Below are 57,671 nucleotides of genomic sequence, written 5' to 3'. Positions count from 1 at the left end.
ATGGTGGAATAGTTGAGGAGATTCAATTATTCTATACCATTTTGAATACGCCAGATAATAAGAAAATTATCATACCTAACGGGGAATTAGCTAATAGTAGTGCCACTAATCACTCGGCCAATGATACTAGAAGAATTGATTTAACTTTTGGTGTAGGATATGAAGATGATGTTCATAAGGTAAAGCAGATATTAATGGATATTGCAAAAAAACATCCATTAATTTTTAAGAATCCTGAGCCACAGGTAGTCTTAACAGAGCATGCTGATAGTTCAGTTAATTTTTCTTTACGAGTATGGTGCAAAACAGAAGATTACTGGAATATACGTTTTGAATTAATGGAAACAGTGAAAATCAAATTTGATCAAGAGAGTATCAATATCCCTTATCCGCAAATGGATGTACATTTAATACAAAATGATTAGCTGATTGCATGAAAGATATAAAGTTGTAAAATATATTTAATAAATTTGTAAAAATCTATTTTCAAAAATTTAATATTATGTTATACTTAATAACATGAGAAGAGGGAGAAATCTCTCTTAGGGGATGTTTAGGAAAAGCCTGCGCTGATGCGCGGGTTTTTTCTTGTACAAATATTAATAGAGAATTCCATAGACCTTTTAGCTTGTCACATATAATCCTTTAACTTCATATTCTATACTAGAACGAATAATGGACAAGTAAAAATGAAAGGTGATGGTTTAAATGATGCACCCTTATCGATGTGTAATCTGTGGTGAAACTTCTTTAGTTTCTGCCGCTCCTGAACGCTGCCCATTTTGTGGTTCTGATAGAAAGAATCTTCTACCTGCTGCAGAGTGGATAGGTTATGGGGAAGTAGAAATGTGTGAAAAGAGTTATCGAGCTTGTGAAATAGCATTAGGTTTAGAACTCGATAACTATGCGTTTTACAAATGCTCAGCTGCTAAAGCAGAAAATCAAGTAACTCAAGCTATCTTTGAGCGATTAATGGAACAGGAATTAGAACATGCTGAAGTTTTTGCAGAAGCAATGGGTATACCTTTTCATGAACTAGAAACTGATCGTTGTAGTGAAAGTGATTTTATCAATATGAAAAAGTCTAACAAACATGAAGTAAGGGCTATCAAATTCTACACAAAGGTTGCTAACGAAGCACCAGAACCAAGGATAAAGCAGATATTTAGTGTTATAGCAGAAGTAGAACAAGAACACTTAATAGTAACGAATATGTACTTACCACGTTAATAAAATGAAAGCACATTATGAAAGAACATACTATCTTAGTATGTTCTTCAATAATGTGGTTCTTGTAAGTCTAATTCAAACCAAAAAGTAATGCCATTATTCTCAGATCTAACGCCATAGTTATTATGAGAGGCTTCTTGAATAGCTTTAACTATCGATAAACCTAGACCGTGCCCCCCATTGTCTCTGGTTCTTGCTTTATCTCGTTTATAAAAACTATCCCATAATTTTTCTAATTCTAGATCGTTAATGTGTTGACAAGAATTATAAACTTCAATGCGAACTTTTCTATCACTTTTCAAAAGAGTAATATGCACATCCTTTTTTTCATCTACATATTGAATAGCGTTATTTAAATAATTTGTTAATACTTGCTCTGATCTAAAGGAATCGGCATATACATTTGTTGGTTCAGGTAAACTTAATTGCAAATTAATGTTGTTTTCACATAATAGAGGAGTATATTTTTCTACTATATAATTGACGAAATCCACAACTTCGAATTCAGACTTATGAAGTATTTCATCTCCAATTTCGAACTGATTAATATTCAAAAGGTTTTGAACTAAATAGTTCATTTTCTTAGCCTCATCTACGATAACATCACAATAAAAATCTACACGATTATGATTTTTAGCCACATTAAGCTTTAAACCCTCTGCATACCCCTGCATAAGCGCTAATGGGGTTTTTAATTCGTGGGACACATTATTAAGTAGTTGCTTTCTTTTTTCATCAATCTTAATTTTCTCTTTAATTTCTTGTTGGAGCTCTAGATTACTAAAATGCAATGATTGAATGGTATCATCCAACTCAGCGGACATTTCGTTAATACTCTGTGCTAATTGTCCTAGTTCATCATTGGATTCCACTTTACATTGGATACCAAAATCTAGATTTTTCATGCCTAATGTAGCCTTATTCATTTCTAATATAGGTCTCGTAAAAGTTCTGGATACAACGTAAGCAAATAACATGGCTATAATGAAAACGATTGTTCCAACAATGATTAAGAATTCGTTAGCCAATGCAATACTTGTTTTTATAGAAATCAATGGTATGTGTAAGTCGATGATGTTACCATTATCCAAATCTCCTGTAAGAATAAGATCGTCTTCTTTAGTAATATAATCTACACCTAGTATAAACTTTATTTTTTCGTTTATGGGTTCTTCTCGCTTAATCTCTATAGGAGGGCGTTCTAGTGCTTTTTCATTTGGAGGTGGCTTCACACCTAATTTATTTTTCATTTTATCATCAAGTAAATATGACTTGGATGAATAAATGATGCCATCATCTTCGTTAAAAATCAGTATATCGACATTTGATTTATTTTCATAAGAGATAAAATCTCTTAGATTATCTTCATACTGGGAAACAGAAAGATTATTTATTTGATCATAGTAATCAATCAGCTGTGTCTTTTGTTTATTTATATAGTAATGTTGGAGTAAATAGGTGTTGGCTAATATCAATAAACCTATCAATAGTATAATCAATGCACCAATCTGTAAAAAAAGCTTCTTTCTAATCGAATTCATCTAAATCACCTCAAATTTATAGCCGTACCCTCGTTTGGTTTGTATATAGCTTCCGCATGCTTGCAATTTAATACGCAAACGATTGATATGGGTATCAACGGTACGATCAGTACCTTCGTAATCATAACCCCAAACTTGATTTAATAGTTGATCTCTTGATAGTACTTGAGTTTCATTTTGAATCATGTATAGTAAGAGATCAAATTCTGTTTGACTTAATTCAACGGGGTTACCTGTAACAGTTACTCGACATTGTTTGGGATAAATGCAAAGATCACCTTTGATAATCTCATCCTGTTCATCGTCACCATAAGTGCGTTTTATTAAAGCGTTAACACGTGCTACAAAGATAGTAGGGCTAAAGGGTTTCGTAATATATTCATCTGCACCTGACTTAAATCCGTTTAACTCATCTGGTTCTCTATTTTTAGCAGTTAGCATAATGATGGGTACAGAGCTCATTTCTCTAATAGCTTTACATGCTTCCCAACCGTCGTAAAAAGGCATCATCACATCTAAAATAACCAAGTGAATTCCCGGATCATCCGTAAAGAGATCAATAGCTTCTTTACCATCAATGGCCTCTACAATATCATAACCTTCCATGGATAAAAAATCTGAAACCAATATACGCATGCGTAGTTCATCATCAGCAATAAGAATTTTTTTACTCATTAATTATCACCCATCTTTATTTTGGAATAGTAAAGTTCGCATCACTTTTGTACCTTTCTTACCTATAGTATCTCAATATAATGTTACATCTATATCACAGGATAAACAAGAAAAAAATTTCTTTGTGATAATCCTGTGACATTTGAATTGTAAAGTGTATGTATAGTTGATGTTAAAACAATATGAACACTTATTAAAACTGGATTTAGAGAAGAAAGGAGGAGGATCGATATGCTTGGTAAAAGACATGAATTAAAATACATGGTGAGTAAAATGGATTATTTAGTTATGGTAAGACGTCTTGATAAGTTATTAAGAAGAGATAATCATTGTAAAGGTAAGGGCTATACAATCACAAGCCTCTATTTTGATGATCTTAATAATCGAGCCTACAAGGAAAAAATAAATGGTGAAGCTATTCGTCATAAATACCGTATTCGCTATTATAATGATAATTTAGATTTTATCAAATTAGAAAGAAAATCAAAAATTAATCAAATGACCATGAAAATAGCTAAACCTCTTGAGAGAGAAGAAGTTATTAAAATATATAATGAAGATTCTCGTTTCTTATTAAATAAAGAGGGTTATCTCTATCATGATTTTTATCGCCAACTCAATCATCGCTTAATACAACCCAAAGTCATTATAAAATATGATCGAGAAGCTTTTACCCATCCTTTAGGTGATCTTAGAATAACTTTTGATCAAAATGTGAAGACAGCCAACACTCAAACTGTTATATTTGATGATGATATTCATTATATATCAGCGTTAGAACCCAACCAAGTCATCGTGGAAGTGAAATTTAATGGTGTATTACCTGACTATATACGAAATCTCATCCAAACAGGCAATGTCATGCAAGCATCAGCGTCTAAATATATTTTTTCAAGAAAATACAATAATTATGTTTAAAGTCAAGGAGGAATTATTATGTCATTTCAAGATATTTTTAATGAAGGATTTTTAGAGAGTGCAACCAGTATATCAGCTACATCCATAGGTATAACATTACTATTAGCATTTATGATTGGTATTTTTATTTTTCAAATCTATAAGAAAACATACCAAAGTGTAGTTTATACAAAGAGTTTTAATATATCTCTAGTCATGATGACTATGGTGACATCTCTCGTAATTTTAGCAGTAACCTCTAATGTAGTCTTATCTCTAGGTATGGTTGGTGCATTAAGTATCGTTCGTTTTAGAAGTGCGGTTAAAGACCCTATGGATATTGTATTTATGTTTTGGGCTATTGCAGCAGGAATTATAACTGGCGCAGGATTCTATCTCCTAGCCGTTGTAGGTTCTTTTGTTCTTGGCATCATCATTTATGTTTTAACTAAAAATGTTAAACAAGAGACCCCTTATATGCTATTAATTAACTTTAGTGATGAATCAGCGGAGCAGCAAATATTGGATAAAATCAAAGTAACAGTTGCTAAATATTTGGTAAGGTCTAAAACGGTAGATGCTGGGGGATCAGAATTAACCATTGAGCTAAGAATTAAAGATGGTGAGACAGCCTTTATCAATGAATTGAATAGGATTAAGTCTGTATCTAACGCTATGCTTGTGAGCAGCAATGAGTATTCTGTCTAAGAAGGTGAGTGTAATGAAATGGCTTAGGATTATAACGGCTTTTATTGGGATTTTAGTGATGCTATTATCGATAGATGGTGTGATGTCACAAAGTGTGGATACAATGAGTGATACTGACGGGAGCATTGTTAATCAAGTGGTATTCCCTCATAACGAAGTTGTTGATGTCTTTATTGATATTGATGAAGAAGTTTATAGCGAAATGATTGAAAATGCAATGAATGAAGAGATAGTTATGGCGGACATAACTTATAACGACTATACTTTTAGTCAAATTGGTATACGAACAAAAGGTAATTCCAGTTTAAGTCAGGTTGCAAATAGTGATAGTGATAGATTCAGCTTTAAAGTCGATTTAGATTACTATATTGATGATCAAAACTTTTATGGGATCACCAAACTGAACCTTAATAATATATTCAGTGATCCAACTATGATGGCAGAGTATCTAGGCTATGAGATGTTAGCAGAGCTAGATGCTGATGCATCAAGAACTACTTATGTTGCTTTATATATCAATGATGAATACAAGGGACTATATCTTTCGGTAGAACAAGTCAACGAAACTTTCTTGCTGGATCATTTTGATAATGCTACAGGTGAACTTTATAAACCAGATATGGGTACTGGTAGCGACTTGGTCTATATTTCTGATAATGGTGCGGACTATACTGGGATGTTCCCTGAAAATTTAGAGGCTTATGATAATGATGATCTAGTTGAATTAATCAAGGGAATTGAGGAAGGTGATGATTTAGAATCCGTTCTTAATGTGGACTCTTTCCTTAAATATTTAGCTATGAGTACGGTAACTATCCATATGGACACTTATCAAGCGGGGATGTATCACAATTATTATTTATACAATAATGATGGTGTATTCGAGTGGATTGCTTGGGACCTCAATATGATTTTTAATGGCTTTCCTAGGACCGGGTTAACTGATGAGGAAGCAACAGAGTTTTTGATAGATGAACCTGTCATTGGAGCTATGGAAAAATACCCTCTAGTAGAAGCTGTATTTGAGAATGAAGAGTACGTTTCACGCTATCATGACTATATAGAAATCTTATTAGATGACTATTTGTCACAGACTAATTTTACAGATAAAGTGATGTCAACCTATGAGATGATCAAGGATTACGTGGAAATTGACCCATCATCTTTTTATACCTACGAGGAATTTGAATCAGCACTTTTTATGGATTCGAATTATAGTTTAAGCTTATTAAGTTTTGTTAATCAAAGAAGTGCTAACATTCGTGAGCAACTTGATGGTACTATACCAGCTACCAACAATGGGCAGGGTAATGTTGGTAGTGGTGGTGGAATGAGAGGTGGTGGCATGAAAAACCAAGGTGATATGCAACCTCCAATGCAAGAAGGTACAGAGAGCCAGATGAATGGTGAAGCGGGAAAAGGCAAAGGTGAGAAGCTTAACATGGAAAATAATGCAGGAAAGGGAGGACAGATGAATGGTTTTCCACCAGATATAAATCTAGAGGATATCGATTTGGAAGAACTTCCAGAAGAATTAAGAACTTATATTGAAAATGGTGAAATGCCGCCTATGGACCTAGTTATGGCATTTAAAGATGATTTACCAGAAGGTTTAATACCTGCTGGAGGTTTTTCCCCAGGAAAGGTTGAACAGGTACAGGAAAATGAACCAGTTGATATGCAAAGTGCTTTAATTAATATAGGGTTACTCATAGTAACATCATTGGGCATGATTGGTTTTTCATACTATTTAAAGAAAAAGTAATTTTTGTTAGTTAGAAAAAGATCATTAATGAAGAAAAAGTGGATGAATATAAATTATATAAAAATGAAGCAGCTTAGACCCTTATAGCCTTAGCTGCTTATTTCATGTTATTATTTACGATTATCTAAATCTTTCAAATAGTTATGTATAGAACGATCATATGTTTTTTCACCTTCTGGAGTAAAAAAGCAACCTGGTAGTTCATTTCTATCACGATGGTGTGAAACACATTGACAGCAATTACCATGTCTTGGACATGAGATCTGAGTACAACGACAATCTTTTTGACAGCTCATAAATACATTCTCCCTTCGTTGATAAATCACAAGCGGTATAAATACATTGTATAAGAAAGCTGTTGTTTCTGTCAATCGGATGAATTACAGTATATTAAGATTAATAGCAAAATATTTATGACTATAGCATAGTTTCAAGGAGTTCTAGTATATTAGAACTCCTTAAAATACATTAAATGAATTATTTTTAGTCTGGAACTTAATCTTCTTTAATATTACGCAGTTGTTCTTTAACATCAGCAATCTCATCGTTGATTGCATTGATTCGGCTCCAAAGTCTTTGACTTTGTTCTCGGGCAGGTTCTTCATTGGCTGGTCCAACATCATCAACACTCAGTTGCACAGTATTAGCTTGATAAGTATGAAGATCAATGCTCTCTAATTCTAAACGATTAAGTTTTTCACGCAGCGTTTTCAATTGTTCCTCTTTATCCATAATCTCACCTTTCAAATTAGATTTAACCTTCCTAGATAAGGTAATTTCATTCCTAAGCATTTAAGGTATATACAATGAGTAAAAAGAATTTGAATCAGGAATTATGAAATTACTCCAGATATAACTATAGAATACCAATTATAAATAAATATATGCACGGTTATACTACAAAGGAACACCAATCTAAATATCGAAAGGAGCAGAGATATGGAAGAAAAAATCATGGCAGTTTCAATTGGAGAAAGAGTTGAAAAGGCACCAGGTGTGCAAGAAGTATTAACAGACAATGGATGTATTATTAAAACTCGTCTTGGTTTACATGATGATGTTGGTCAATCCTGTGCCAATAATGGACTTCTCTTATTGCACATTCAAGGAGAAACTGAAGAAGTTAATCAATTACACTCAAACTTAAAAAATATTGATGGTGTAGGGGTTAATATGATGGATGTAAACCGTTGTTAACACAAATAATATAGTAGTAATGAATTGATCCAGACAGGAGGTTTCGACATGAAACATTTAAGAGTTGAGGTTAATTCCATAGCCAATGCAACTTCGAAAACACAAATCAAAAATGCACTAGATAAAATTGAAGGCGTTGATGAAGTATCCGTAGATAGGGCTGAGAGTACAATAAAGGTGGAGTATAAAGAACCTGCAACTGAACAAGTAATCAAAAACACAATTGAGCATGCCGGTCACAAAATAGAAAGAGAATGGTAAGTAAAGTGGCTATCTAAATACTAATGATGTTTAGATAGTCATTTTTAATCATTAGTTTGACGTTGTAAATATTAAACTGTATAATATTACCTATGAAATATAACAGAGACAAAGGTGGTGGGATTATTAATAATAGATTAAAGATGATTATATCAATATTTTGTACTTTTATATTATTTATAGTTACATCCTGTGCTAATATGTCTAGTAATATTGATATAGAAGATATTGAGTCAATTATGATGGAAGATAAGATTGCCCTTATAATGGCAACTCCAAATTATAATGCCAGAATGAAAGGTGATATCTTTGAACATTATGAACTTTTGCATTCAGATATTGATATCCAATTAACAGATTATTCAGGATCTATCCGAGGAACTGATAGTAGAAGATTGTTTAATACAAAATTGAATTTAGATATTTTATCAGGTAAACAGATTGATTTAATTGATGTGTCAACTATTAATCTGGATAAATACATAGAAAAAAGCTATTTTTTAGAACTGAATGATCTAATGGAACAAGATTATAGATTTCAAATGGAAAATTATTTTCCAAAGGTGATGGAGAGTATTCGTTATGGTAATAGCTACTACTATATGCCTAGAGCTATTCACCCTATTCTCTATTATGTTAATAAAGAAGAATCAAAAGATTTTAATTGGCAAATTGATAATCAATCTATCTCTTGGGATGATTTTTATAATAATATTACACTCTTGGAGCAATCTGGTGAAAATAATTATGTCTTTACTGAACAAGCTCACGAGTATTTTATATTAAACTTAATTAAGGTGAATTTAGATTTTTATACAACAGAGGATGGATTTGTTGAATTAGATCCATTAATACCTAAGTTGAAAGAGTTAGAAAAAAACAAGCGGGTAATTCATCCTTATGCTATCGATCTAGTTTCTTCTAATAAGGCTGGTAAGGTGATTTTAGAGCCAGGATATGGTTTAGATCCAGAAATTCTTACAGCTCTCAAGATGAGAATGGAAACAAGAGAGGTAAGTTTTATAAGTCCTCCTAATCTGTCAGCTGAGCAAGAACTATATCCTTTTACTATTTCAGAGCCATATGCCATATGTGTAAATACAGCATTTCCGGAAGAAACTTGGTTATTGCTCAAGTATCTTATAACAGTAAGGATACCATTGGTGCTGGACCCTCTATCCAATAGATTGCTGAACTTCTCAGAGATGGAAGGTGAGTACTACTCCCATAGAGTAGATCAGTATGATCGTAGGTTTAGATTGGTACCAAAGGTAACAGAGGAAGAGTATCAAGATATTTTGGAGTTATATGACAATCTGAATTATCTTGTAACCATGAGTGCTGACCTGGAGAGTATGATTATGGGCGAAATTATTAGTTATACATCAGGAATAATCAGTATGGAAGAAATGATTCAACAAGTTGAAAATAAAATTAATCTTTATATGAATGAATAATGGTAAAATGGTTACTTTGGCTTGCAATCTTCTTATAATTCATAAAATATTGACGAAAGAAATGTTGTGCTGTATAATATTACCTAAATATAACAGAGTCAGACGGGGGTGGAGATGATTAATATAGGATTGAAAAGGTTAAACGCTCTGATAATGTGCATAATAATAGGCGTTTCAACTCTGTTGGTTGCTTGTGATAAGGAAGAAGTTTCAAAAGATAATGATGTCAATTATGTCACGCAAGGTAGCAACGGTGAAAAAATGGTTCTGAAGGTAGCGTCACCTAACTATCTACATAAAACCGATGCTGTTGATTTTGAACGTTTTGAGTTTCTAAATCCGACTATTGACATTCAAATGACAGATTATTCAGGTTGGTTTCACGATACAGAAAAACTTCAATTATTTAGTAAAAAACTGAACTTAGACTTATTAGCTGGTGTGAACTTAGATATTATTGAAGTATCAAGCATCAATATTGATAAGTATGTGGATAAAAAATATCTTCTAGAACTTAATGATCTTATGGATCAAGATGAAAAGTTTAAATATGAAAACTTTTATCCCAATATAATGGAAGATATTAAATATGGGGAAAGTTTTTATTTCATGCCACGAGAGATTTATCCAATTCTCTATTACGTTAATGAGGAAGAATCTAGAAAATTGGATTGGGAAGTAGATGACCACTATATGTCTTGGGAGCAGTTTACTGACTATGCGATAACTTTAGATGAGTCTGGAGAAGATAGTTATCTTTTCTTATCTCAAAAATATGTTAGCTTTATTTTAGATATCATAAAATGTAACTACAATGAGTTTATCACTGAAGACGGTACTGTCGAAATGGATGCTTTAATCCCCATGCTTAAAGATATGGAGGAAATAACCAAGTTAGTTCATCCACGAGCCACGGACATGTATTCAATCATGAATAAATCCAAAGTAGTTATGAACAGTGAGCTATGGTTTACACCACTGGTTTATACATTTATAAAGTACATGATGGGGACTAGAGATATTGATTATACACGTGTACCAAATTTAAACAATGATTTAGAGAGTTATCCCTATGATATATCCATTGCTTATGCTATAAGTGCTACCTCACAACATCAAGAAGAAGCTTGGGAATTTTTGAGGCATAGTATTACATATAGAAATAAAAAGGAAATTGAACAAATGGCCAACTTATTAGGGAACAGAGCTGAAATGGAATATTGTTATAACCTTGCAAAAGTTGATCGATATGCTTTATCAATTATTCCCAAAGTGGAGGTTGAAGAATATTATGATATTTTAGCTTACTATGACAATCTTAATAATCTGGTTCGAATGGATATCGTAATCGAAAATCTCATTGTAGAAGAAATCAATAATTATGTCAATGGTTTCATCACTGTTGAAGATATGATCCAAAACATTGAGAATAAGGTTAATATATACATCAATGAATAAAGTTCTTTCGTTAAAATAACCACTAAGAAAGTGGTTATTTTTTTGTGCAGAATTATAGTTGATATTTTAGTAAACATTTACTAAAATAATATTATGTTTTACTAAAAATTAATACGACAAAGGAGATTGACTAATGGCTATCTATTATAATCAAGAACAAAGAACATTCCATTTACAAAATGATAAAATCAGTTACATAATGAGTATTATGAGAAATGGTCAATTAGGGCATCTGTATTTTGGAAAGAGGGTGAATGATAATAATCATTTTACACGTATGCATGTGATGGCTAAGCGTGGATTCACCTGTTATGCATATGAAGGTGATACAACTTTTTCATTGGATCTTATGCGTCAAGAATATCCGTCCTATGGCACAACTGATTTTAGAGAACCAGCATTTCAAATTAGTCAAGAAAACGGTTCTAGGATCACGGATTTTAAATATAAGTCTCATCGTATATATAGTGGGAAACCAGAACTTACTGATCTTCCAGCCACATATGTAGAGTCACCTGAAGAAGCAGAGACTCTGGAAATTCACCTCTTAGATGATGTGATTAACTGTAAAATTATTTTATATTATTCCATATTTAAAGATTATGCAGCTATTGCACGTAGTGCTCAGTTCATCAACCATAGTCATGAAGAGCTTAATTTAACAAGAGCTTTAAGTATGTCTATAGACTTACCTGATTCGGATTATGATATGGTTTATTTAGCGGGTAAGTGGACACGAGAATGTCATCTAAAAAAGCGTCCACTTAATGCTGGATTGCAAGGCATATCCAGTTCAAGAGGGGCTTCAAGTTCCATACAAAACCCCTTCTTTGCACTAGCTAGAGAAAAGACTGATGAAAATGTAGGTGAAGTCTATGGGTTTAGCTTCGTATATAGTGGGAACTTCTTAGGGCAGGTAGAAGTCAATTTTGATGATGAAGCAAGGGTGAGCATGGGTATTAACCCCTTTGACTTCAATTGGCTTTTAACCAGTAGTGAAAGCTTTCAAACACCTGAGGTTGTCTTAACTTATTCCGATAGAGGATTTAATGGTATGAGTCAAACTTATCATTCCCTATACCGTAATCGATTAGTTAAGAGTAGCTGGCGTGATCAAGTACGTCCTATTCTGATTAATAATTGGGAAGCTACTTATTTTGATTTTACAGAAAGTCAAATTTTAAAACTTGCTCAAGAAGCTAAAGATCTGGGTATAGAATTATTTGTATTGGATGATGGATGGTTTGGACAACGTCATGACAATACGTCATCCTTGGGGGATTGGTTTCCTAATAAAGAAAAATTACCTCATGGCATTAAAGGATTAGCTGAAAAGATCGAGGACTTAGGATTAAAATTTGGCTTATGGTTCGAACCGGAAATGATTAGTAAGAAAAGTATACTTTTTGAAAAGCATCCTGACTGGCGGATACAAGTGATTAATCGTCCTCTCTCCCATGGAAGAAATCAGTACATCTTAGATTTTACAAGAGAAGAAGTAGTTAACTATGTTTTTGATATGATGGCCCAGATTTTAGATGATGCACCTGTTTCATACGTTAAATGGGATATGAATCGATTCATGACTGAGGTGGGCTCATTAGCTTTACCTCCGAAGAGGCAAGGAGAAGTGGCCCATCGCTATATCTTAGGTGTCTATCGTTTATACCGCAAACTAAGCCATGCTTTTCCGAATATACTTTTTGAATCCTGCGCAAGTGGTGGAGGGCGATTTGATCCCGGAATGCTATATCATGCACCTCAAACATGGACAAGTGATGATACAGATGCTATAGAAAGAACGATGATTCAATATGGAACATCTTATGTTTATCCGTTATCAAGTATGGGCTCTCATGTATCTGCGGTTCCTAATCATCAGGTTGGTCGCATGACACCTCTTTCAACTCGAGGTAATGTAGCATACTTTGGAACTTTTGGTTACGAGTTAGATGTGACATCAATGACCGATGAAGAGAAGGAAGAAGTTAAGGAACAGATTGCTTTCTTTAAGGAAAATCGTTTACTCATCCGCCAAGGACTCTTTTACCGTATGGATAATCCTTTTGATAAGAAACGAAACTTTACTTCTTGGATGGTCGTATCAGAAGATCAAAAGGAGGCTTTAGTAGGCTATTACTACCTGTTAGCTCAACCAGACACAAGATATGATATACTGAATTTAACTGGTTTAGACACGGATCAGCTTTATAGGATTGAAGGTATGGATGGGGAGTATTTTGGTGATGAGCTAATGCAAATAGGGGTAATAATTCATGGAAAGAAGGATTTTCATTCAGGTTTACTTCGTTTAAAAGCAATTGATAAATAGATGGGCATACTGTATAATGAAAGGGAAAATTAGATGAGGATAGTATAGAAAATTTGTCATATTGGGAGGAACAACATGGCAACTATTAAAGATATAGCAAGAGTAGCAGGGGTATCCCCTGCTACTGTTTCAAGGGTTTTAAATTCTGATCCCAAGTTATCTGTAGCTAATGAAACTCGTGCAAAAATCCTTGAGGCAGCTAAGTCTCTAAAATACGAAAAGAAAAAGCAAGTTCTATATAGAGAAAATATGAAACTAGGAATTATTGATTGGTTCGTACAAAAGAAAAGAACTGACGATCCCTATTACTATTATCTATGGACAGCATTACAACAAAAATGCTCAGAGCATCGTATTCAACTAATTAGTTTACCAGAAGAATTGTGTGGATATGATCAAGTTGATGGGATCATCATTATTGGAGCCATAGATGATAATCAACTTGGAAAAGTGCTGGAAGTAAGTGAACACATTACATTTGTGGATAACTATTTTAATGAATATCAGTATGATTATGTAGGGATTCATTATCGATTTGGGGTCTCAAAGGCACTTGAGTATTTACTAAGCTTAGGGCACAGAGAAATAGCTTTTATTGGCGGGAAGCATGAAAGTGACTTTGGTGATTCACGTTATAAAGTATATAAAGATTTCATGGAAAAAGAAAATATATACAATAATGCTGATGTGTACCTAAACAGTTTTAATGCAGAAGCTGGTTATCAACTTATGCGTGAACTGTTGAATAAAGATAAACGTCCAACAGCATGCTTGGTAGCTAGCGATACCATGGCAGCAGGTGTTTTGAGAGCTCTCTATGAAGAAGATGTTAAGGTACCAGAGGATATGAGTATTGTAGGGTTTAATGATCTGCCTACAAGCAAGTACATGAATCCACCTTTAACCACTGTTAGAATACCTATTGAAGAGGTAGCAGAAGCAATTATAGACACAGTTATTAACAGAATAAAGAGTAAGCGTATAGTAGGTCGTACAGTGTTAGTTCCCACTCAATTAATTATAAGAGATAGTTGTCAGGGAATCTAAAGAGCATTATGGACAAAAGCAGCGATTTTATTAACAGGGATATCTGTTATAGAGCCTACAGAAATATTTTTTGGCTGACGGTAACCTCCTAAATGTCTATTAAAAGATATAGGTTGCTGAGGATGATTCAATGGATTATCTGGAGGAGGTCCCATTTTGGTCACAATACTAACCATATAAGAGTTAACTGATAATAGGACACCAGTAAAACCTAATCCACTTTTTCCACCTGAATCCGTAAAAATTGTAACAGTTTTTCCAATATATTTAGAAAGATGCTTCAAAAAAGCATCTTGTTCATATTCATGATAGCGTTGATTGTTCATGATAGTCACCTAAAAAAAGATCTTTAGTTTAATATATGTATCATGATAATCTTAATATTACAAGACTGAAGCGGTAAATTGCTTTAAATATAAGAGTAGCTGACCGAAGTCAGCTACCTCTTAGCAATAAGCTATTAGTTCGTTAAATTGCATTATGAACAAATGATGCAATACTTTCGATAGGAATAACTGTAATGGAGCCTAAAGGATTATAGTAACCGCAGCCACCTTTTCCTTTTCCTCCGCCATAACCGCCATAACCATAGCCGCCATAGCCGTAAGCATAACCATCATAACCATAACCGCAGCTTCCAGGATAACCACAATCGCTACCTACTGGGCAAGAAGGAGCTCCGCCTACGCGAGTGATTAATCTAACGAAGCAGTCATCTACAGATACTAATACGCCAGTAAAACCACTACCTGATAATCCACCACTTTCAGTGAAAATAGTTACTGTCTGGCCAATAAATCTCCTTAAAGCACAACAAATATCATCGTTACAACAACAATCATAACCTGGCATATTCAAGGCCTCCTTTTTCTATAATATTTTTAATAAATTAAATTGCATTATGAACAAATGATGCAATACTTTCAATTGGTATTGTACAAATAGAACCTAAAAGATTGTAACCGCCACAGTCTCCACCATAGCCATAGTTACCTTTGCCACCGCCGCCATAGCCGCCATAGCCGCCATAGCCACCGTAACCGCAACCTGCATCAGGATAACCACAATCGCTACCTACTGGACAAGTAGGAGGGGCACCCACACGAGCTAGTAATTTTACGAAACACTCATCAACATAAATAAGAACACCAGTAAATCCACTACCTGATAAGCCACCACTTTCTGTGAAAATAGTCACTGTTTGACCTATGAAAGGTTTTAATGCACAACAAATATCATCATTACAACAACAATTATTATAATCAGGCATATTAGTCCTCCTTTCAAAATTTCTATCTTAAAGGACTTTTCCTTGTCCTTTACATTAATATATTATGAGCCAAGGATATAGTTGGTGATAAAATTTGTACAAAAAACTTGTTATTGAATAAAAAAATTATTTGGACGAGTAAGGAAGGCATTATGCTGTGGGAAGGAGCTGGAAATGGAAAATCATATTATAAATTTAAAAGAAAATGTAATTGAGAAATTATTAGCAATTTCTCCTGATGATATATTAGGATTTATCATTGGAGTTTTGATAACGATTTTTGTAGCCTTTGTATCCCAAAAAATAAGTAAAAAGATTATTCTAAGGATGACTAAAAAGGTAGTTGCAAGAACTAAGAATGAGTGGGACGGTAAACTTTACGATCGTAAAGTATTTCATCGACTATCACATATAATACCTGGTTTCATCATATTAATTGTTGCCAGTGTTGTCGGAACATTATTTGAAAACAATATTTACGGTGAAGTGATCTATTCAGCTGGTGGTATCTACCTCGTTATTACAGTTATTCTTGTAATTAATGCATCTTTAAATGCAATAGGCGATATCTTAAGAGAGCATAGCGCCTTAAAGCAATTACCCATTAATAGCTACATACAAATTATTAAAATAGCATTTTTCGGGTTTTTTGGTTTGTTACTAGTTGGTGATTTACTGATAGACCAAAGTTTTTTTATGACTTTAATAGGTGGGATTGGTGGTATATCAGCTGTATCACTATTGGTTTTTAGGGATTCTATTACTGGTTTCATGTCAGGAATTATTCTGATGACAAATGAGATGGTTAAAGTAGGGGATTGGATAGAAGTACCGCACTTTAATGCTGATGGAGAAGTTGTTGATATGACTTTGAATACAGTTAAAGTGAAGAACTGGGATAATAGTATTACAACGATTCCGCCCTACTCCCTCTTAAGTGATTCTTTTGTCAACTGGGAGAATATGCAACGATTGAGTGCAAGAAGAATAAAACGTCACTTGAATATTGACATCAATTCTGTGAGATTTGCTGATGACGATTTAATCCATCAATTAGTTAATAAAAAACTTCTATCAGAGGACATATTGCGTGAGAGGCAATGTACAAATATTGGTTTATTTAGACAGTATGCAGTAAGCTATTTGAAAAATCATGAGCATATACGAAAGGACTTGACTTGTATGGTGCGACAGCTTCAGCCTGGAGAACAAGGTATACCTATAGAAGCTTATGCCTTTAGTGGTATAACCAATTGGGTCAGTTACGAGAATTTACAGGCAGAAATTATAGAAAATTTTATTGCTGTTTTGCCATCTTTTGGATTGAAGTTGCATCAGAATCCTTCGGGAAGTGATTTCCAACAATTGAGTAAATCAAATGAATAAAACAAGCTTCATAGAATACATTCTACGTTTACCGGATCATTGGGAGGGGTAATTCCATCCTTGAAGTTGGGATAAAATATGCTTGACAAAACATTCTATAAGAGTTATGATGAAGATGACAAGGGTGTCACAATACTTGTGGCATCATATTTTTTACTTGTGATATGACAATGGTGTCATGAGAGGAGAGGTGATGCGATGCCTTCACAAACTTTTTTTAATCTACCTGAAGAAAAGAAGAGTAAAATCTTACACGCGGCTATTGATGAATTTGCCAGAACAACATATAAGGATTCAAGTATTGCCCATATTATTAAAGCGGCAGGTATACCTAGAGGGAGTTTTTATCAATATTTTGAAGATAAAAAGGATCTTTATATGTATATAATTGATACCTTAGCTGCCGAGAAGGCAGAAGTATTTAAGCCTATATTTGTTGAAATGGATCAATATAGTTTTAGTGAGTTATATACAAAACTGTGTTATCTAGGTGTTGATTTTGGATTAGAACATCCTAAGTACTTAGCGATTTCGGAATTTTTGTTAATGGATACAGAGTTAAAGAAGGAGGTCTATAGCAAACATAAATCAAAAAGTGATAATATTTATACCATCATGTTAAATCAAGCTAATGCTAGAGGTGAACTTCGTGAAGGGATAGATATAAAGATTGCTAGTGATATGCTTTTTACTGTATCTAATACGATGATAGAAAATTACTACAAAGAAAATCCAAAAGATCATTTTCAAAACCTGAAAGAATATATGGATGGTATGATTGATATTTTGAAACATGGACTATTGAAAGAGAAGTAAATCTTCTCTAACTACACATATAACTGAAAATTATGAAATTAAAGATTTGGATGAATATTATGTGAATATAAAATTTAAAGGAGGAAGCTTATGGTTCAAGTAAATAATCTATATCATTCTTATACCAAAGATGATAATTATGCAGTAGAAAATGTGAGTTTCGATATTAAAAAGGGTGAGATATTTGGATTCTTAGGTCCCAGTGGTGCTGGTAAATCTACAACGCAAATGATTTTAACAGGACTATTACAACGACAACAAGGAGATATCATTATCGATGGTACGAAGCTTATTAAACCTGGAGCTGAGTATTTTAATCAAATTGGAGTTTCTTTCGAACGAGCAAATGTCTATAGACAATTAAGTGGGTACGATAACTTAGCTTTTCATGCAAAAATGTTTGATGTTGAGACCATCGAACCAGGCATATTGTTGGAACAAGTAGGTCTTTTGGATGATCAAAAGAAAAAGGCAGGGAAGTATTCAAAAGGGATGTTGCAAAGATTGGTTTTTGCAAGATCGATGATCAATCGACCAAAACTCTGGTTTTTGGATGAGCCAACATCGGGATTAGATCCGAATACAGCTAGTAACATTAAGGGGATTATTAGACAAAAGCAGCAAGAAGGAAGCACCATTTTCCTAACAACACACAACATGTATATTGCTGATGAATTGTGTGATAGAGTGGCATTAATTGTAGATGGAAAGATCAGTATGATTGATACACCTAAGAATTTAAAATTACAATATGGGGATCAATATGTAGCTGTGGAATATAAAGAAAATAATCGACTTATGAAGGAAAATCTTCATCTGAATAAACAAGATCAGAAACAGCGATTAAATAACATCATGATGGAGAAAGAGATTCTTACGGTTCATTCAGGTGAGCCAACTCTTGAAGAAGTTTTTCTTCGCGTTACAGGTAGGGGGTTGGAATAAATGATAGCACGTATAAGAGCTCTCATAAAAAAGGAGTTTATACTAGGTAGTAAGAACTATTTCACAGCTGTTATTATAGCAACGGCAATTATGTTCGCTCTTATTATTCGCTTTGTAATACCAGAAGATATGAGCCATCAAGCAACCATTTTTTTTGCTGTTGATCAGCAGGTATTAGATTCCTTTGGAACATTATTGGAAGATGATCAACAGGTATTAGAATCAAGGGATGCAATAATTGAAGCCATGGAAGCAAATATTAACAGCGTCGGTGTTTATTTGACATTGATGAATGATACACCAGAAGTAGAATTAATTTTACAGGGGCATGAAAGTAAGTCTATGGTTGAATTGTATAAGCTGTCCATTCGGCGTCAAATGAAAACAATGTATGAGAGTGATGAAGAGTCTTGGGAGGGAGCATACTCCGTCCAATTATTAAAAGATTATAATTCTGAACCTAATATACCTTTTAATCATTCAATGATTCCTCTGTTCATTCTATTTGAATCAACATTAGTCGGATTTGTTATGATTGCTACACTGATTTTCAGTGAGAAAGAAGAACGTACTGAATTAGCCTTTGCTATAACGCCAGGACGGATTGGGGAGTTATTAGTATCAAAAGCAGTCTTCATAGCTGTTTTGGGTTTAGTCAGTTGTTGCATCATCACCATACCAACTGTTGGCTTGAAAGGAAGTTTTAGCTTTGTACTTCTTTTAGTGTTTGTAGGCAATATTTTTGGGTCTTCAATTGGTTTATTGATAGCATCATTTTTTAAGGACCTATCGAAGTCTATGGTATGGATTATATTACTGTCTTTAATCCTTTCAGCACCTATGATTTCTTATTTTGTACCGGCTTATAATCCAACCTGGCTCAAAATAATACCTACGTATCCACTGATGTATGCTCTAAAAGAAGCTTACTTCCCAACTGGCAATACATCAATGATTATCAATACTCTAGGGGTATTTTTATTACTGGATGTTGTTGTGTTTTTTATTACCAGCCAAATATTTAGTAGAAGATTAGTTAAAGGATAGGAGGGGAGACAATGAAGCGAATTATCAATTTATTTTGTCATGATATGCATATTGCCGTTAGGGATTTTATGTTAGCCTATATACTATTAGCACCTATATTGCTAGCATTTTTAATACAACTCTTTGTGCCAACGGTGGAAGAGGCTCCCTTTACTTTTGCTTTACACAAGAATGTTGAGTTGGAACTACGACATGTATTTGAGAGTTATGGTGATGTAGAGGTTTACGATGATTTAGGTCAGATTGAAAATCGTGTCAACGGCTTAGGAGATACTGAAGGACTCTACAGGCAAAAAGATGGGCAGTACATGATCATACAAGAAGGTAATGAAAAAGAGAACCTGATAAAGGTTATTCTAGACGATTATTTTTATAATGGAAATTACAATGTGGTTATAGGTATATCTGATATTGGGTATTCTTTGTCTCCTATCGCTTCAATAGGGAGTATAAGTGTCATTATAACGGCTATTGTGTTAAGTGGTATGTTCATTGGGTTAAGTATTATTGAAGATAAAGAACAAAGGACATTAGCAGCATTGAATGTAACTCCAATGTCAAAGAGTGAATATATAATCGGGAAAAGCAGCTTAGGTTTAATTCTATCTATTATTAATACCATATTGGTATTATGGATCTTCAATTTAATGAACATTAATATTTTACAGGTTATTTTATTAGCTATCACATCCTATAGTTTAGCCTTAGTATTTGGTTTCTTTATGGGAGTAACCAGTTCTAATCAGACAGAAGGAATAGCTACAGCTAAAATATTCCTTTTCATAATATCTATATCTATAATAGGAGCTCTGCTGCTGCCGAATAACTTTCAATTCTTTCTATACTGGTCCCCCTATTATTGGTCATTTAAAGGTTTAATGGATGTTGTCACAGAAGTAGCCAGTTGGACAGAAGTGGTAATTTACAGTTGTATCATCCTAGGTTTAACGGGTCTCTTTTTCTTAGGCATGAAAAAGAAGATTGTTAATGGTCTTAACGCGTAAAATGCATATTGAAATATTGGGAACTAATCCAAACGATTGAATAGCACGTATAAAGTATGACTTCTATATAAGTAGCCATACTGCGTATGTGCTATTTTTAACCATGCTTTTCTAAGCATTATTTTCTTTTTGCAGATTTTGAAATATAGTAATAGTAACTTTTATTGATATTAGGGTATTTCATCTATTGAAAAAAAATGCATTTAATGAGATAATATATGTTGGAGATATAAGGACACAAGAATCTCAGTATTCAAAATGTGAGAGAATTGTTAGTTATCTGATAATATTCATGAAAAGAGGCGATAAGGATGGAGAATGAAAAGCTACAAGAAAATGTTACAATGGATGACTTCATTGACGACATTGAGAAAAACGTAAAGAAGATTTATCCAGATGATATTATTAAAGGTAAGGTTATTTCTGTTAACGAAGAAGAAATTCTTGTTAATATAGGGTTTTATGCTGATGGCATTATCCCAAAAAATGAATTTTCCTTTGAAAATGTCGATTTAAAGTCTGCAGTTAATGAAGGCGATGAAATTGATGTTATGATTCTCAAAGTAGATGATGGTGAAGGGAATGTTCTTCTCTCAAAGAAGAAAGCCGAGCAAATTGTTGTTTGGGATGATTTGAAAGACATTTTTGAAAAGCAAGAAGAAATTGAATTACCTGTAAAAGATGTAGTTAAAGGTGGCGTTGTAGTTAACTTCAAGGGGGTTAGAGGTTTTATACCAGCGTCACAACTTTCTGTTGATTATGTAAGTGATTTAAAGCCTTACGTCGGTACTTCAATCAAACTACGTCTTATTGAATTCGACAAAGATAATAAAAAAGTTATTTTTTCACATAAAGTAATTGAACAAGAAGAAAGACAACGTCAAAGAGAAAAACTTCTTCAAACTATTGAAAAAGGTCAAAAATTCAGTGGAAAAGTTGTTCGTTTAGCTCGTTTTGGAGCATTTGTTGATTTAGGTGGTGTTCAAGGACTCATTCATAATAGCGATTTATCTTGGAAAAAGGTTAAACATCCTAGTGATATTGTCAAAGAAGGGGATGTTGTTGATGTATACGTAATCGACTTCAAGAAAGAAGAAGGTAAGATTGCATTAGGCTTAAAAGATGTGAATGACGACCCTTGGAAGAAGGCAAGTGAACAATATAAAGTTGGTAACGTAGTCATGGGTAAGGTTAGTCGTCTAGCAGGATTCGGAGCTTTTGTTGAATTAGAATCAGGAATAGAAGGATTGGTTCATATTTCCGAAATCTCTGAAAAGCGTATAAGCAAGCCAGATGATGAGTTAGAATTTGGGCAAGAAGTAAAAGTGAAGATTTTAAGTGTTGATAGCTCATCAAGAAAATTAAGCTTAAGCATGAAAGAAGCTTTAGCAGAAGCAGCAAGAGCTAATATACCTGAAGAGTATAAAGAGGAACAAGAAATCGGTACAACTTTAGGTGATTTATTCAATATAAACTTAGATTAATCTATTAGTCCAAATGAATATGAGTGGTTGATTAAAAGTGTCATGAATAATGGCACTTTTTTTAGTTTTTCACTACTCAATTATTATAAAATAGTTTATAATAGATTAACATAAACATATATTAAGTACTAGAGTTAATTAAACAGAGGTGAATCAATTGGTTATTGATCTTCATTGTGATACAATATTAAGGTTATATGAACAAGATGATAAAAAATTACTGAGTAATGATCATCATGTAGATTTGAATAAACTTGACAAAGGGAATGTATTAGCTCAATTTTTTGCATTTTTTATTAATCGAAAAGCGATTCCAAAACATGTTTCTCCCTATAATTATTTTACAAAAATTTATGACTTTTTTTATGATATATTAGATGAGAATAAAGAATACATAAGAGTTGCTACTGACTATGATACTTATAAAAAAAATCAGTGTAATAGGAAGATATCAGCCTTTTTAACCATTGAAGGTGGCGATGCAATAGCAGACAGCTTAGATAATTTGCGTGATGCATATGATAAAGGTATTCGTTTGATGACCTTAACATGGAATTATCCGAATGCAATTGGGTATCCTAATTTAACAGAAAGTTATATGAAAAGTGGATTAACTAACTTTGGGAAATCGGTTATTGAGGAGATGAATAATTTAGGTATGCTAATCGATGTTTCTCATTTATCAGATCAAGGGTTTTATGACGTGGCTGAAAGATCTAAAGTACCTTTTGTTGCTTCTCATTCAAATGCCAGAACTATCAAAAAAAATCCAAGAAATATGACGGATGATATGATACGAGTTTTAGCAAATAAAGGCGGAATTCTAGGTATAAATTTCTTTGCCCCTTTTTTAGGAGATAGTTCTAAAAGTCGAGTCGAGGATATCGTAAAACATATACAGCACATTAAAAAAATTGGTGGCATTGAGGTATTGGCTCTTGGCTCAGATTTTGATGGTATAGAATGTGAGCTCGAGATTGACAATATATCTAAGATAGAATTATTAAGAGATGCTTTAAAAAAACAAGGGTTTTCTGAAAATGAACTTGATTTAATTATGTATAAGAATACAGAACGCATATTAAAAACTTTGTAAGCATTAAGAATTTGTAAATTTACTGTCGGAAAATCATAAAATTTTAATAAAAGTACGAAATTTTTAATTGACAAAACCGGTTGCACAGACTAGAATTAATCCTGATGACTAATTGAAAGGATGGATTCCAATGAACATTAAATGCGCTATTTTTGACCTTGATGGTGTTATTGTAGATACTGCTAAATATCATTATTTAGCATGGAAAAAGTTAGCGGAAGAATTAAATATTCCTTTTACAGAAAAAGAAAATGAGCTGTTTAAAGGTGTCAGCCGTATGCGTTGTATGGAAATCTTAATGGAGTTAGGTAATATTCAATTAAGCCAAGAAGAGCAAGTTAAATTAGCAACAAAGAAAAATGAATGGTATGTTGATTATATCTCTGTTATGACAGATGACGAGTTATTACCTGGTGCTAAAGAGTTCTTAATTGCTTGTAAAGATGTAGGAATTAAAACTGCACTAGGTTCTGCAAGTAAGAATGCTCCGCGTATATTAAAAGCTTTGGCCATTGAAGATTTATTTGATGCAGTTATTGATGGGAATAAAGTAAGTAAAGCTAAACCAGATCCAGAAGTATTTATTAAAGGTGCAGAAGAATGTGGTATACCAGCGGAAAACTGTGTTGTTTTTGAAGATGCTTATGCAGGTATTGAAGCAGCCCATGCAGGGAATATGCTAGGAATTGGTGTAGGGACAAAAGAAAACTTACCGATTGCTGACGTTATAATTGCTGGATTACATGAATTAACTGTGGAAGGCATGAAAGAAATATTGAATGATAAATAAGTTAGACGAGCCCATTAGGTTGAATAACCATAATGGGCTCTATTTTATTGTAGGAAAGTACTTTTTATAAAACATTCAACTGGTTGACCATCCACATTCATCATGTCGATACCAAATAATCGGCTAATGGTTGGTGCAATATCAGTTAAATGCATCTCGTCAACGACTACGTTTTGATTAGCTAAAGCTCCTTTGATGAAGAATATGGTCTGATAATTTTCTTTGAGTGGACTATACCCGTGATGACCTTTATGGTACGTAATACCTCGTAATTTTCCATCAGTGACGCTATCGTATTTACGGTTAAATACTTTCTCTTTTCCAAAACAATAACCACGACTTGCTTCAACCATGAATTCAAAAGGACCGTCGGTTTTAAAAATAGTTCGAAGTTCATTTTTTGTATAGACCTTTTCTATTCCAATTTCTTTATCTTTCAATGATATCAACATTTGATAAACCTGATCTCTATCATTTTCATCATGGACGTGTATTTGAGCAGAACCATCGCAGTTAGCAGCATAAGCTTTCCAGTCTTTCAGTTGCCCTAACTCATCCAGCTGAAGCAATCCATTGTCTTGGAATATAGCGTTAAGATTAATGATTTTTTCATATGTTAAGTTACTATGATCGCCAAGGATGACAAAAGTACACTGATCATAAATACCAGCATCTTTTGTAGCTTGAACAATTCGAGCAATTCGTGTATCAGTTTCAGAAAGTAATTTTTGTATATGATGACCTTTAGCACCTAACACATGTTTTTCGTGATCATGTGCGATGAGGTGAACCAAGGATAAATTTGGTTTATATTTTTTGATCATGTGTACAGCCGATTGTGTGATGAATTCATCCAATTGGGGTTGCTGCTTATTAATTAAACCTTTTAAGTTTCTTAAATTAGCTAAAGCCATTTTTATTTGAAAATACCTTGAACCTGCATTAAGGGACACAAGGATTTGATTTTCTTTAGGATTATTGGACCAGACCTCCGGACAATTCCATGTAATATTTTTGTTTGCTCCCATAACTGGCCAGAATACAGAACCAACGCTCCCACCTATCTCTTTAACATAATCAACCAGTGTTTTAACTTGTATGTCTCTAGAATACCAGAACCAATCAGGTTTAGTTTTGTACGGATCAAATATATAATTAGAGTAGACACCATGCTTTTGAGGATAAGTGCCGGTGATTATACTTGTATGGCAAGTATAAGTTAGGGAAGGGTAGACGCTTGTTACTTTTTTTGCATATGAGCCATTTTCAATGAAAGTTTTGAAAGTTGGTAAATCACGAAGTACGTCAAATTCAGTATTGCTCAATGCGTCTACACTGATCATCACGACATGTTTGTTCATATCAGCACTCCTTTAAATTTTCTATAAATTCATCATTTTCTATGTAGATTCAAATTATTGGATGAATATATTATTTACATTATACTATAAAATTCACTAGATGCCTATGATGTTCTCACATTATATACAAAATTTTGGCAATAAGAGAAGACTATCAAATGTCTCAAAGTGGATAATGATCTTGTAAATAATTTGACATGAAGAAGTGAATCATATATGATAAAGGTGACTTTGTGAGATACTGAAATTGATGCAAAATATAATATAGGGATAGAAAGTATTAATATCTTTCCTATTCCATAAAATAAAATGAGGAGTGAGAAGAATGCCAGTAGCAAATTATGAAACTTATTGTAAGATGCTCGATCATGCTAGTGAAAATAACTACGCTTTTCCAGCAATTAATGTGGCTAATGTTGAGGCTGCAAACGGTGTTTTAGAGGGGTTAGCAAGAGCGAAATCAGATGGAATTATTCAAGTATCTATTGGTGGTGGGAAGCATGCCAGTGGATCAGTAGCTGATTCTGCTTTAGGAGCAATATCATTGGCACAACATATTCATCTTATGGCTGAAAAGTACGACATCAATATAGCACTTCACACTGACCATTGTACAGCTAACAATGTGGATTCTTTTATGAGGCCTCTTATTGAAGAAACAGCGAAGCGCAGAAGCCAAGGTCTCCCAAACTTGTTTAATAGCCATATGTTTGACGGTTCTGACATTCCTTTAGAGGAAAATGTTAAAATCTCAAAGGAACTTCTAGCTGAATGTGCAAAGAATGATATTATACTTGAAGTTGAAGCAGGAGTTGTAGGCGGAGAAGAAGATGGAGTCAGCAATGAGAATGTATCAAAGGACAAACTATATACAACACCAGAAGATATGTTAATGTTCGAAGAAGTATTGGCGGAAATACCTAATAGTCGTTATATGCTAGCTGCTACATTTGGAAATGTACATGGTGTATATAAACCTGGTAATGTTAAGCTTAAACCGATTATACTTAAAGAAGGTCAAGATGCTTTAAAAGAGAAACATGGTGATGAAAAGAAATACTATCTTGTATTCCATGGTGGATCAGGTTCAACAAAAGAAGAAATTGAAGAAACACTTGGTTACGGTGTCATAAAGATGAACATAGATACTGATACTCAATATGCATTCAGTAGACCTATTGTAGACCATATGTTTAAGCACTATGATGAGGTACTTAAAGTTGAAGGTGAAGTAGGTAATAAAAAAATGTATGACCCAAGATCTTACCTCAAGAAGGCACAAGCAAGTATGGCGGATCGTGTTGTTGAAGCATGTAATGTATTAAGATCAAGTGGTCAAACTATCTATAAGTAAAATAATTGTGTAATGAGTGCAATCTCCAAGCAAAGGTATTTTGAGTGGAGATTGCTTTTTTCTGCTTGAAAAATGAGGCATTTTATGGTAACGTTATGTTCATTGAGGAGTGAACATAATGAGAAATGAGAAGCAATTGGAAAAAGCTTATGATTTAATAGAAGAGTTCGGTTTATTTTTAGAACAATCAGGTTATTTACCTTCAGCGGCTCGTGTCTATGCATTATTAATGGTCTGGGAGTCTAGTGAATTGCATTTTGATGAAATTCAACAGTTATTACTTCTTAGCAAAGGTGCAACAAGTAAAGCTGTGAATAACTTAATCGCTTTGGGCAGAATAGAAGTTTTCACAAAAAGAGGTATACGGAAAAAGTTCTATCGTATAAAGACTAAACCAGGTATAGAAAGTACAAAGTCTTTTATAACATATCTTGAACGTATGAAGGTAAATTTAGAAAAGATTGAGTCTTATAAAATAGAGAATCAGATTGATGGCTTAAGGTTGAAGGAAGAAATAACCTTTTTCACAGATCTTATTAAACACATTAACAAATTGCTATAATATTTTCAATTAAACAAGGGATATCTCAAATTTTGAGATATCCCTTTATACATATTAACTACATCCAGTAGTAGATCCACACTCAGTGCATACTTTACACGTACCGTTTTTCACCATTTTTGTACTTTTACAATTAGGACAAACCTCACCATAGATGACTTCAGCTTTAACATGACTATCATCGATAGTAGCAGTGATTTCATTGTTAGCAGTAGCTACAGGAATCTTTACAGTTTCATGATCTTGCTCAGGTTTAATCTGGCAGTAAGTAAAATCCCCAAGCTCAATATCAATGATTTTACTTATTAGATCAGAAATTGAGTCAGCATTTTTAATATAAGGGTGACTTGTAACAAAACCACTAGGTTCGTATTTTTGTCCCCGATACATTCTAGCAATATCTTTAGGAGGTACGCCATACTGCAGCATCTCTGAAATAGTAGTTGATAAACTATCTAATAATCCTTTGATTAATGAACCTTGTCTTCCTGCTGATATATATATTTCGCCTAAGCGTCCATTATCAAAGAAAGAAGTTGTTATATAAAGTTTAAGACCAGCCATTTCTGCTTCATGAACATGGGCTGTTCGAATACCTTGAGGCTTTTTACGTATAGGTTTATAATCTTTCTCACGTTGGTGTTTAGCATAATGAAGTAACTCATTATAGGTTAGGTCATCTAATTTTCCCTCTTTTTCTTCAATCATAGTTGAATTTAATGGTTGGGAAGCTTTACAACCGTCACGATAAAGAGCAATAGCTTTTACGCCTAATTTCCATGACATGTAGTAAATCTCTTTAATGTCTTCAACAGTGGCGTGGTTAGGTAAGTTAACAGTCTTACTAATAGCGCCAGATACATTTGGCATTAATGCAGCCATCATGCGTACATGACCTTCTGGTGGAATGAAGCGATGACCAGAACCACATTTATTAGCAGTATCAAATACTGAAAAATGCTCTTCCTTCAAATATGGAGTGCCTTCGATCTTACCATCTCTAATCATTTCATAGCCACCCATATCAGCTTTTTCCATCACATAATTAACTATTTCTGTGATTTGGACTTCATCATACCCAAGCTTCTTTAATGCAATAGGGATAGCTGGATTAACAATCTCCATGCTGCCGCCACCAATTAGCTTCTTATAAACAACATGACTAAAGAAAGGTTCTGATGAAGTTGTGGCACAATCCATAGCAAAAGCAATAGTGCCTGTAGGGGCTAACACGGATACCTGTGCATTCCTAAAGCCATATTTTTCACCAGATGCAAGTGTGTCTTTCCATACTTTCTTTAAAGTATTTGATATATTATTAAATCCAAGATCGGATAATAACTTATGATTAATACGAACAGGATCATAGCTTAATCCTTCAAATTCCATGTCAGCGCTATTGTAATTAGCTATACGAGCATGATTATTAATAACACGTAACATATGTGGAGCGTTATTCTCATAGCATTCAAAAGGTCCTACCTTTCTAGCAAATAGCGATGAAATATAATAAGAATAACCTGTTAGAATACTCATTACAGAGGCAGCAAAAGTTCTTGCATCTTCAGAATCATATGGTATTGCCATGGTCATAAATGTATATCCAAGGTTAGTTAAACCAAGTCCGGTAGTTCTAAAACGATAGGATTTACGAGCTATATCTTCAGTTGGGAATTGACCCCAATGAATAGTAGTTTCTAATACAATTTGTATCAATTTAATAGCATGAAGATAACCATCGATGTCAAATCTAGTTGTTTCAGAATCATAGAATTTGGCAATATTGATGCTGGCTAAGTTACAAGCTGTATCATCTAAAAACATGTATTCAGAGCAAGGATTTGACGCATTAATACGATTGTGTTTTGCGTTATATTGACCATCTTCACCAGCAGGACATGTATGCCAGTCGTTTATGATATCATCATATTGAACCCCAGGATCACCACAAGTCCAAGCAGCATCAGCAATATGATTCCATAAACCATCTACAGATACTTCTTTTGTAAATTCTTTATCAAAACGACCCTGAAGTGACCAATTTGCATCTTCTTCATCAAGTTTTGTCATAAAAGTGTTAGGAATTCGAACAGAGTTATTTGCATTTTGGCCAGATACTGTTTCGTAGGCTTCACCTTCAAAATGTGTTGAATAACCCATTTTGCCTAAATCACGAACTTTACTTTCTTCTTTAGACTTCCATTCTATATAGTCAACAATTTCAGGATGATTTAGATCAAGGATATTCATCTTAGCTGCACGACGAGTCGTACCTCCAGATTTAATAGCACCTGCATTGCGATCAAAAACTTTAAGGAAGCTTAGTAATCCTGATGATTTACCGCCGCCAGAAAGGGGCTCACCAGCAGCTCGTATAGATGACCAGTTACTACCAACACCTGATCCATATTTGAATAAACGCGTTTCAACTGTTAATTGATCTGTAAGGGATTTATTACCAAGCAATGAATCTTCTACACTAACAATAAAACATGCGGAGCCTTGTGTACGAGTGTATCCATCTTTGGATAAGGTAGCTCGTCCTTCTTTTTCATCGAAGTAATAATGACCTTGAGCACGGGCATCAATATCATAAGCTAACTTTAGACCAGTATTGAACCATTGAGGACTATTTGGTGCCCACATTTGATTAAGAAACATGAAACTTAATTCATCATAGACTATTTTCTTCTCATCTTCATCAATTAACCCTTCATCAACAGCTGCCTCAGCCCAAAAACCAACTAGGCGATCTGCGACTTGTTTCATAGAATACTCAGATCCACGTTTATTAGGGACACCTTTTTTTCTGAAGTATTTACTTGCAATAATATTACAAGCTGATTGTGAATAATGTGAAGGGAATTCAAGATTTTTCATGTCTAGAATAATATCACCTGTACTATAATCCTTCATAAGTACATCAACTGTTTTCCATTCAAATAGATCATAAACAGTTTTATTACCCTCTTCTAGTTCTTTTGTGTAGTGACGAAAAATTAGATCTGTAAGCTTCATCATTGGCTCCTCTCATCTTTATGTATTTTATATTTTAAGATAGAATAATTCATCGTTATCTTTGGGGCACGATGAATTTTCTTGTATATGAATAAATGAAATTTGGGTTTCAAAGATCTATTCCAGCTAAGTACATATGTAGTATTTATTATCTCTCGTTTTACATAATATAGTCACTAACTTAACCTAAGGTACTGAACTTCCAGGGTAGCATAGGATGACTACATTGGTCAGCTGGATAATCTTGATAATATTATCGGACACTATATATTGTATCATAAATAAAATTAAAATCAATATCTTGTTTTATAATCAGAATTGAATGAAAAATACATAATATTTTTTAAAACACTAAAAATATATATATTGATAGGATTTATACTTACGTTCTTAATTAAATCCAACTTAATAAATAGTGATATATTATTTTTTACGCCTTAGAAAGCTCTTCAAAATATTAAAAATACACTTCTAAATTTAGGACTAACTGCATAAGAATTGTAGTAATAAACATATGAATAAATATGAAGGGAGAAAGACAATGGCTGACCAAGTAATAAAAAACAACGTTGTTGAAGTTTTTGGAAAGATATCTTCTGGATTTGAATTTAGTCATGAGGTATATGGGGAAGGCTTTTACAATTTTACAATGGATGTTGAAAGATTAAGCGAAGCATGTGACAAAATTAGAGTACTCGTTTCAGAGCGGTTATTAGATCCAAAACAAGACTATAAGGGGAAGTTCATTGAAGTAGAAGGTCAATTTAGATCTTATAATCGCCATGAAAATGGTAAAAGTCGATTAATACTTTCAGTATTTGCAAGGGAAGTTATCGTTCATGACGAAAGTATAAGTAAAAACCCAAATGTTATCTATCTAGATGGATATGTGTGTAAAAAGCCAATTTATCGTACCACTCCTTTTGGAAGAGAAATAACAGACCTCTTAATTGCTGTTAATAGACCTTATAATAAATCAGATTATATTCCTGCAATTGCATGGGGGAGAAATGCTCGTTTTGCTGAAAAATTAGAGGTAGGACGTCGAATAAAAATGTGGGGACGTATTCAAAGTCGTGTTTATCAAAAGAAGCTAAGTGAAGAAAATGTCATTGAAAAAACAGCTTATGAAGTATCTGTTTCGAAGATGGAAATTGTTAACGAAGAAACAAATAATAGTGAGGAAGAAAGTAAGGATTTATAATGATTTTAAGCATCCACGTTATAGTGGGTGTTTCTTTATTTGGAGGCAGTTAAAAAATGTGAGTGAATGATGAATAATTTGCATAAGTCCAGGGCATAATATAAATAACTGTTTGAAAAATGATCCTATACCATTTATAATAAATCTATAGGTAAGCACTTACCTATAGAAAGGGGACAATGATGGATAAAGGTTTGATACAAGTATACTGTGGAAAGGGTAAAGGAAAAACAACTGCAGCTATTGGGCAAGGTGTCCGAGCTGTAGGTCATGGTTATAAGGTAATTATGATACAGTTCCTTAAGGGTAATCCTACAGGTGAGATGGAAAGCCTTAAAAACTTAGAGCCACATTTTAAACTCTTTAGATTTGAAAAAGAAAGAGATTTTTTCTGGAACTTAACCGATGAAGAAAAGAAAGATTTAAGTGAAGATATTAAAAACGGATTGAATTTTGCAAGAAAAGTATTAGATACACGTCAATGTGACGTCTTAATATTGGATGAAATACTCGGTGTTATTCGAAATGAAATCGTACCAATGGATGAGGTTATAGATATACTTGATAATAAGCCAGCTGAAATCGAAGTTGTATTAACTGGTCGAGAAGTACCAGAAGAAATTTATCAACGTGCAAATTATGTTTCTACCATTGAAGATACAAAGCATCCCTTCGAAGAAGGAATTGGTGCTCGTAAAGGAATAGAATACTAGCTGTTAAAACCCTAAGCCATGAGCTTAGGGTTTTTTTGTCCAATTAATGATTCATAGAATTAATAAAGTCATTGAGGTTAATGGATAAGCCATTATTTAATCGAGAGTGTTCAGCTGCAAGAGCCATAACATGACTATGTACAGAAGCATCTATAGATGTTAGAGTGTCCATTGTTATAGTGTTACAACTTAATGTATTAATGAAACGATCAACAATTTGATGATCCCCTCCTGCATGGCTATCGATACTTCCGGTTATAGATTGTATATCAATTTGTCTAGATTTTTTACCAAATGGTGTTATTCTTACTTTTGAAGTATCGATATCTCCAATGATCTCACCCAAAGTACCCATAATTTTAATCTGTCGACCATCACTTACAGTGAAGGCGCTCATTGTGAAATTAGCCGTAGTACCATTATCAAATTCCATTATAACTACTTGGTGATCTACAACATTATTATCACACTTATAGACACACCTTCCATAAGGACCTTTTTTTAATGCCTCATAAATTGAATCTACTGTAGGGTTGTTCACAACAGCATTACAAGGCCATTTCCATATGCCATTTTTTATACCTGTTACCTTATCGAGTACATAAATCTTCTCAGCATCGTAAGGACATTTTTCTTTAGAGTGACACCCATCTAAACACCGGTCTACTGAACCAGCTGGAGCGTTTTCAGCATTAAAGTGACTAAGGTTACCAAAGGAAGACAAATGAATGCATTTTGCACCGATCAACCATTGAATAAGGTCAAGGTCGTGGCAGCTTTTGGCTAAGATCATTGGACTGGTTTCATCTGAGCGTCTCCAATTACCTCTTACAAAACTATGTGCATGATGAAAATAACCAACATTCTCTACGGCTAAAAGGGATTTCACATCTCCTATAATACCTGAATCAATTGCTTTTTTAATTTCTTGATAGAAATTAGTGTACCTCATAACATGACATACTGTTACGATTCGGTCATACTTGTGAGCTTTTCTTTGAAGTAATAAGCAATCTTGTAGAGTGGGTGATATCGGTTTTTCTAACAAAATATGATAACCTTTTTCGAGTGCTTTTATTGCTTGTGGAACGTGTTGACGATCCTGAGTAGTAATAAACATAGCATCAGCAAGACGGGGTTGCTCTAACATCACTTCAGCAGAAGAAAAACAATACTCATTGGATATATTGAATTTTTCAGCAGCTGAATTAAGCCTATTTTCATCAATATCAGAAATAGCAACAACTTTCATTTTATTAGGGGTATTGAATTGATACGCGGTATAGTCTTGAGCTCTTAACCCAAATCCTGCAACTGCAACTGTTACGATATTGGACATTTGCATCTCTCCTTCATGATATCATAATTATTATACATCTCTATTAAGAGCGGTGTAATCTTTTCGCTAATTCAAAGGAAGCTTTCCTACCAGACAAACTCCTATTAGAAGAGTGTCGTCTTCACTTTTCTTGCATTATACCTCTATATTGAAGTAAAAGTATTATAAAAATCTAAAAAAAATATACTTTTCCGTTATATAATTTCTTTTGATAAAAAATATTTCTGCAATAAAACTTAGTGAAAAAGTAAAGAAGTCGTTTTTTTATAAAAACTTAGTTTTTGTTAATGTACACTGATTTTTGTTCTTGTTATAATTTAGTAGTCAAAAGTCATTAAACAAGTTCAAATAAAGGACGCAAATAGGTAATATTGCATGAAATTTCAAGGCAATATACTTGAAAAAGTGATGTTGCAAATATCTATTACGGGTTAAAAGATTAATAAAGATATAGTTAAATTATTAGTGTTAATGATGATGAGTCGTAAAAATGAAGGAAACAAAAGCGAGGGAGTATATGAAGAATAATCAAAATAGGAGGTCAGTTATTTTATCTGACGTTAGTCTAATTATTGTAGCAATAATTTGGGGTACTGGTTTTATAGCAACTCAGATGGCCATTGATGCAAAGATGAGTTCTAGTTTAATTATGGTTATGAGATTTTTTATTGCAAGTATAGTACTGTATAGTTTTTATAACAAAAAAATTAAAAAAATTACGAAATTAGAGTTAAAGAACGGATTTATTGCTGGTGCATTTTTATTTTTAGCTTTTTTTTCACAGACATTAGGACTCGTTTATACAACACCCTCGAATAATGCTTTTTTAACTGCAACAAATGTAATCATGGTCCCTTTCATATCCTGGAAAATGACATCACGAAAGCCATCAAGTAAGATGTTTATTGCAGCTTTTTTGTGTCTTATAGGGATATCCTTTCTAACGTATTCTTTTGAGAATGGTTTAGTTTTTAATATTGGAGATTTATTAACTATTATTTGTGCATTTCTTTTTGCATGCCATATATCCTATCTAGGCTATTGTTCTAGTACTATGAACACTGAAAAGCTTACTTTTATACAAATGGCTACAGCTACGGTCATGTCAATGGTCATATTTATGCTATTTGATTTTAATACGATAAAAGTGGCAAATTTTCAAGAAGGAATACTTCCTATTATTTATTTAGGGCTTTTTAGTACCTGTATAGCCTTTTTCATTCAGGTAGCAGCGCAGAAAAAAACTTCATCCACAAAAGCAGCAGTAATACTTTCTACAGAAGCACTTTTTGGAAGCCTTTTTTCAATTTTTTTAGGTTTTGAAGATTTAACAATCAACCTTATAATAGGGGGAATTATCCTTTTAACATCAATTTTAATATTAGAAATTAAAGCGAAAGTGGGAGATAGCGCGTGAAAAATAATCTCATTAGACATAGCAATTTTCAAGATGCATCAAAAGAACTAAGAGCGCGTCTTAACATGAGTTCAGAAAAAGATGTGACGATCAAGTTTGAAAAGGACACTTATCATTTTATCGATGAAAAAGCAGAAAACGATTTTAATGAATTGATGGCTGGGAATCTGGATTATGATACACATTGGGGTAAGTCTGAAATACCATATAACAAGGGTATTACTATAGAAAATTGCAATAATATAATCCTTGATTTTAATGGGTCAACTCTTATGATGTACGGATTGATTCAAACCATGTTACTAAAAGGATCTAAAAACATAACCATAAAAAATTTGACAGTTGACTGGTGGAGAAGTCCATTCTCTATTGGCGAAGTTATAGGGAGTGAAGGGAGTAAGGTAATAGTTAAGATATTTGATGACTTTCCTATAAAAGGTGGTGAACCTGTATGGGCAATAATGGATTATGACCCAATAGAGAAACATCTTGGTGAGGTATATAAATTTCGAAATATGACGCCATTAAAGCTCATCGAAAAGCAAAAAGTTGAATTTTCGGGAAACTTCACTTTGAAGCCTATTATAGGTAGCTATCTTGTAATAAGGCATGTGGGTAACTATCGGCCTTGTTTCCAGCTTTTAGAATGTGAAAATATCTTTTTTCAGAATGTTACCATACATAATAATCCTGGCATGGGTATAGTGGGACACTATACTAAGAATATACAATTTAGAAATCTCCAAGTAAAGCCAAAAGAAAGCCATATCATGTCTACATCGACTGATGCAACACATTTTATATCTTGCTCAGGACTAATTGATTTTGAGGATTGTTATTTTGAAGGAATGGGTGATGATGCAATCAACGTTCATGGTTTTTATCAATCCATTATTAATATATCAGAGGATCGAAAGATAGTTACATCAACTATTTTAAATCCAAATGGAACTCAAGATATGGTATTTGATGCTCCAACTAATGGAGATCGTGTTGAATTTTGTAAAAGTAATAATTTATTGTGCTTCTCTGAAAATATCATTAAAAGATCAGAGATAGATAGTGAAGCATGGCAAGTTAAGATTACATTTGAAAAACCTCTAAGTACATCAATTCATTGTGGAGATGTTTTTACAAAAGTTAATGATTGTGCAAAGCTTCGTTTTGTCAATTGCATTGCCAGGGATATTCGCGCTAGGGCGGCCTTAATACAAACAAGAGGCTGCATTATAGAAAACTGTAAGTTCAGTTATTGTACTGGAACAGGCATTCATATCGATACCGCAACAGGTTGGTGGGAATCGACATCAACAAGAGATATTATCATAAGAAATAATATAATCCAAGCCTGTGGTTATGGAGATGGTACTTATAATAATACTTGTGGAATAGCTGTGTTAACTGAATGTGATGAATCAGCTGTTGGTGTTCATAAGAATCTGGTTATTGAGAATAATCAAATTAATGGTAATGGTGAAAGCACCGGTATTTATATCTCTAGTGCTGAGGAAGTTGAAATATATGGTAACTGTATTAATAACTGTGCAACAGCTATTGAAGTAGATGACTCAACAGCCATACATATATATGGTAATGATATAGAGACACAAGCTAAAATTGTTTTTAATAATAAGAGAAAATCCTTCAATTGGGATTAAAATGACTTCTACTATTGCATATTGAGAGGAGAACTTATCTATGAAAAGATCACTAAGGGATTGGGAGAATCCTAAGATAACAAATCGTAATAGAATGCCTTCAAGGGCGTATTACAATTTTTTTACTACAGAAAAGGATATCAAAGGAGGTGGGAATGCTAATAGAATGAGTTTAGATGGGGTGTGGAATTTCATGTTTTTACAAGCACCTGAGTATTCCCCAAAAGATTTTTTTATGACTGACTTTACTTCAGATGAATTTGATACTATCAATGTACCATCATGTTGGCAGATGAAAGGGTATGGTCAAATGCATTACGCAGATTTATTGTATCCTTTTCATGTAGACCCACCATTTGTCCCTGTAGATAATCCCACTGGCATCTATAAACGCCAATTTATATTAACAGATGATTGGTGTTCCAATCGATCAATCTTAAGGTTCTATGGGGTAGATAGCTCCTACCATATATGGGTCAATGGAGTTGAAGTAGGATTTAGCAAAGGGAGTCGTATGTTATCTGAGTTTGATATAACGAAGTATGTCAAAGTCGGTGAAAACGATATAACAATCCGTGTTTATCAGTGGTCAGATTCAAGCTACTTGGAAGATCAAGATATGTGGTGGCTTTCGGGAATATTTAGGTCTGTTGAGTTAGTCAATGAACCTCATCTATGTGTAAGTGATATCCATGTCAAAACGAATCTAAATGATGCCCTAACCTATGCAGAGCTCTCAACAATAATAGATATAAAAAACTATACTGATCATCAAGAAGAAGATTATACTTTAAGTGCCCTATTAATGGATGACAATGGTTTAAACATTGCAAGTCTACAAGAAGTTTCCTGTATAAAGAATGAAAAAGGAAACCAATTAATATTAAAAACAAGTATTGAAAACCCTAATCTATGGTCAGCTGAATCACCTTTCCTTTATACATTAATGATTACTTTAAAAAGTATTCATGGGGAGCAATATATTACTCAGGATGTTGGCTTTAGAAAGATAGAAGTAAAAGGATCTAACTTCTATGTGAATAATAGGGCTATTTTGCTAAATGGTGTTAATCGCCATGACTTCAATTGTGATAATGGTAGAACAGTATCAAATGAAGATATGTTACAAGATATTGTATTAATGAAACAACATAATATCAATGCCGTCAGAACATCTCACTACCCAAATATGCCTTATTTCTATGAATTATGTGATCAATACGGTTTGTACGTTATTGATGAAGCAGATCTTGAATGTAATGGCTTTCAAGAGGTTGGGCATTATGATTGGTTATCTGGACATAGTCAATGGACAGATGCTTATGTTGATCGAGCAGTTAGATTAGTTAATCGAGATAAAAACTATCCATGTATTATCATGTGGTCACTTGGCAATGAAGCAGGCTTTGGTGGGAATTTTCATGAAATGGCTAAAGCAATAAGAGGAATAGATAGCAGCCGCTTAATTCATTATGAAGAAGACCGTCAAGCTGTCATTGCGGATGTGTATAGTACGATGTATACAAGACTTGAAGGGTTAAAAGATATTGGGGCTAAAGAAGGACATAAACCACATATAATCTGTGAGTATGGTCATGCCATGGGTAATGGACCAGGAGGGTTGTTGGAACATCAGCAGGTATTCAGAGAGTATGAACGGTTGCAAGGTGGTTTTATATGGGAATGGATTGATCACGGAATTAGGTGCAAGGATGATGAAGGCAAAACATACTATGCATATGGTGGTGATTATGGCGATTTTCCTCATAACTCGAATTTTTGCATGGATGGTCTAGTATTTCCAGATCGAACACCATCACCAGCTCTGAAAGAATATAAAAAGGTCATTGAACCTATAAAAACTGAAATAGTCGATAGCAAAAGAGGTATCATTAGGATTACAAATCAATATGATTTTATTGATTTGACTCACTTAGAACTTAGATGGAAAGTTACTGCTAATGGTAATAGAATCATATCAAAAACGTTTAACGAAGATCTAGATATTTTACCTTCAGAGAGTAGAAATATAGCTTTATCCATTCAGCCTAATGAGATCATTAGCAATGCAGAATATAGACTCTATATTGAATATGTCAACAAAAATGAAACTTTATGGTCAGAGAAAGGGCATGTTATTGCTACTGCAGATTTCAAGTTACCACACTTCAAGCATCAACCTTCTCTCAGGAAAAAAGCTAATCAACTATTAATCGATGAAGATGCTACTATTTTCAAAGTCCTGGGAGATGATTTTGAAGTAGTATTTGATAAGTTGCATGGTAGGCTTGAGAAGTACACTTATAATTGTATGCCTATTATAGAAAAAGGAATGAAGCTAAATTTTTGGAGAGCGCCTATTGATAATGATTTATACGTAGAGAGTGATTTTAAGAATAAATATTATCTTCACCTATTCTACGGTAGACCTTATAATTTTAACTATGTGATAAATGATGAAGGTGTCCTAATAACCATTAACGAAGTGAATGCTCCTATCAGTCAAGCCTTCGGCTATGATGTAGAATATATCTACCACATATTCAATAATGGTGATATGGAAGTCAGGGTTAAGGGGGCATGTATTAATAAAAAACTCAACCCTCCCCAAATGCTACCTAAAATAGGATTGGAAATATACTTGAATAAGGATAACAATCTAATAGAGTGGTATGGAAGAGGTCCTGGAGAATCCTATCCTGATAGTAAGCAAGCTTGTCCAATTTCTCATTATAAGCTCAAGGTTGAAGAGATGCACACACCATACCCTATGCCCCAAGAAAATGGAAATCGATGTGATGTCAAGTGGTTAAGTGTTTCAGGAAAAAAAGGCATTTTTATTAGATCAGATCAACTTTTTAACTTCACTGCCCATAATTATACAAAAGAAGATCTAGAGAGTGCTAGCCATATGAACGAACTGAAGTGTTGTCCTTATACAGTATTGAACTTAGATTATATGCAAAATGGACTAGGAAGTGCTAGTTGCGGTCAAGACCAGTTACCAGGTTACAAGGTTGAGTTTGAAGATTTTGAATTCTCCTTTGCATTTACACCTTACGATCCTCAATTAGAAGATTCTCAGACTTTAGCTACAAAAAATTATTCAAATTTCATTTTTTCTTAAGATCAGCTTAACCCCATTTGTGGTATGATTTGAATAAGAAGGAGGTTGAAGAGAGATGACAGATAATAGTAGAAGGAAATATAAATTTGATGAAATATGCCCATATGTTCGCGAAGTTGGTTTACAAAGAGGTGACTCGTGGAAAAACCGACAACGGAAGATATATGACCATCAATATATGTATTGTTTCTCTGGTATAGCTCATGTTTCAATCGGAGGAAGTGCTTATCAAATGATACCTGGTTCTCTGGTCTTAATTCGGCCCAATACACCTCATTCATTTTGGGTGGACGAAAAAATGCCTGGTGAGCTCTATTATGTACACTTTGATTATTTTTATAGAGAAGATGCTGATAAGATCATCGATTTCTATGATAAGGTAGATAATTACGTTAATTTATTTGGTAATATACCTCTTATGGGTCAGCATGTTAGAAGGGATCCTCAATTTGATAATGGGTATGAGTTCCCTGAGTATCTAAAAATTAAAGATACTAATCGAGTGGAAATGATTTTGAGAAGTATGCATAAGTCTTACATTCAAAAAGATAGTTCATTTGGTATCAGTACGAGGATATATCTCTTAGAACTCTTAGAAGCCATATTGAATCAAACGACAATTGCTGAAAACTATAGCTCTGCCAATCATAGAGTATTGGTAGAGCAAATGAAGGACTATATTGCAAGAAACTACTATAGAAAATTAAGACCCAGTGAAGTTGCTTTAACAACCAATTTATGTGTTGATCATGCTAGTCGTATTTTTAAAAAAATAACTGGAATGAAATTGGTAGAGTATATTGCCAAGTATCGAATATCTAAGGCGAAAGAGCTTATGCTAGAACCAGATTTAACCATCGAACAGATTGCTTTTATGGTTGGCTTCGAGAATCAAAATTATTTTAGTAGAACTGTAAAGAAATACGAGGGAGAACCACCAGCAACATTAAGAGCTGATTTGAGAAGTGAATTAGGGATTCATTGATTATGTTGATAACAATAGGGAAGGAAGGGATTATAGAATGATCAGAGATTTATATTCACAGGCTATTAATGGCTTAATGAGTTCTGATGAATGGATTATTCGTCAGGATCATTACGATCCTAAAACTAATTTACAATATGAAAGTCTTTTTTGCCTAGCCAATGGGTATATGGGGACAAGAGGAGCTCATGAAGAAGGCACTCGTGTTAGTATACCATGTACTTACATTAATGGTGTTTTTGATAAGTCAGAAACATTCATGCGTGAACTGGCCAATATGCCTAATTGGCTAGGGATAAAGTTATATATTGATAAGCAACTTCTAAGTGTTGATGAGTGTGAAATCTTAGAATTTTCTAGAGCGCTGGATATTAAAAAATCAATTCTTTTTAAAAGAATAAGGTTGCGTGATGAATATGGGAGAGAAACGCTTATAGAAGGTTTGCGCTTTGTCAGTAGATATAACATCCATTTAGGCGCTATTAAACTGTATGTGACACCTATCAACTATAACGGAATACTTGAAGTAGAGAATATAATTGATGGATCTGTTGTGAACTTTTGCGATGCGCCAAGGTTTAAAGTGAAGCATACAGCTTTGGTTGAGAATGGTTCTTTATTAGATGATGGAGAGTATATTGAGGTCAAAACTAGAGATTTTGGAATGCACATTGGAACAGGATGCAAGATCAAGTTGTTTAATGATGAGGGAGAGAACTTGATTAATAATAGGCAGTATGGTTCTTTCGGAGAACAAGCAATTGAGTTTGTAGACTGTCCTGTTGAAGAAGGAAAAACTATTCAAATACATAAATTAACAAGCTTTTATACAGGCAGAGATGTATGCGAAGAAAAAATAAAAGATGCAGTTTTAAATGACCTAAGTCAATTTAACTATAAGTCCATTAATGAGGAATTAGACCGACATACAAAAATCTATGATGCAATGTGGAATGATGCTGATATTCAGATTAACGGTGATACAGAACTCAATAGAGCTATACGATTCAATATCTATCACTTAATGAGTACTGCAAGTGAACAGGATGATCGGATTAATATTGGTGCAAAACTTTTACATGGTGAGGAATACGGCGGTCACGCATTTTGGGATACTGAACTCTTTATGTTGCCTTTCTTTACGTATGTTTTCCCAAATACAGCATCTAATCTTGTCAAATACCGATATCACCTATTAGATGCAGCTCGAAAAAATGCACAGGAAAATGGATTTTTAGGAGCAAAATACCCCTGGGAGTCTGCTGATACAGGTGAAGAAGAATGTCCTGATTGGACGATCATGCCGGATGGAAGTTGTTATCCTTGTTATGTTGCAAAATATGAGCATCATGTAACAGCTGATGTTGCTTTTGGAGCATATAATTACTATCAGATTACAAATGATATGGACTATCTACTCCAATATGGTGCTGAAATCATTCTTGAAACTGCTCGATTTTGGAGCAGTAGGTTCGAGTACAATCATGAAAGTAACCGATATGAGATTTTTGATGTAACAGGTCCAGACGAGTGGCATGAGCCGGTTGACAACAATTGTTACACAAATTATATGGCAAAATGGAATATCCAAGTAGGACTATCATTAATCAAAATGTTAAAAAGTGAGCATCCACAAGAGTACAGACGCATTACTGCAAAAATTAGCCTTCATGATAAAGAACTTGAATTATGGCAGAAGGTAAAGGAGCATGTTTATCTTCCAAAAGGCAAAGATGGTACATTATTTGAACAATTTGAGGGATATTTTGATCTTACTGAGGCAATTATTGAAGAATATAATGAAAAGGATATGCCAGTTAGACCCCAAATCTTAAAGAGTGTACGACTAAGTGAAACACAGTTAATCAAGCAAGCGGATGTTGTGATGCTCATGTATTTATTGGGTAGTGAGTTTGACAAAGAAACACAACGAGTGAATTATGATTACTATGAAAAGCGAACCATGCATGGGTCATCTCTTTCCCCCAGTATTTATGCGATAATGGGACTGAGGGTTGGTAGAACAGCGATGGCTTACCGCTATTTGAGACGTGCCGCTTTTATTGACTTGCTAGACTTACAAAAGAACACAAGAGAAGGCATTCATGCTGCTAATGCAGGTGGGGTTTGGAAAACAGTTGTGTTTGGTTTTGCTGGAATTAGCATCAATAAAGAGAATCAATTATGTATTGATCCTGAAATGCCTCCTCAATGGAAAGAAGTCATTTTTAAAATACATTTTCACGGCAGCCAACTTCAGATTCAGGTAAACTGTGAAAATGAAGTGAGTGTAGAATTATTATCTGGTAAGGGAATAGACATTATCATCAATGGCAAAAGCCTTCGAGTAGAATAACAAAGTCGTTTTTGTTATTCTACATCGAAAATATGCATGTATAGGTGTCTGAGGGTTTAGTGTGTGATTATTAGTTAAAAATAACAGATATAAGAAGTGATTAGAAGGACTAAATAGTCAATAATTATAAGTAAATCATATTTATAATCAGACTGGTTGACGAAGTAAACAAATTACCTGTAGGTTATTGCATGTTAAAAATAGGAGCAGCTATGTAGAAATAATCGTTTTTTTATAAGTATCTAGTTTTTTTAAATATACTTTAATTAATTAAATTGCTATAATTTTTACATAAAAAGATAGATTGAAAAAAACAATGTGAAGTTGATAATAAATGGGTACATGATTTTGGGGAGTTGACAAAATGAAAACAAAAGTTGTAACCAAAAATGAAACTTTTAAAAAGTTTAAAAAACAGTATACCATGCATATTTTTGTTTGGTTAGGTCTATTATTTCTATTAATATTTAGTGTAGTTCCGATGCTAGGGATTGTTGTTGCATTCAAAGAGTATGATATACGATCTGGTTTTCTGGGGATGTTTACTGGAGAATTTGCAGGGTTTAAATATTTCATACAGTTTTTTACTGATCGTAAATTTGAGACATTGTTAAGAAATACATTGATGATTAGTGTATTGAAGCTTATATTTTCGTTCCCGCTACCGATTATGTTTGCAATTATGCTTTCAGAGATGAAAGGGAATGGTTTCAAACGAATTGTTCAGACTGTAAGTTACTTACCACACTTTATTTCTTGGGTAATTGTAACAGGCATTTTATTTTCCTTTTTTTCAACAACAAGAGGGGTTTTCAATGAAATATTAGTGAATTGGGGTATAGTTGATGAACCAATACCTATTTTAATGGAAGCAGAATACTATTATGGTTTAGCTGTGAGTAGTGAGGTATGGAAAGAGATGGGATGGAATGCTATCATTTACCTTGCAGCAATAGCAGGTATTGATCCTACATTGTATGAAAGTGCACATATTGATGGAGCTGGAAGACTCCAAAGGATATGGTACATTACTTTACCATCAATCAAGGGAGCTATTTCCATTTTACTCATACTAGCAATTGGTGGTCTCTTAAGTTCAGCCAACTTTGAACAGGCACTGTTACTTGGGAATTCCATGAATATTTCAAGGTCGGAGATTATTGAAGTATATGTCTATAAAAAAGGTTTGGGGCTTGGAAGATATTCCTTTGCAGCAGCAGCAGGATTAATACAGTCGATCATATCTTTCATTCTTGTCTTATCTGCTAATACTATTTCGAAAAAATTGTCTAATACGTCATTATTTTAGCCAGCAAGGGGGGAGGCATTATGTTGTTTTTTAAGAAAAAAGCAAAGAATATAATTAAACCTACATTAGAAGATCGTATCATTGATACTACTATATTCATCTTTATGATTATTGTTTTAGTTATAACGTTATATCCCTTTTATTACACCATTGTACTATCATTTAATGAAGGAATAGATGCAACAAAGGGAGGCATTTATTTTTGGCCTAGAACCTTTACATTAGATAATTATAAACAATTCTTATCGGATGCTTCATGGATAAATGCCATATTTGTATCAGTGGCCAAAACGGTTATAGGGACCTGTCTTTGTGTCTTTTTCACATGTATGGTTGCCTATGGCTTATCTTTTCCAGGTCTTCTTTTTAAAAAATACTATGGCATCATGTTACTAGTTTGTATGTATTTTAGTGGTGGGTTGATACCCTATTATCTTACATTGAGGGCATTAGGTTTACTCAATACTTTTTTAGTTTATGTTATACCAACAATGTTCAGTATCTATTATTGTCTTTTAGCAGTGGCATTCTTTAGGGAGATACCATTTGACTTATATGAATCTGCAACATTAGACGGTGCTAAAGATATAACAATCTATACTCGAATTATCATACCATTGTCAAAACCACTTATGGCCACCATATCCTTATTTGCTGCAGTTGGACAGTGGAATGCTTGGACAGATACAGCCTTCTATGCTCCAGCTAGAAAAGAGCTTCGAACATTAGCCTATTTAATGAGAGATGTGATCATGAGAAATCAAATAGATACATCAGCTTCAAATGCTTCACAAATGGCTGCTGCAAAATATAGTCAGGTAACATCTCAGTCAGTGCAGATGGCAGCCATGATTATAGCAGTTCTTCCAATTATTTTAGTTTATCCGTTCCTGCAGAAATACTTTGTAAAAGGTGTTATGTTAGGAGCTGTTAAAGGATAGGTATAAATTCTTCAATATCTAATTAAGAGAGGGGTCTTAAAATGTGTAATCTTAAACGAGTTTTATCATTAATATTAGCAGCAATGCTTATTTTTTCTACCGTCGCATGTGGAGGGAATGAAGATGATCCATCTTCATCAACACCATCCACTTCTGAAAAAAGTGAATTGAGTGAGAGTAAATCTGATAGTCCTTATCCAGATCCAAATAATCCAGTGAAGTTCACTTTTTTTGCTGACTGTACATGGTTACCTTATGATAACCTAGATGGTATTACAGGAAAAGAAATTGAGAGATTAACAGGGGTATCATTTGATTTTATTAAAGCCACTGATTCAGAACAATTGAATCTCATGTTAGCTTCTGGTGATCTACCAGATCTTATCATGACAGGTAGTAGTGCTAAACAAAGTAAACTTTCAAGATCTGATATCAGTTATGCTTATAATGAATTAATTGCTCAGTATGCACCTGACTGGGAGATTCCTGAGATCGAAAAGAATATTAACTCTTATTATAGTGAAGATGATAACTTTTATATGTTAAGAAATGAGTTCAATACTATTGATCAAATATTAACTTCAGAAACAGTAGGACCAAACTTTGGTCAAATGCATATGAGAGAAGACATCTATAAAGCCCTTGGATCACCTTCAATGAATAATAAGGAAGAATTCTATGAAGTATTGAGTCAAGTTAAAGAGAAATACCCTGATATGGTACCTATGGTATTCAATCCACGTGAATTAGGTAGTATAGCTCAGTTAGTAGGTATTGATTATGGTATGCCTACTGATGAAAATGGTAATTACTCCCATGTCATGTCTGATCCTAAATACTACGATTTCATGTTAACGTTTAATGAGCTATATAAGAATGGTTACTTACTTAAAGAAAATTTTACTTACGAAAATGATGATCAGATTTTCCAATATGCATCTAATGGAAATGCATTTATCATTACTCACTATGCAGGTAATGATGATCAAACATTCACAGGTATGGTGAAGTCAGTAGATGAGAATGCAAGTTTTGTTCAAGTTCCTTTAATGGAAGATTGGAACTATACGCTAGGTGTTTCAGGTTGGTCTGGACTCTTTATAACTCAAGAATGTCAAGATCCTGAAACTGCTATCAAATTTATGCGTTGGGCTAAAGAACCTGTTAATCAAATCACCACGATGATGGGAGTTCAGGGGGAAGATTGGGAATTGCTTGATGATGGGGGATTTGCGCCATTACCTAAATTCACAGAAGCTCTTGAATCTGGAAATAAAGATGCTCTATATACACCAGTATCCTTCTTAGTTGCTGCTACAGACTACATAAGAGAATCTAACAACTTCTACGCTAATGCAACTCCTGCAACAAAAGAAATCTACAAGGATGCAACCCAACGTGCTAACTGGTCCAATGTTGTCTATTTATGTTATCCAAAGTCTGGTTCAGATGAAAGAATCATTATGAATGATTTATCTGATTTGGAAAGTGAGTATCTAAGTCTACTAGGAACAGCAGAAACTCAGGAAGAGTTTGATAAGGTTTATAATGAAATGATAACAATAGCTGAAGAGATAGGTTTAGCTCAACTGAACGAATATCTATCAACTACTTATCAATCATTAAGCGAGGAACTAGGTACAAAATAATATCATTAATAAGTAAATTAATAACACTCCAGATTTTAACAGGATCTGGGGTGTTTTCTTTCACTTAAGGATGGCGACAATCTAGGCATTCTCATCCCATATAAAGACAATTCAAAAATATCAAAATTATGGTATAATGTAATTTGTAAGAGGGGTGGTGAACAATGGAGAAGTACAAGGTTCTTTTAGTTGACGATGATTGTCTTGTCCGCCAAACGTTACGGAACATGCTTAATTGGAAAGAGTTGGGGTTAACCATAGTAGATGAGGCTATCGATGGAAAGGATGGAATGGACAAGATCGATCACTTAATTCCAGACATTATTATACTTGATATGAGTATGCCTCAAGCAGATGGTATAGAAGTTATTCAACATATCAAGAATAACAATTATCCAGTTCGAATTTTAGCTCTAAGTTGCTATGATGATTTTACATATGTAAAAGAGGCACTAAAACTTGGTGCTTCTGACTATATACTAAAACATCTTCTTCAAAAAGAGGTTTTAGTAGAGGCTTTAGGAGCGATTAGAGAAGAAATAGAAAAGTCTAAATCCGAAAAGGAAATAAAGACTCAGTTGAGAGTTTTAGCTAATGAAGGTCGTCCATTGCTAAAAAATAAATTGCTAATGGGGCTGTTACAGGGTGAAAATCATTTAAAGGAATTAGAAGGTGACTTTAAACGTTACTGTAAGAACTTACCTCTTAATAACTTAAGCTTGATTTATCTGACTGTTGAGAATTATCAACATGTTATCATGGATTTTCAGCCCAGAGGAGAAGAAATATTTACACTTGCCCTAACTAATATTGTAAAAGAAGTAGTGGGTAAGACACATCATAATGAGGTTGTTGATTTAGGAAAAGGTAACTATACAATTATTCTTCATCTAAATAATAGAGGTCACTCTCAAAATAAAGTTATTTTAGAAGATATTATAAGAAGGGTCAATAGACAATTAAAAAGTTACTTAAAAGCTGAAACAAAAATGATAACCAATATGGAGTCAGTATCCTATAATGACTTACCGGTTCTCTTTCATGAATTAGATAGTAAGAAAGGCTACTTTTTTTATGAAGACTATAGCATAAATTTTTTATTCTCTAACTTAATCCAACCTTTATCAATGGCAGAAATAAAAGCTGAATCTGAGGATCTAGAATATTATAAAAATCACATAAAAAAGATGGAGTTTGATGAACTTGAAAGTTATTTATTAAAGGGATTGGAAAATCATAGAGTTAAACTAATCCAACCAGATCAACTAAGGAAGTACTATCATTTCTTAGTAAGGGTCATTCAAGATTATGTACATGAGCATCTACATATTCTGAGCGATGAAATAATCAGTTCTAATGAGACCAATAGTATGTCAAGTATACGCCATATTACTCAGATGGAGGAGTTCATTATCCAATTGGTTTCAGAGTTGAGAGAATTCATGGCAGATGCACTGGTTGAAAATGTTGACAATGATTATGTCAAAGAAGCCATTAAATTTATTCAGGGTCATTACATGGAAGACATAAATTTAGCTGAAGTAGCAGCACATATACATGTAACAAGAACTTATCTCAGTCATCTATTTAATCAGACAACTGGTACGAAATTTATTGACTATGTTCGCGAAGTAAGAATGAAAAAGGCTTGCGATTATTTATCAAATTCCAATATGACTATCAAAGAAATAGCGATTAAAGTAGGTATACCTAATAGAAAATATTTTTCTAAGACCTTTAAACATGTGATTGGTATAAGTCCTCAGGAGTTTAAAAGAGTAAATATTTAAATTTCTAGACCCTATTTGAAAGAGTTGATTCCTTTTTCTTTGTTAAGTATTCAAGTAAACTATTGGTATAAGAAAAGATGAAAGGGGAGTCACAATGAAATTAGGACTTATAGGAGCAGGACGTATTGGAAAACTACACGGTGAAGTTATCACATATCATGTAGATGATGCCACCATTGAAATGGTTTCAGATGTCTATACTGAGGGTTTGAAGGATTGGGCTGAACCACTTGGAATCCAGAACATAACAAATGATTATAAAGAGATCTTAGAAAATCCAGATATCGAGGGCGTATTAATTTGCTCTTCAACAGATACCCATGCTGATCTTATTATTGAAAGTGCAAAAGCAGGTAAGCATATTTTCTGTGAAAAGCCTGTAGATTTCAATGTTGAAAAGATTCAGTTTGCACTCGACACAGTAAAAGATGCAGGAGTTAAATTACAAATAGGTTTCAATCGCCGCTTTGATCATAATTTCAATAAAGTGCAACGAGAAGTTAAACAGGGAAAGATTGGAGATGTCCATATCGTCAAAATTACATCTAGAGATCCAGCGCCACCACCAGTTGAGTATATTAAAGTTTCAGGAGGACTTTTTCTTGATATGATGATTCATGACTTTGATATGGCTAGATTCTTATCTGGGAGTGAAGTAGAAGAAGTTTTTACTTACGGTACAGTCCTTGTTGACGAAAAAATCGGTGAAGCGGGTGATGTTGATACTGCTATAGTGAATTTACGTTTTAAGAATGGAGCCATTGGAGTTATTGATAACAGTCGTCAAGCAGTTTATGGATATGATCAAAGAGTAGAAGTTTTTGGTTCCAAGGGGATGGTACTAGCAGAAAATGATTTTCCTACAACAGTGAAAGTACTAACTGACGATGCAGTAACAGAAGATAAACCTAAGTATTTCTTCTTAGAGCGTTATAAAGAGTCTTATGCTTCAGAGCTAATAGCTTTTGTTAAGGCAGTAAAGGATGATCAAGAGCCTTTAGTTATTGGAAATGATGGATTAGCACCAGTTTTAATAGGATTAGCTGCTAAGCGGTCATTAGATGAAAAGCGCCCAGTAATGATTGAAGAGATACTTGGCTAAGAGGGGGAAGGGATAATGAAGAAATCCGCATGCATTGAAATGATCTTTACAGAAGTTGATTTTTATAACAGATTTAAGTTAGCTAAAGAGGCTGGTTTTACCAATATTGAATTTTGGAGTTGGGATGATAAGGATTTAGATAGAATTAAGGCTTTATGTGAAGAGTATGGTTTAACTGTAGCCAGTTTCTCTGGCGACAAAGATTTTTCTTTAGTGGATATGTCTCATCAATCAGCTTATATTGATTATGTCAATCAGTCTATCCAAGCAGCTCAAAAACTAGACTGTAAGAATCTAGTGATTCACTCCAATTCACTTGGTGAAGGTGGCATTGTTGTTAACCATTATGAAGAAAAATCAAATTATGAGAAATTCGGTGCTATGGTGAGTACCTTGACAAAATTAGCAACAATTGCAGAGGAAGCTGGAATTACATTAGTTCTTGAAGCACTTAATACGGAAGAAGATCATGTAGGTAACTTTTTAGCTTATACGAGAGATGCAGTGACTGCCATTAAGTGTGTAGCAAGCCCTAATATCAAAATTCTCTATGATATTTATCACATGCAGCTTATGGAAGGTAAAGTGATCAACATCATACATGAAAATGTAGAACATATTGGCTATATTCACGTAGCTGATGCTCCAGGGCGGCTAGAACCGGGAACAGGTGAGATTAATTATACAAATGTCTTTAAGGCGTTAAGTGATGTTAATTATGATGGTTATATTGGATTTGAATTAATGCCATCTCATGATTCAATGGATGTAGCGAAAGGATTGATAGCCCTATTTTAATAGGCTATAACTATAAAGGCAAATACCTATGTAAAGCATGAGGTATTTGCCTTTCCGTCATGGGAGGTGAAGGGGGAACATGAAAAAACTATTTTATAACGTAAGGGTTAGGCTTATTTTAGTCACCACATGTATGATTATTTTTATCGCGGTTACCCTTTCGTCATTACTCTATAGCTATACTGAGAGCTTTCTGCAGAAAAAAATGGCTCATTTAACCATGGAAAATTTATCAAAGTACTCCATCAATTTGAGAAATATTCTAAGAGAAACCTATGAAACAGCTTTAAGAATTGCTACGCAGGATGACGTATTAGACATGGTTAAGCAAGTTGAGGATATCGGAGATCAAGACTCTAAGGAGGCACTTCATAATATGCTTTTAGAGGAAGCAGAAAAACATCCATATATCTACTCCATGTATATCTATGTTGAAAAAGAGGGGCAGGTCATAACATCAAATAAAGTTAGAAAAGTAAGAAATATTAATGAACCTATGAATTATCCATGGATAGTGAGGGCTAGTCGTAATGAGAGTGATAATCTTCTCTCTTTAGTAGAATTTCAAGATGAAGTAGGTATTTTTAATAACTACTTTTATGCAGTCAGTAAAGAAATCACTTATAGTGGAGAACAAGTAGGTATACTTAGTGTTAACATTGATGCTGAAAAAATTTATAATGATTTACTGACTAATATTATGTATGAAGAAGATTCGAATGTAATGCTGATTAGTGGAGAGGGGCAGATCATTTCTCATTATCAGCGTGATATGCTGGGTCAGTCCATTGTAGATGTACCTGGTTATGCTGCTGTTACTAAACATAAAAAAGGGTATTATATGGAGTCCATTAACAATACTAGAACACTAGTTGTATTTATTACTGAATTTTATTCCAACTATAAATTGGTATACTCAATTCCTATGGGATTCCTATCACAGGGAATTAATAATCTAAAGTGGTATTCCGTCTTGCTATCCGGTATCAGTATTCTTTTTGGTATTACTTTTGTATGGGCATTTTCTAAACACATCTATGTTCCAATTCTCACCATTAAAGAAGCCATGGTTAGATTTGGTCAAGGAGATCTTAAAACTAGAATTAGCTCAAGAAGACAAGACGAGTTCCAGGTGCTTTATTCAGGCTTTAACGATATGGCTACTGAATTGACGGAGCTTTTTAACGAAACCATAGCACAAAGGCTAAAAATTAAAGAAGAACAGTACAAAGCTCTTCAGCGTCAAATCTCACCTCATTTTATTTATAACACCCTTAACTCCATTAAATGTTCAGCAGTTTTACAAAAAGACAAAAAGACAATAGAAATGTTGGATGCTTTCATTCAGTTATTAGAAGTAAGTGTGAACCAAAGAGATATGATATCTTTGAAAGAAGAAGTGAGACAAGTAGCAAATTATATACTTCTACAAAAGCATCGATTTGGAAAGTTGTTCAACGTTAAATATGATATTCAGCCTGAAGTGGAAGATCATCTAGTCCCTAAATTAATACTTCAGCCTCTTGTTGAAAATTCATTGTATCACGGCATAAATTTACGGGAAGGAAAGGGTCTTATCTATATAAAAGCTTATAAAGCCTTTGATGGTATCTTTATTGAAGTCTATGATAACGGTACAGATGCAGACATCTACAAATTGGAGCAAAGGCTTCATAATAAAGAAAAAACAAAATTTAATGGCATTGGGATTCACAACATCAATGAGCGGATCAAGCTTATTTATGGTCAAGGATATGGTCTTTCCTATAAGAAAGATGTATCAGGTTTAAAGGCTATTCTTCATTTAGGTGATCATATTGAAAAAATTATAAAGATTTAAATCATTAAAAGAAAAGAGGCGATATCATAAGAATTGACCTCTTTTTTTGTTACCAATAATTAGAGATAATAATGGTATCAAAAACATCAAAATACTGTTTTGAGGGGAGAGGTTAAAGTGAAAAAAGTAGTAGTAATGTTATTAGTTATAACGATGTTATTAGGTGTAGGGTGTCAAAAGGAGGAAGCAGCGAGTACAGAAGAGTTTAAGCAATTAACGATTGGATTTGTAGTAAAAGGTTCTGATGAACATTGGATTCAGGTAGAAAAGGGTGCAAGACAAGCAGCCAAAGATTTTAATGTGAAGTTAGACTTCAATGGTCCAGCTCAAGAAACTTTAGTCGAAGAGCATACCGGCATGATTGAAAATAATATCACCAATAACGTGGATGCCCTTTGTGTAGCACCTGTTCAACCAGCTGCCCAGGCAAAAGTACTCCAAAAAGCTGTTGATAAGAATATCCCAGTTTTATTAATCGATACAGATGCAGAATTACCAGATAAGACTTCTTTTTTAGGTACTGGTAACTATGAAGCTGCTAAATTAGCAGGTGATTATATTTCTGAAAAACTAGGTGCAGGTAAAAAAGTTGCTATTATTCGTGGTGCTTTAGGGGATAAAACACATGATGACCGTACTGCAGGTGCACAAGATGCATTAGAAGCTGCTGGACTAGAAGTACTTGACGTTCAACCTGCTGATAGTGATAGTGAAAAGGCTGCAAATGTTATGGAAAATCTTATGCAGACATTTACTGATATTGATGCAATCTTTGTTACAGCTGACCAAATGGCTCTTGGTGCTTTAAAAGCAGTAGAGCAATCAGGAAAAGATATCATGGTAGTTGGTTTTGATGGTTCACCAGGTGCACAAGAAAAAATCAAAGAAGGCTCAATGGAAGGTTCTGTTGCTCAAAGTCCTTATCAGATGGGATACTTAGGCGTGCAAAATGCCATTATCGCTGCCAATGGCGGAGAAGTAGACGTGAGAATTGATACAGGAGCAGAGTTATTAACAATAGAGAACCTCAAATAAGAAATTAAGATTAAAATTGTATCTATGAAAAAAGTTATATTGTCTATCTCCAGTGTGGGATAGGCAATATTTTGAAAGAGGAGAATGCTTATGTCAGAAGTGTATGTAGAATTAAAAAATATAAGCAAGCGATTTCCTGGAGTATTAGCTTTAGATAATGTAAGTATGTCTTTGAAACGCGGAGAAGTACATGGATTATTAGGTGAAAATGGAGCAGGAAAGTCAACGTTAATAAAATGTTTAACTGGAGTGAATATTCCTGAAGAAGGTACCATTATCGTAGAGGGTGAAGTATCACGATTCACCGTACCTAAGATGGCCATGGATAGAGGGATTAGTTGCATTTATCAAGAATTAAATATCATTAGTGAGTTATCGGTTACAGATAATATTTTCTTAGGGCATTATCTTAAGAAGTCTGGTGTACTTGACTATACGACCATGCATAAGAGGGCAAAAGAAATTATGAAACGATTGGGTCAAGATCTTGACCCAAGAAAAAAGGTAGGAGACTTAGGGGTTGGGCAACAACAGATGGTTGAGATAGGAAGAGCATTATCCAGGGATGTTCAATTTCTTATTATGGATGAGCCTACATCTAGCTTAAGTGAAAGTGAAGTTAATGAACTGATGAAAGCGGTAGCAATGTTAAAAGAAAAAGGCGTTGCCATTCTTTTTGTTTCTCATAAATTAGAAGAGGTGTTCCGAATATGCGATATGGTCACTATACTAAGAGACGGTGAGCTGATTAAAACAGCACCTGTAGACACTATGACCAATGCATCCCTTATTGAAAATATGGTAGGTCGGTCATTGGATAATCTTTTTCCAAAAGAAGAAGTACCCATTGGAAAAGAACTGATGAAAGTTGAAAATTTATGTTGCTATGGTGTTTTTAAGGATATTAGTTTTGAAGTGAAAGCAGGGGAAGTCTTAGGGTTTTCTGGTTTAGTTGGTGCAGGAAGAACAGAGATATTCAAAAGTGTATTTGGGGTTGGTCCAATTGATAAAGGTGCTATTTATCTTCATGGTCAGCAAGTATCCATTAAGAACCCTAGAGAAAGTATAAAAAATAAAATAGCCTATGTCACAGAGGATCGTAAAGGTGAAGGTCTCATCCTTAACGAGTCAGTAGGTAATAACCTGACAGTTGTGTGCATGAGAAAACATACAAGATTTAATATCCTCGATAAGAAAAAATTGAAAAATATTGCTTTGAAGAACATTAAGTCCCTGAAAATAAAGACAACTTCAAGCAATACACCTGTTGGCACCCTGAGTGGTGGTAATCAGCAGAAAGTTGTCATTGGTAAATGGCTTAATACTGAGGCTGATGTTTTTATTTTAGATGAACCAACAAGAGGTATTGATGTAGGGGCTAAAGTAGAAGTCTATAAGTTGATTAATGAATTGGTCAAAAATGGTAAGGCTGTTATTATGATTTCTTCTGAATTACCTGAAATATTGGGGATGAGTGATAGAGTTATTGTCATGCGAGAAGGTCGTATAACAGGACGGATTAATCGAGGAAGTAAAAGCTTTTGCGAGAAGGAAATTATGAAAGCGGCATGGGGAGGTTATATAGATGAAGAAGAGTGTGAATGTTAAAGAATTAGCATTTAAGATAGCACCATTAATAACATTGATAGTACTGTCAGGTTATCTGGCAATTGTGTCCGAGAATTTTTTACATTTCGATAATTTAATGAACATTTTAAGACAAGCAACGACGATATCATTAATCGCAGTAGGGATGCTCATTGTCATCATCACAGCAGGAATTGATTTATCTGTTGGAGCTGTGATGGCACTATCCATTTGTGTCATGGGTATTGCTCTAAAAGCCGGTATTACAAATCCTTTATTGCTTATACTTATATGTATTGCGACAGGGACGGGTATGGGTATTATAAATGGTCTTTTACTAACTAAGCTACATTTACCCCATCCTTTTATTTCAACCATTGGTACGAGGAATATATCAAGAGGTCTAGCGCTCTTTATAACAGGTGCAGCTCCTATTATAGGTTTTCCAAAAATAATAGAAGTGCCAGGGTCTGCAGATATCAGTGGTATACCACTAAGTTTTATAATTGTTTTAATTGTATATGTGTGTGTGCATTTATTCTTAAATCATACTGTTTTGGGACGAGAGATTTATTCAGTTGGGGGAAATAAAGAGGCCGCTTTGCTATCTGGTATCAATGTGGGAAAAGTTTTGACATTTGTATACGGTTTTTCTGGTTTCATGTGTGCAAGTGCTGGTATAATATATGTAGGTCGTGTCGGAGGTGCTCTACCATTAGCGGGTACAACAGCAGATTTAGATGCTATTGCTGCTGTAATAATAGGAGGCGCATCATTCTTCGGTGGTAAAGGAACCGTTTGGGGAACGCTGATTGGTGTTCTGCTGATTTCAGTTATCCGCAATGGCCTTAATTTACTTAGTGCATCTGCTGATCTTCAGTATGTGGTTATTGGTCTTGTTATCGTGATAGCCGTTTTTGTTGATGTACTTAGAACCAAAGTAGAAGAAAAAGCTAAGAGAATGGCCAAAGCGTAGTCAAAGTTGGAGGCGACATATGAACGGAAGAAGCAAAGGTGTTATTATATGGATAGTTACAATAGTGATCTTTTCAGGGATCATAGGTTTGTATTTTTATAAAAGCTTTGAAGGTGATACAGTTAAGGAAGTAGAATCCGATAATAAAAAGACCATTGCTATTGTTCTAAAAGCCCTAGATAGTCAGCACTGGCACAGTATGAAAAAAGGAGCAGAAGCTGCGGCTAATGATTTAGATGTCAATGTAATTGTGTTAGCGCCTGACAAAGAATCTAACGTTGAGATGCAGTTTCAGATGCTGGAAGATCTCATAAGCTCTGAAGTGGATGCTATCGGGATTGCTCCTTGTGATTCAGCTGGTGTTGTACCCCTCATCATGAAGGCACAAGAAAAAGGTATAGTAGTCGTTACACTAGATACCAACGCTCAAACAGAGGTACTCTCCTTTATAGGCACAGACAATTATCTTGCAGGTAAGATGGCTGGTGAACGTTTCGTAGAAATATTAGATGGTAAAGGGCATGTTGGGCTTATTACAGGTGTGATCAAACAGCAAACTCACCAAGAAAGAGTTCAGGGATTTAAAGATGCCGTAGAGGACACAGAAATTGAAATTGACTGGATTAAAGAAGCAGACAGTAATTCAGTTTTAGCCATGAAAGTAATGGATGATAAATTGAAGGAGAGCACAGGTCATAAGCTTAATGGTGTTTTTGCTACCAATGCTCTGATGACTTTAGGTGTTTTAGAAGCGGTTCAGATGAGTGGTCAAACTATTAAAATAATTGGGTTTGACCTACAAATGGAATTATTTGATAGCATTGATAAAGGTGACATTGATAGCATTATTGCTCAAAATCCCTATGGAATGGGGTATGAGGCTGTGAATACAATGATGTTATCATTGAACAATGAAGAAGTACCGACTAGAGTGGACACAGGAACTGAAGTGATCACCAATGCTAATGTAGCAGACTACAAGAAATTCTACGAGAATTAATAAATAAATTCAAAAGGATATAGATTATAAGCACATTAAGGCTTACCAGTTAAGGTAGGTCTTTTTGGCGGTTTGAAAGTTAATAGAGGGGGTGTCTCTATCAACACCCCCACCTTGATTAATTTGTTTCTTGAATGAGATGAC

At 34.0% G+C, this 57,671-nt stretch carries 50 protein-coding genes (2 of these 50 only partly in view); 39 read left to right on the top strand and 11 right to left on the bottom strand.

From position 1 onward, the window contains the following. A protein-coding gene (locus tag C1Y58_RS11860) for a mechanosensitive ion channel family protein (protein WP_242985384.1) crosses the window boundary here: on the top strand, positions 1-425 show its 3' portion. Its footprint begins 397 nt before the window's first position; the window shows 425 of its 822 coding nt (coding positions 398-822); the start codon falls outside the window, past its left edge; the stop codon is at positions 423-425. 283 nt (positions 426-708) lie between these two features. Further along, positions 709-1,230 carry a ferritin family protein gene (locus tag C1Y58_RS11855; RefSeq protein ID WP_105616254.1) on the top strand — a complete coding sequence of 174 codons (522 nt, stop codon included), beginning with the start codon at positions 709-711 and terminating at the stop codon, positions 1,228-1,230. Positions 1,231-1,277: 47 nt separating this feature from the next. On the opposite strand, the gene C1Y58_RS11850 is transcribed toward C1Y58_RS11855, so the two are convergent. Both C1Y58_RS11850 and C1Y58_RS11845 read right to left on the bottom strand, forming a co-directional pair. Continuing rightward, the gene (locus tag C1Y58_RS11850) at positions 1,278-2,771 is read right to left on the bottom strand and encodes a sensor histidine kinase (RefSeq protein ID WP_105616253.1); all 1,494 of its coding nucleotides are present in this window, start codon (positions 2,769-2,771) and stop codon (positions 1,278-1,280) included. Beyond that, positions 2,772-3,446: a response regulator transcription factor gene (locus C1Y58_RS11845; RefSeq protein WP_105616252.1), complete on the bottom strand. Its 675-nt coding sequence runs from the start codon at positions 3,444-3,446 to the stop codon at positions 2,772-2,774. A gap of 231 nt (positions 3,447-3,677) precedes the next feature. Between C1Y58_RS11845 and C1Y58_RS11840 the strand changes: the two genes are divergently transcribed. From C1Y58_RS11840 to C1Y58_RS11830, 3 genes are read left to right on the top strand one after another with little or no spacing between them, the layout of a single operon-like run. Beyond that, positions 3,678-4,364: a polyphosphate polymerase domain-containing protein gene (locus C1Y58_RS11840; RefSeq protein WP_105616251.1), complete on the top strand. Its 687-nt coding sequence runs from the start codon at positions 3,678-3,680 to the stop codon at positions 4,362-4,364. Between the two features lie 18 nt (positions 4,365-4,382). Further along, positions 4,383-5,051 (top strand): DUF4956 domain-containing protein, encoded by a 669-nt coding sequence (locus tag C1Y58_RS11835; protein ID WP_105616250.1) that lies wholly within the window; start codon positions 4,383-4,385, stop codon positions 5,049-5,051. A 13-nt stretch (positions 5,052-5,064) separates the two neighbouring features. Continuing rightward, a complete protein-coding gene (locus C1Y58_RS11830; protein ID WP_157950060.1) occupies positions 5,065-6,816 on the top strand; it encodes a CotH kinase family protein in 1,752 nt (583 codons plus the stop codon). A 110-nt stretch (positions 6,817-6,926) separates the two neighbouring features. Here C1Y58_RS11830 and C1Y58_RS11825 read toward each other — a convergent pair whose 3' ends face one another. Continuing rightward, positions 6,927-7,112 carry a DUF6485 family protein gene (locus C1Y58_RS11825; protein ID WP_105616248.1) on the bottom strand — a complete coding sequence of 62 codons (186 nt, stop codon included), beginning with the start codon at positions 7,110-7,112 and terminating at the stop codon, positions 6,927-6,929. 199 nt (positions 7,113-7,311) lie between these two features. Continuing rightward, positions 7,312-7,530, bottom strand: a complete 219-nt coding sequence (locus C1Y58_RS11820; protein ID WP_157950059.1) for a hypothetical protein — start codon at positions 7,528-7,530, stop codon at positions 7,312-7,314. 225 nt (positions 7,531-7,755) lie between these two features. Here C1Y58_RS11820 and C1Y58_RS11815 point away from each other — a divergent pair, with 225 nt between their 5' ends. From C1Y58_RS11815 to C1Y58_RS11790, 6 genes are all read left to right on the top strand, one after another. Continuing rightward, positions 7,756-8,013 (top strand): CPF_0552 family protein, encoded by a 258-nt coding sequence (locus tag C1Y58_RS11815; protein WP_105616246.1) that lies wholly within the window; start codon positions 7,756-7,758, stop codon positions 8,011-8,013. A 48-nt stretch (positions 8,014-8,061) separates the two neighbouring features. After that, positions 8,062-8,274 (top strand): heavy-metal-associated domain-containing protein, encoded by a 213-nt coding sequence (locus tag C1Y58_RS11810; RefSeq protein WP_105616245.1) that lies wholly within the window; start codon positions 8,062-8,064, stop codon positions 8,272-8,274. A 92-nt stretch (positions 8,275-8,366) separates the two neighbouring features. Beyond that, positions 8,367-9,731 carry an extracellular solute-binding protein gene (locus C1Y58_RS11805; protein ID WP_170311581.1) on the top strand — a complete coding sequence of 455 codons (1,365 nt, stop codon included), beginning with the start codon at positions 8,367-8,369 and terminating at the stop codon, positions 9,729-9,731. A 114-nt stretch (positions 9,732-9,845) separates the two neighbouring features. After that, a complete protein-coding gene (locus C1Y58_RS11800; protein ID WP_105616243.1) occupies positions 9,846-11,189 on the top strand; it encodes an ABC transporter substrate-binding protein in 1,344 nt (447 codons plus the stop codon). Positions 11,190-11,322: 133 nt separating this feature from the next. After that, entirely contained in the window at positions 11,323-13,521 is a 2,199-nt protein-coding gene (locus tag C1Y58_RS11795; RefSeq protein ID WP_105616242.1) for an alpha-galactosidase, read from the top strand. 75 nt (positions 13,522-13,596) lie between these two features. Further along, on the top strand, positions 13,597-14,568 hold the full coding sequence (locus tag C1Y58_RS11790) for a LacI family DNA-binding transcriptional regulator (protein ID WP_105616241.1): 972 nt from the start codon (positions 13,597-13,599) through the stop codon (positions 14,566-14,568). Here the strand turns inward: C1Y58_RS11790 and C1Y58_RS11785 are convergent. From C1Y58_RS11785 to C1Y58_RS11775, 3 genes are all read right to left on the bottom strand, one after another. Continuing rightward, the gene (locus C1Y58_RS11785; protein ID WP_105616240.1) at positions 14,565-14,894 is read right to left on the bottom strand and encodes a hypothetical protein; all 330 of its coding nucleotides are present in this window, start codon (positions 14,892-14,894) and stop codon (positions 14,565-14,567) included. The genes C1Y58_RS11790 and C1Y58_RS11785 overlap by 4 nt on opposite strands. Before the next feature lie 142 nt (positions 14,895-15,036). Continuing rightward, complete coding sequence (locus C1Y58_RS11780; RefSeq protein ID WP_105616239.1) at positions 15,037-15,420, bottom strand: hypothetical protein; 384 nt, start codon at positions 15,418-15,420, stop codon at positions 15,037-15,039. 37 nt (positions 15,421-15,457) lie between these two features. Next, positions 15,458-15,838: a hypothetical protein gene (locus C1Y58_RS11775; RefSeq protein WP_105616238.1), complete on the bottom strand. Its 381-nt coding sequence runs from the start codon at positions 15,836-15,838 to the stop codon at positions 15,458-15,460. A gap of 174 nt (positions 15,839-16,012) precedes the next feature. On the opposite strand from C1Y58_RS11775, the gene C1Y58_RS11770 reads away from it, so the two are divergent. The 8 genes from C1Y58_RS11770 (at position 16,013) to pgmB (ending at position 24,406) form a co-directional block, all read left to right on the top strand. Next, positions 16,013-17,224 (top strand): mechanosensitive ion channel family protein, encoded by a 1,212-nt coding sequence (locus tag C1Y58_RS11770; RefSeq protein ID WP_105616237.1) that lies wholly within the window; start codon positions 16,013-16,015, stop codon positions 17,222-17,224. A 198-nt stretch (positions 17,225-17,422) separates the two neighbouring features. Next, positions 17,423-18,040 (top strand): TetR/AcrR family transcriptional regulator, encoded by a 618-nt coding sequence (locus C1Y58_RS11765; protein ID WP_105616236.1) that lies wholly within the window; start codon positions 17,423-17,425, stop codon positions 18,038-18,040. Between the two features lie 90 nt (positions 18,041-18,130). Then, positions 18,131-18,985: an ABC transporter ATP-binding protein gene (locus C1Y58_RS11760; RefSeq protein WP_105616235.1), complete on the top strand. Its 855-nt coding sequence runs from the start codon at positions 18,131-18,133 to the stop codon at positions 18,983-18,985. Then, positions 18,986-20,032 (top strand): ABC transporter permease, encoded by a 1,047-nt coding sequence (locus tag C1Y58_RS11755; RefSeq protein WP_105616234.1) that lies wholly within the window; start codon positions 18,986-18,988, stop codon positions 20,030-20,032. A gap of 11 nt (positions 20,033-20,043) precedes the next feature. After that, a complete protein-coding gene (locus C1Y58_RS11750; protein WP_105616233.1) occupies positions 20,044-21,036 on the top strand; it encodes an ABC transporter permease in 993 nt (330 codons plus the stop codon). Positions 21,037-21,347: 311 nt separating this feature from the next. Beyond that, positions 21,348-22,520 carry a 30S ribosomal protein S1 gene (gene rpsA / locus C1Y58_RS11745; protein ID WP_105616232.1) on the top strand — a complete coding sequence of 391 codons (1,173 nt, stop codon included), beginning with the start codon at positions 21,348-21,350 and terminating at the stop codon, positions 22,518-22,520. Between the two features lie 157 nt (positions 22,521-22,677). Beyond that, on the top strand, positions 22,678-23,616 hold the full coding sequence (locus C1Y58_RS11740) for a dipeptidase (RefSeq protein ID WP_105616231.1): 939 nt from the start codon (positions 22,678-22,680) through the stop codon (positions 23,614-23,616). A gap of 130 nt (positions 23,617-23,746) precedes the next feature. Further along, a complete protein-coding gene (gene pgmB / locus C1Y58_RS11735) occupies positions 23,747-24,406 on the top strand; it encodes a beta-phosphoglucomutase (RefSeq protein WP_105616230.1) in 660 nt (219 codons plus the stop codon). A gap of 44 nt (positions 24,407-24,450) precedes the next feature. Here the strand turns inward: pgmB and C1Y58_RS11730 are convergent, their stop codons facing one another. Next, positions 24,451-25,767, bottom strand: coding sequence for an alkaline phosphatase family protein (locus C1Y58_RS11730; RefSeq protein WP_105616229.1), 1,317 nt, complete (start codon positions 25,765-25,767; stop codon positions 24,451-24,453). 325 nt (positions 25,768-26,092) lie between these two features. On the opposite strand from C1Y58_RS11730, the gene fbaA reads away from it, so the two are divergent. Further along, the gene (fbaA, locus tag C1Y58_RS11725; protein WP_105616228.1) at positions 26,093-27,121 is read left to right on the top strand and encodes a class II fructose-bisphosphate aldolase; all 1,029 of its coding nucleotides are present in this window, start codon (positions 26,093-26,095) and stop codon (positions 27,119-27,121) included. A gap of 118 nt (positions 27,122-27,239) precedes the next feature. Then, on the top strand, positions 27,240-27,683 hold the full coding sequence (locus tag C1Y58_RS11720; RefSeq protein WP_105616227.1) for a GbsR/MarR family transcriptional regulator: 444 nt from the start codon (positions 27,240-27,242) through the stop codon (positions 27,681-27,683). A 54-nt stretch (positions 27,684-27,737) separates the two neighbouring features. Here C1Y58_RS11720 and C1Y58_RS11715 read toward each other — a convergent pair whose 3' ends face one another. Beyond that, complete coding sequence (locus C1Y58_RS11715; RefSeq protein WP_105616226.1) at positions 27,738-30,704, bottom strand: vitamin B12-dependent ribonucleotide reductase; 2,967 nt, start codon at positions 30,702-30,704, stop codon at positions 27,738-27,740. Between the two features lie 538 nt (positions 30,705-31,242). Here C1Y58_RS11715 and C1Y58_RS11710 point away from each other — a divergent pair. Both C1Y58_RS11710 and C1Y58_RS11705 read left to right on the top strand, forming a co-directional pair. Then, positions 31,243-31,905 (top strand): single-stranded DNA-binding protein, encoded by a 663-nt coding sequence (locus C1Y58_RS11710; protein ID WP_105616225.1) that lies wholly within the window; start codon positions 31,243-31,245, stop codon positions 31,903-31,905. A 182-nt stretch (positions 31,906-32,087) separates the two neighbouring features. Next, positions 32,088-32,618, top strand: coding sequence for a cob(I)yrinic acid a,c-diamide adenosyltransferase (locus tag C1Y58_RS11705; protein WP_105616224.1), 531 nt, complete (start codon positions 32,088-32,090; stop codon positions 32,616-32,618). A 43-nt stretch (positions 32,619-32,661) separates the two neighbouring features. Here C1Y58_RS11705 and C1Y58_RS11700 read toward each other — a convergent pair whose 3' ends face one another. Beyond that, positions 32,662-33,957 carry a Gfo/Idh/MocA family protein gene (locus C1Y58_RS11700; RefSeq protein WP_105616223.1) on the bottom strand — a complete coding sequence of 432 codons (1,296 nt, stop codon included), beginning with the start codon at positions 33,955-33,957 and terminating at the stop codon, positions 32,662-32,664. A gap of 517 nt (positions 33,958-34,474) precedes the next feature. Here C1Y58_RS11700 and C1Y58_RS11695 point away from each other — a divergent pair. From C1Y58_RS11695 to C1Y58_RS11620, 16 genes are all read left to right on the top strand, one after another. Continuing rightward, positions 34,475-35,374: a DMT family transporter gene (locus C1Y58_RS11695; RefSeq protein ID WP_170311580.1), complete on the top strand. Its 900-nt coding sequence runs from the start codon at positions 34,475-34,477 to the stop codon at positions 35,372-35,374. Then, positions 35,371-37,032, top strand: a complete 1,662-nt coding sequence (locus tag C1Y58_RS11690) for a right-handed parallel beta-helix repeat-containing protein (protein ID WP_105616221.1) — start codon at positions 35,371-35,373, stop codon at positions 37,030-37,032. The genes C1Y58_RS11695 and C1Y58_RS11690 overlap by 4 nt, the downstream gene beginning before the upstream one ends. 40 nt (positions 37,033-37,072) lie before the next feature. Next, positions 37,073-40,159, top strand: a complete 3,087-nt coding sequence (locus tag C1Y58_RS11685) for a glycoside hydrolase family 2 TIM barrel-domain containing protein (protein ID WP_105616220.1) — start codon at positions 37,073-37,075, stop codon at positions 40,157-40,159. Positions 40,160-40,214: 55 nt separating this feature from the next. Next, complete coding sequence (locus tag C1Y58_RS11680) at positions 40,215-41,144, top strand: AraC family transcriptional regulator (RefSeq protein ID WP_105616219.1); 930 nt, start codon at positions 40,215-40,217, stop codon at positions 41,142-41,144. Between the two features lie 37 nt (positions 41,145-41,181). After that, the gene (locus C1Y58_RS11675) at positions 41,182-43,500 is read left to right on the top strand and encodes a glycoside hydrolase family 65 protein (protein ID WP_105616218.1); all 2,319 of its coding nucleotides are present in this window, start codon (positions 41,182-41,184) and stop codon (positions 43,498-43,500) included. 364 nt (positions 43,501-43,864) lie between these two features. Further along, positions 43,865-44,809 carry an ABC transporter permease gene (locus tag C1Y58_RS11670; RefSeq protein WP_105616217.1) on the top strand — a complete coding sequence of 315 codons (945 nt, stop codon included), beginning with the start codon at positions 43,865-43,867 and terminating at the stop codon, positions 44,807-44,809. A 20-nt stretch (positions 44,810-44,829) separates the two neighbouring features. Then, positions 44,830-45,750: a carbohydrate ABC transporter permease gene (locus C1Y58_RS11665; protein ID WP_105616216.1), complete on the top strand. Its 921-nt coding sequence runs from the start codon at positions 44,830-44,832 to the stop codon at positions 45,748-45,750. Positions 45,751-45,791: 41 nt separating this feature from the next. Further along, complete coding sequence (locus C1Y58_RS11660; protein ID WP_105616215.1) at positions 45,792-47,399, top strand: type 2 periplasmic-binding domain-containing protein; 1,608 nt, start codon at positions 45,792-45,794, stop codon at positions 47,397-47,399. A gap of 164 nt (positions 47,400-47,563) precedes the next feature. After that, complete coding sequence (locus C1Y58_RS11655) at positions 47,564-49,189, top strand: response regulator (protein ID WP_105616214.1); 1,626 nt, start codon at positions 47,564-47,566, stop codon at positions 49,187-49,189. A gap of 94 nt (positions 49,190-49,283) precedes the next feature. Further along, a complete protein-coding gene (gene iolG / locus C1Y58_RS11650; RefSeq protein ID WP_105616213.1) occupies positions 49,284-50,291 on the top strand; it encodes an inositol 2-dehydrogenase in 1,008 nt (335 codons plus the stop codon). Between the two features lie 15 nt (positions 50,292-50,306). Continuing rightward, on the top strand, positions 50,307-51,089 hold the full coding sequence (locus C1Y58_RS11645) for a hydroxypyruvate isomerase family protein (RefSeq protein WP_105616212.1): 783 nt from the start codon (positions 50,307-50,309) through the stop codon (positions 51,087-51,089). 79 nt (positions 51,090-51,168) lie between these two features. After that, positions 51,169-52,929, top strand: coding sequence for a cache domain-containing sensor histidine kinase (locus tag C1Y58_RS11640; protein ID WP_105616211.1), 1,761 nt, complete (start codon positions 51,169-51,171; stop codon positions 52,927-52,929). 117 nt (positions 52,930-53,046) lie between these two features. Then, the gene (locus C1Y58_RS11635) at positions 53,047-53,964 is read left to right on the top strand and encodes a sugar ABC transporter substrate-binding protein (RefSeq protein ID WP_207655742.1); all 918 of its coding nucleotides are present in this window, start codon (positions 53,047-53,049) and stop codon (positions 53,962-53,964) included. A gap of 90 nt (positions 53,965-54,054) precedes the next feature. Beyond that, positions 54,055-55,572, top strand: coding sequence for a sugar ABC transporter ATP-binding protein (locus C1Y58_RS11630; protein ID WP_105616210.1), 1,518 nt, complete (start codon positions 54,055-54,057; stop codon positions 55,570-55,572). Beyond that, positions 55,550-56,527 carry an ABC transporter permease gene (locus tag C1Y58_RS11625; RefSeq protein WP_105616209.1) on the top strand — a complete coding sequence of 326 codons (978 nt, stop codon included), beginning with the start codon at positions 55,550-55,552 and terminating at the stop codon, positions 56,525-56,527. The genes C1Y58_RS11630 and C1Y58_RS11625 overlap by 23 nt, the downstream gene beginning before the upstream one ends. Positions 56,528-56,546: 19 nt before the next feature. Continuing rightward, positions 56,547-57,527 (top strand): sugar ABC transporter substrate-binding protein, encoded by a 981-nt coding sequence (locus C1Y58_RS11620; RefSeq protein ID WP_105616208.1) that lies wholly within the window; start codon positions 56,547-56,549, stop codon positions 57,525-57,527. A 118-nt stretch (positions 57,528-57,645) separates the two neighbouring features. Here C1Y58_RS11620 and dapB read toward each other — a convergent pair whose 3' ends face one another. Further along, on the bottom strand, positions 57,646-57,671 hold the 3' portion of the coding sequence (dapB, locus tag C1Y58_RS11615) for a 4-hydroxy-tetrahydrodipicolinate reductase (protein WP_105616207.1). Its footprint extends 739 nt past the window's final position; 26 of the gene's 765 nt are visible here — the last part of the coding sequence; the start codon falls outside the window, past its right edge; its stop codon occupies positions 57,646-57,648.

The sequence above is a fragment of the Vallitalea okinawensis genome, assembly GCF_002964605.1.
Classification (GTDB): domain Bacteria; phylum Bacillota; class Clostridia; order Lachnospirales; family PQDH01; genus Vallitalea_A; species Vallitalea_A okinawensis.
This window is presented reverse-complemented; position numbering and strand designations above follow the sequence as displayed.

Excerpts from the sequence above, each read along its gene's own strand:
- C1Y58_RS11855 (WP_105616254.1), top strand. The coding sequence starts at position 709 with ATGATGCACCCTTATCGATGTGTAATCTGTGGTGAAACTTCTTTAGTT.
- C1Y58_RS11850 (WP_105616253.1), bottom strand. The coding sequence starts at position 2,771 with ATGAATTCGATTAGAAAGAAGCTTTTTTTACAGATTGGTGCATTGATT.
- C1Y58_RS11845 (WP_105616252.1), bottom strand. The coding sequence starts at position 3,446 with ATGAGTAAAAAAATTCTTATTGCTGATGATGAACTACGCATGCGTATA.
- C1Y58_RS11840 (WP_105616251.1), top strand. The coding sequence starts at position 3,678 with ATGCTTGGTAAAAGACATGAATTAAAATACATGGTGAGTAAAATGGAT.
- C1Y58_RS11835 (WP_105616250.1), top strand. The coding sequence starts at position 4,383 with ATGTCATTTCAAGATATTTTTAATGAAGGATTTTTAGAGAGTGCAACC.
- C1Y58_RS11830 (WP_157950060.1), top strand. The coding sequence starts at position 5,065 with ATGAAATGGCTTAGGATTATAACGGCTTTTATTGGGATTTTAGTGATG.
- C1Y58_RS11825 (WP_105616248.1), bottom strand. The coding sequence starts at position 7,112 with ATGAGCTGTCAAAAAGATTGTCGTTGTACTCAGATCTCATGTCCAAGA.
- C1Y58_RS11815 (WP_105616246.1), top strand. The coding sequence starts at position 7,756 with ATGGAAGAAAAAATCATGGCAGTTTCAATTGGAGAAAGAGTTGAAAAG.
- C1Y58_RS11810 (WP_105616245.1), top strand. The coding sequence starts at position 8,062 with ATGAAACATTTAAGAGTTGAGGTTAATTCCATAGCCAATGCAACTTCG.
- C1Y58_RS11805 (WP_170311581.1), top strand. The coding sequence starts at position 8,367 with ATGAAATATAACAGAGACAAAGGTGGTGGGATTATTAATAATAGATTA.
- C1Y58_RS11800 (WP_105616243.1), top strand. The coding sequence starts at position 9,846 with ATGATTAATATAGGATTGAAAAGGTTAAACGCTCTGATAATGTGCATA.
- C1Y58_RS11795 (WP_105616242.1), top strand. The coding sequence starts at position 11,323 with ATGGCTATCTATTATAATCAAGAACAAAGAACATTCCATTTACAAAAT.
- C1Y58_RS11790 (WP_105616241.1), top strand. The coding sequence starts at position 13,597 with ATGGCAACTATTAAAGATATAGCAAGAGTAGCAGGGGTATCCCCTGCT.
- C1Y58_RS11785 (WP_105616240.1), bottom strand. The coding sequence starts at position 14,894 with ATGAACAATCAACGCTATCATGAATATGAACAAGATGCTTTTTTGAAG.
- C1Y58_RS11780 (WP_105616239.1), bottom strand. The coding sequence starts at position 15,420 with ATGCCAGGTTATGATTGTTGTTGTAACGATGATATTTGTTGTGCTTTA.
- C1Y58_RS11775 (WP_105616238.1), bottom strand. The coding sequence starts at position 15,838 with ATGCCTGATTATAATAATTGTTGTTGTAATGATGATATTTGTTGTGCA.
- C1Y58_RS11770 (WP_105616237.1), top strand. The coding sequence starts at position 16,013 with ATGGAAAATCATATTATAAATTTAAAAGAAAATGTAATTGAGAAATTA.
- C1Y58_RS11765 (WP_105616236.1), top strand. The coding sequence starts at position 17,423 with ATGCCTTCACAAACTTTTTTTAATCTACCTGAAGAAAAGAAGAGTAAA.
- C1Y58_RS11760 (WP_105616235.1), top strand. The coding sequence starts at position 18,131 with ATGGTTCAAGTAAATAATCTATATCATTCTTATACCAAAGATGATAAT.
- C1Y58_RS11755 (WP_105616234.1), top strand. The coding sequence starts at position 18,986 with ATGATAGCACGTATAAGAGCTCTCATAAAAAAGGAGTTTATACTAGGT.
- C1Y58_RS11750 (WP_105616233.1), top strand. The coding sequence starts at position 20,044 with ATGAAGCGAATTATCAATTTATTTTGTCATGATATGCATATTGCCGTT.
- rpsA (WP_105616232.1), top strand. The coding sequence starts at position 21,348 with ATGGAGAATGAAAAGCTACAAGAAAATGTTACAATGGATGACTTCATT.
- pgmB (WP_105616230.1), top strand. The coding sequence starts at position 23,747 with ATGAACATTAAATGCGCTATTTTTGACCTTGATGGTGTTATTGTAGAT.
- C1Y58_RS11730 (WP_105616229.1), bottom strand. The coding sequence starts at position 25,767 with ATGAACAAACATGTCGTGATGATCAGTGTAGACGCATTGAGCAATACT.
- fbaA (WP_105616228.1), top strand. The coding sequence starts at position 26,093 with ATGCCAGTAGCAAATTATGAAACTTATTGTAAGATGCTCGATCATGCT.
- C1Y58_RS11720 (WP_105616227.1), top strand. The coding sequence starts at position 27,240 with ATGAGAAATGAGAAGCAATTGGAAAAAGCTTATGATTTAATAGAAGAG.
- C1Y58_RS11715 (WP_105616226.1), bottom strand. The coding sequence starts at position 30,704 with ATGATGAAGCTTACAGATCTAATTTTTCGTCACTACACAAAAGAACTA.
- C1Y58_RS11710 (WP_105616225.1), top strand. The coding sequence starts at position 31,243 with ATGGCTGACCAAGTAATAAAAAACAACGTTGTTGAAGTTTTTGGAAAG.
- C1Y58_RS11705 (WP_105616224.1), top strand. The coding sequence starts at position 32,088 with ATGGATAAAGGTTTGATACAAGTATACTGTGGAAAGGGTAAAGGAAAA.
- C1Y58_RS11700 (WP_105616223.1), bottom strand. The coding sequence starts at position 33,957 with ATGTCCAATATCGTAACAGTTGCAGTTGCAGGATTTGGGTTAAGAGCT.
- C1Y58_RS11695 (WP_170311580.1), top strand. The coding sequence starts at position 34,475 with ATGAAGAATAATCAAAATAGGAGGTCAGTTATTTTATCTGACGTTAGT.
- C1Y58_RS11685 (WP_105616220.1), top strand. The coding sequence starts at position 37,073 with ATGAAAAGATCACTAAGGGATTGGGAGAATCCTAAGATAACAAATCGT.
- C1Y58_RS11680 (WP_105616219.1), top strand. The coding sequence starts at position 40,215 with ATGACAGATAATAGTAGAAGGAAATATAAATTTGATGAAATATGCCCA.
- C1Y58_RS11675 (WP_105616218.1), top strand. The coding sequence starts at position 41,182 with ATGATCAGAGATTTATATTCACAGGCTATTAATGGCTTAATGAGTTCT.
- C1Y58_RS11670 (WP_105616217.1), top strand. The coding sequence starts at position 43,865 with ATGAAAACAAAAGTTGTAACCAAAAATGAAACTTTTAAAAAGTTTAAA.
- C1Y58_RS11665 (WP_105616216.1), top strand. The coding sequence starts at position 44,830 with ATGTTGTTTTTTAAGAAAAAAGCAAAGAATATAATTAAACCTACATTA.
- C1Y58_RS11660 (WP_105616215.1), top strand. The coding sequence starts at position 45,792 with ATGTGTAATCTTAAACGAGTTTTATCATTAATATTAGCAGCAATGCTT.
- C1Y58_RS11655 (WP_105616214.1), top strand. The coding sequence starts at position 47,564 with ATGGAGAAGTACAAGGTTCTTTTAGTTGACGATGATTGTCTTGTCCGC.
- iolG (WP_105616213.1), top strand. The coding sequence starts at position 49,284 with ATGAAATTAGGACTTATAGGAGCAGGACGTATTGGAAAACTACACGGT.
- C1Y58_RS11645 (WP_105616212.1), top strand. The coding sequence starts at position 50,307 with ATGAAGAAATCCGCATGCATTGAAATGATCTTTACAGAAGTTGATTTT.
- C1Y58_RS11640 (WP_105616211.1), top strand. The coding sequence starts at position 51,169 with ATGAAAAAACTATTTTATAACGTAAGGGTTAGGCTTATTTTAGTCACC.
- C1Y58_RS11630 (WP_105616210.1), top strand. The coding sequence starts at position 54,055 with ATGTCAGAAGTGTATGTAGAATTAAAAAATATAAGCAAGCGATTTCCT.
- C1Y58_RS11625 (WP_105616209.1), top strand. The coding sequence starts at position 55,550 with ATGAAGAAGAGTGTGAATGTTAAAGAATTAGCATTTAAGATAGCACCA.
- C1Y58_RS11620 (WP_105616208.1), top strand. The coding sequence starts at position 56,547 with ATGAACGGAAGAAGCAAAGGTGTTATTATATGGATAGTTACAATAGTG.